Below are 57,671 nucleotides of genomic sequence, written 5' to 3'. Positions count from 1 at the left end.
GGTCATCCTCCCAGCAGACGGCAGCGAACCCCGCCCGACGCTCTACCTGCTCAACGGTGCAGGCGGCGGCGAAGACCGGGCGACGTGGCAGCGTCAGACCGACGTCAACGAGTTCTTCGCTGACAAGAACGTCAACGTCGTCACCCCGCTCGAAGGTGCATTCAGCTACTACACCGACTGGGTGAACGACGACCCGTCCCTCGGCCGTCAGAAGTGGCAGACGTTCCTGACCCAGGAACTCCCGCCCGTCATCGACGCCGAGTTCAACACCAACGGCGTCCAGTCGATCTCCGCGATCTCGATGACCGCGACCTCGGTCCTCAACCTCGCCATCGCAGCTCCGGGCCTCTACAAAGGTGTCGGTGCATACAGCGGATGCGCCGAGACCAGCACACCGGTCGGCCAGTCCTCCATCGAACTGGTTGTGGGCATGCGCGGCGACGCTGACGTGACCAACATGTGGGGCCCCCTCGACGGCCAGGGCTGGATCGACAACGACCCCGTCGTCAACGCCGAGAAGCTCCGCGGCACCGAGCTCTTCATCTCCACCGGCTCCGGACTCCCCGGCCCGCACGACACCCTGAACAACGAGGCGATCAACGGACAGGTCGGCACACTCGCCAACCAGGTGATCGTCGGCGGCGTCATCGAGGCAGCAGTCAACTACTGCACCCACAACCTCGCCTACCGCCTCAACGATCTCAAGATCCCGGCCACCTTCGACTTCAAGCCGACCGGCACCCACTCGTGGGGCTACTGGGAAGACGATCTCCACAACTCCTGGCCGATGCTCGCTCGTTCGATGGGCATCTGACCGAAATCGTTCCGGCTCGACCCCGCTCCCTGCACTTCCTGGAGCGGGGTCGAGTGCTTGTCTGGGCCGATTCGGGGGTTGATTCGGGGGTTAATTCCGGGGCCAATTCAATTGTCAGGCAATCGAATCGCGTCACTTTCTGCGCCCGCTCTGCTTTACTGACACATAACAAAAAGTGAACCTGTTCCAGTAAGGGCTCACAGGCACTTCGATCCGTTCCGGATCCGAAGACATTCAGGTGGAGGATCCGAACGTATGCGTGCTCGAATTTTCAAGCGTGGCAGTGTGATCGCAGCTCTCGCAGTGGCCACGGTGCTGCCGATGCTGATCAGTCCGGCGACAGCTTCTGCGGGCGGTGACACGTCCGGATCGCACGTCGTGAGCAACACCAAGACCGGCGACCGCAAGGTCACCATCTCGGTCTTCTCCCCGGCGATGGACCGCAACATCCCGCTCGAGGTCATCCTCCCAGCAGATGGCAGCGAACCCCGCCCGACGCTCTACCTGCTCAACGGTGCAGGCGGCGGCGAAGACTCGGCGACCTGGCAACGCAAGACCGACGTCATGAACTTCTTCCAGGACAAGAACGTCAACGTCGTCACTCCACTCGAAGGCGCATTCAGCTACTACACCGACTGGGTGAACGACGATCCGGTTCTCGGTCGCCAGAAGTGGCAGACGTTCCTGACCCAGGAACTCCCGCCCGTCATCGATGCCGAGTTCAATACCAACAAGGTCCAGTCGATCTCCGCGATCTCCATGACCGCGACCTCGGTCCTCAACCTCGCCATCGCGGCTCCCGGCCTCTACAAGGGCGTCGGCGCGTACAGCGGATGCGCTGAGACCAGCACCCCCGTCGGTCAGAGTGCGATCGAACTTGTCACAGGTACCCGCGGCGGAGCTGACATCACCAACATGTGGGGCCAGCTCGACGGTCAGGGCTGGAAGGACAACGATCCGGTCCTCAACGCCGAGAAGCTCCGCGGCACCGAGCTCTACGTCTCCACCGGCTCGGGACTCCCCGGCCCACACGACACTCTCGCCAACCCCGCGATCAACGGTCAGGTCGGTGCGCTCGCCAACCAGGCGATCGTCGGCGGCGTCATCGAGGCAGCGGTCAACTACTGCACCCACAACCTCGCCTACCGTCTGAGCGACCTGAAGATCCCGGCCACCTTCGACTTCAAGCCGACCGGCACCCACTCGTGGGGCTACTGGCAGGACGATCTCCACAACTCCTGGCCGATGCTCGCTCACTCCCTGGGCATCTGACCCGATTCGTTCTCACTCGACCCCGCTCCAGTGTTTCGGGAGCGGGGTCGAGTGCTGTCGGGAGCGAGCAGTAAGAATGGACGTATGACTTCCGATCAGCAGCCCACCACCGGCGACGACCCCTACCTCTGGCTCGAAGACGTGACCGGTGAGTCTGCACTCGATTGGGTCCGTCAGCACAATGCCGTGACCGAGGAGCAGCTCACCGACAACGAGCGCTTCGATCGACTGCAGAGCGACGTGCGCGAGATCCTCGATACCGACGCGCGAATCCCCTACGTCCGCCGTCGAGGTGAGTTCCTCTACAACTTCTGGCGCGACAGCACCCACGTTCGCGGATTGTGGCGACGCACGACGTTCGATCAGTACGTCACCGACGACCCGGAATGGGACGTCCTCGTCGACCTCGACGCCCTGGCCGAGGCCGAGGGCGAGAACTGGGTCTGGAAGGGCACGCAACTTCTACGGCCACACCGCAACCGTGCATTGATCAGCCTCTCCCGCGGCGGGGCAGACGCGGCGGTCGTTCGCGAGTTCGACATCGACAAGCGCGAGTTCCTCGCTCCCGAGGGCGAGAATCCCGGCTTCTACCTTCCCGAGGCCAAGACCGACATCGACTGGATCGACATCGATACCGTCTACGTCGGAACGGATATCGGACCAGGGTCGCTCACCGATTCCGGATATCCCCGTCTGGCCCAGCGGTGGAAGCGCGGCACTCCCCTCTCCAGCGCCGAGACCGTCTACGAGGGCCAGGCCACGGACGTGGCCATCTCGGCTTCGCACGATCCGACGCCCGGGTTCGAACGAGACTTCGTCACTCGCTCGGTCGATTTCTACAACTCTCAGCATTTCGAAGTTCGCCCCGACGGTGAACTGGTGCTCGTGGACGTCCCCGAGGACGCCGGGATCTCGATTCACCACGAGTGGTTGTTGATCCGCACCAAGTCCGTGTGGGCCGTCGAGGACACCGAATATCCGACCGGCGCACTGCTTGCCATCCGTTACGACGATTTCCTTGCCGGCTCACGAGCACTGACATCGATCTTCGAACCCGACGCACATTCCTCGCTCGAGCACTACACCTGGACACGCGATCATCTGATTCTGGTGGTCCTGACCGACGTGCGCACGACGCTGCAAATCCTGACGCCGGGCGAAAACGGCTGGGAGGATCGACCTTTCGAAGGGCTTCCAGAACTGACCAGTATCGAAATTCTCGACACCGACCCCGATGTCAGCAATGAATACTTCGTCAACTCGAGCGGATACACCTCCCCTGCAACTCTTTTGCACGGCGTGATCGGCGAAACCGAACCCACTGCCCTCAAGCAGGCTCCCGCGTTCTTCGACGCCGAGGGCATCACCACGGAGCAGTTCTTCGCCACCTCTGCCGACGGCACCCAAGTTCCGTACTTCGTGGTGCGTAGTCCGCGTAGCGAGCCAGGCCCTACCCTGCTCTACGGGTACGGCGGATTCGAGATCTCGCTGACACCGTCGTACAGCGGTTCTCTGGGCCGTGCCTGGCTGACGCAGGGCGGCACCTATGTGGTTGCGAACATTCGTGGTGGCGGCGAGTACGGACCCGGTTGGCACACACAGGTTCTCAAGGCCGGTCGCCACAAGGTGCACGAAGACTTCGCTGCCGTCGCGAGAGACCTCGTCGATCGCGGAATCACGACCCCGGATCTTCTGGCAGCTCAGGGCGGAAGCAACGGCGGCCTGCTGATGGGCATCATGCTGACCAAGTACCCCGAACTCTTCGGCGCCATCGTCTGCCAGGTCCCGCTGCTGGACATGCGCCGATTCCATCTCCTGCTGGCCGGCGCGTCCTGGATGGCCGAATACGGTGACCCCGATGTCCCGGAGGAGTGGGCATTCATCTCGGAGTACTCGCCGTATCAGAACATCGACGCCGCCGCGTCGTACCCACCGATCCTGATCGCGACGTCCACCCGCGACGACCGCGTCCACCCCGCGCATGCCCGCAAGATGGCCGCACGGCTGGAAGAGCTGGGCAAGCCGGTGCTGTATTTCGAGAACATCGAGGGTGGCCACGGCGGCGCCGCGGACAATGCTCAGCTGGCCTTCAAGACTGCGCTGACCTACGAGTTCCTCTGGCAGAAACTCGGCTGATCTTTCAGCGGTCGCGCAACCACGCGACGACGCGCTCGCTCACAGCGGTGGGATTGCGTATCCAACCGTTGTGACCGAGTGGTTCGTCGATGTGCGTCATCGTCACTTGGGCCCCGGAGAGCTTGTCCACCAGGTTCTTTGCCGACCGGCGTGGAGCGAGATCGTCCCCTTCGATCGTGATCGACAGAACCGGCAAGGTCAGGCGGGCGATCCGCTCCTCGTAGTCGATATCCGCACCGACGGGTTCCATGCGACCGGTCCTGGCGAACCGGGCCCAATCGGTGATCAGTACTTTCGACTGTCGACCGAAGCCGCCGACGTTGACCCGGTCTCCCGGCCAGAAGCCGGCGATGTTGGCTGTCACCGACATCGCGGACGAGCCCAGATAGAGTCCGGGCGCACGGATTCCGGGGAATCCGCGGTGATACGGCGATCCGGAGGCAACCAGGATCAGTCCGCCGAGCCGGCCCCGAATCCTGGACGCGTACATGACCCCGATCTGGCCGCCCATGCTGTGCCCCATCAGAAATGGTGTGCTGGCCGGAAACCGCTCACGCACCACCTCGAACGTCGCCGGACAATCGATCGAGACCAGTTCCTGATATCCGAAAACACTCGACGCGCTCGGGCGCGGTTTGCTGTCACCTTGGCCACGCAGTTCACCGATGGCCGCATTGAAGCCGGCTTCGACCAGGGCCTGCGCCACCGGATCGTAGAACCCGGCGGGAACTCCGAGCCCGGGCAACATCACCACCACGGGTGCGTCGTCGTTCGGTCCGGGAAACAGACGGATCGGGGTCACGGTGCCGTCGGGGAGTTGGATCGGTACGGTCTCCATTCAACTCACACTAACCACCCACGCCGCGGATGGGCAGAGCACACGCGCCGACTATTCGAGGCTTCCCACGATCAGCGGATCCGGAGTACCCACGATCTCGTAATCCTTGTTGTCGTAATCGAACTGACTGAGCACGTGACGCATCGCGTTTATCCGCGCGCGTTTCTTGTCATTGCTCTTGATGACGGTCCACGGAGCGGTGTCGGTATCGGTGAACCGAATCATCTCTTCCTTCGCCGCCGTGTACGCATCCCACTTGTCCAGAGAAGCGATGTCCATCGGCGAAAGCTTCCACTGCCGAACGGGATCGACCTGTCTGATCGCGAACCGCGTGCGCTGCTCCAGCGGTGAAACCGAGAACCAGAACTTGATCAAGCTGATGCCGTCGTCGACGAGCATCTGCTCGAACAACGGCACCTGGCGCAGAAAACGCTCGTGCTCCTCGTCGGTGCAGAAGCCCATGACCCGCTCGACCCCGGCCCGGTTGTACCAAGACCGATCGAACATCACCAGTTCCCCGGCAGCCGGAAGGTGCTGCACGTAGCGCTGGAAGTACCACTGCGTCGACTCGCGGGCCGACGGCTTCTCCAGCGCCACGACGCGAGCGCCGCGAGGATTGAGGTGCTCCATGAATCGTTTGATCGTTCCGCCCTTGCCGGCAGCGTCGCGTCCTTCGAACACGATGGCGTGCCGTGCGCCGGTTTCCTTCGACCAGTTCTGCAGCTTGAGGAGTTCGATCTGCAGCAGACGCTTGGACATTTCGTACTCGTCCCGAGGCATCCGTGCCTCGTACGGGTAGCCCTCCCGCCAGGTGTCGACCTCGAAACCGTCCGGCGACGTCAGCAGCACCGGATCGTCGTCGTCATTGTCGTCGACGGTGAAGGCGGCGGTGTCGGCCAGATCGACGGCGGTCGAGAGATCCGCGAAGGCGCTGAGGAACGGTCGGCGTTCTGCTAAATCGGTCACCGCCGACAAGTTAGTCTCCCGCAGCAACTGTTCGGTGAAGCTGGGATGAACTACCGGGGTATGACACGGCGGCCTCAAAAGATCAGGGTCCAGATGGGGGTCGTCCCCGATGGTGCGCGGCGCCATCTCGCTTCAGAATTGAAGCATGACATTCGAAAGCAACACACCTCGCCCCTTCACCCGTTCCAACGACAAGAAAATGTTCGCCGGAGTGTGCGGCGGAATTGCAGATTACTTCGGCGCCGACGTAAATCTTGTCCGTCTACTCGCGGTTATCGCCGCTATTTGCACGGGTGGAACCGCGGCTTTGGTATATCTCGCGGCCTGGATGCTCATGCCGTTAGGTTGAGAGTTCCGGCAATTGACATGGCGAGAATTACGCGCCGACAAAAGGTATTTCGGGGCCTACGCGCCAACACGAGCAGGCCCCGAAATCGACAATCTACTTGGCGGCCTTCAACTCTCCACCGCTGAGCGCAGCGAGGGCCTCGAGACCCTTGACGGCCAGGCCACTGACGCTGCCCAACCAAGATGTTCAGAAAACTCGGGGACGACGGGCGGCGTAAAGCTGAGGGTGTCGAGAGATTATCGTTCGACGAACTCACGATTTTGGTCGGAAACTGCCTGCAGAAGCGCCGTGAACCCAACCCTCAATAGTTCGACGTAGTGCTCGATATCCGGCATCGTCTCTCGCGAGACGATGACATTGAGCGTCAGAGAACCTCCACGCGCGGCAATGAGGAAGTGGCGCAGAATATCTCCGTCGACCGGCGCCTGCCCGCCGAGAACTGCCACCGCCGGCGCACCTTCGAAGACATTCCCGTCGACCGATACCGGGACATTGCTGATCGTCGTGTTCTGAATGACATTGTGCGAAGGGTCCAGCTTGTTGAGCCGACGCGAGAGACCGGTGAGTCTGAGCAGAGCCGCAGGCGAGGTTTCGATGCGTGTGCCGTAACGACGGACGGCTGGGTGCAAACTCCGCCCCTTTGCCATCAGCGCCGAATCCCTGATTCGTGTCAGCCGCTCGACCGGATCTTCGACGTCTGTGTGCAGATCGACCGTCAACAGCGCCAGTTGGTTGGCCGACTCCCATTCGGCTATCTTCCGCATCGATCGGGGAACCATCGCCGCCAACCCACTGGCCGATTTCTCGCCCTTCTCCGACAGGTATGCGTCGAGAGCACCGGCGACGACGGTCAGGAAGATGTCATTGACCGTCACGTCCGGAACGGCCGCTCGGATCGCTTTGATGTCTGCGCCGTCCAGCGTCAGGAAATCGATCGTGATGTCTCCGCCCAGCACGCCGTTGAATCGGGTCGGTAGGCGGTCGGCCGAGTACGTAGGTAGCTCTCCGGCCTCTTCCGCCTCCCGAACCGTCTCGGCCGCAACCTTTGTCACGGACAGACCCCGGCCGAAGCGGATCGCCTGGCCGGGCAAACCGACGACCGTGCGCCCGATCAAATCCAGCGACGAAAGCCCCGAACCGGCACGCTTCGTCTCCGGCTTCGGCGGACCGGAGAACAGAAGGTTGGTCAGATCGCGGATCGCCAGACCGTCACCGGCTCCGTGGTGGGTCTTGAGCATGATCAGCGTCAGATTGCCCGGCAGCTCGTCGATCCCGTGCACTCCGGTCATGACGTGCAACTCCCAGGGCGGCCGGGACAGGTCCATCGGCTCCCCGAGCGAGCGCCCGAGCAATTCACGAACCGGCGCCCACCCGGCAACAGGGGCACGATGGACGTGCACGTGATCATCGACGTCGAAATCGGCCGGGACCCAATAGGGATAGTCCAGATCCAGCGGAACTCGCTGGAGGCGACTCGTGAACAGTGGCCAGTACCCGAATCTTTCGGTGATCCACCGAACCGCGTCGTCGTGCGTCATCTCTGCGAGCGGATGGCCCGTAGTGTCGAAGAAGTAGGCGCAGACCATGTGGCTCAGATGTCCGCCGGACTCGTTGTAGACGAACTCCGCGTCTCGCGGTCCCATCTGAGATACCGCGGCTGGCAACGAGTTCCGAAAGATCATGCATGCCCCTCAATTCCGACGCTGAACGAATGTCCGAATTGTAGCGAGCTGACATGCAGATCCTCTGGGTTCTGCTCGGAATCGTTGGGTATCACCAAATCCAGCAATCGGAAAAGGTGCCTGCGATTCCGATCGATCAGGAGGCAACCTCTTGGTCAGGTGAATCCGCAGTCTGCATCGCGGCTGCCGCCGCCAAATCATCGAAACTTGCTCGCAGTAGTTCGATGTAATGGTGGAGATCGGGCATGGTCGCGGTATCCGCGATGACGTTGAGGGTCAGTCCCCCACCTGCTGCGGCGACCATGAAATGCCGTAGCCCGTCCCCGTCGATAGGCGCTTGCACTGCAAGCACAGCCGCGCCCGGGGCGCCGGCAAGCGTCAACCCTTCGACCGAGAGAGGAATGTTACTCACCATGGTGTGCTGGTAACGCGGTCGATCGAGGCTGTGATCGTTCTGCTTGCGCGCATACGCCATCAATCTCATCAACGGCGCCGGCGTGGTCTCGACTGCGGCCCCGGCACGCCTGACCGCGGGATGGGACGTGCGCGCCTTCTCCGACCGTGCCGAACTCGAAATGAGCGCCAACCTCTCCAACGGGGACTTGACCTGGGTGTGCATATCCACCAGCAGAGCCACCAACTGATTCGCCGACTCCCACGCTTCGACCTTGCGTACCGAGCGAGGAACCATCGCGATCAAGGAATCTCGTGGCCGTTCGTCCTTTTCCGTGAGGTAGCGCGTCAGAGCACCTCCGACGACGGCGAGCAGAACGTCGTTGACAGTGGCACCGGGCACCGAATCCTTGATCGCACGGACCTGCTCCCCGGACATTGTCATCGGTTCCAGAGAGGCCACTCCACTCACCTTGCCGTTGAATCGAACTGCAGGCCTCTCGTTGAGGCTCTCCACCCATTCTCCTGCCCTCTTCGCAGCGTCAGCATCTCTCTGAGCGCGTCGGTTGCCTGGTACCTGCCTTGCGAAGCGATATATTCGGCCGGGAAAACCCAGTAGCGACTTGGTGAATATCCTCGCTCGCACAAACGGCACAGGCGGTTCGGACCCAGCCTGCTGCACCTTGCCCGAAAAGATAGTTTCGCCCAACGTCCTGATGGCGATACCGTCAGCTGCACTGTGGTGGGACTTGAGCACCACCGCCGTCAGTCGGCCCGGCAATTCTTCAAGTCCCTCCAAACCTACGAAGAAGTGCAGTTCCCACGGCGGACGGCGCAGGTCCATCTTCGTGGTCAACAACGCGCTCAACGGCTTTTGCAGTGCTGCCCATCCTGTTTCATTGATCTTGTTGACATACACGTGCTTTCGCACGTCGAAGTCAGGGTCTGTCACCCAGTAGGGATGGTCGAGTCCCAACGGAGTCCGTTGGACTCGTTGAGTGAACATGCGATCACATCCGAGGCGTGCGGTCACCCAGGCCACTGCCTGTTCTGCCGTGAATTCCGCGCTTGGGTGCAACGATGTTTCGAAGAAGTACACAGCGATCAGATGGTTCAGGTGACCAGCGCCCTCGTGATAGATGAATTCGGCATCGCGTGGGTTCAGCTGCGCCATCCTTGCGCCTGACGTGTTGGACGCGCCCATTGAACTCCTTGTATCGCGACTGGTTGCCCGCACATTCGCCTGAGCGTAAAAGTGACAGTAAATCCGGTGATTGCAAAACCAATGGTCCCCGAAGCCACAGGGCTACGGGGACCATAGTTTCAAGCAAGTGCAGGTTCGCCTGACTGCTCCGCTACGATGCTGTCCTCGACAACCGAACAATATGATGCAGTCGCTGGAGTGATCACGGCTTTTGTGGAGGATCCTTGATGATCTTGCTTCCAGTGGAAGTGAGACCAAGCATGTTCGATACCCACGTGATCATTCCGGTTATATAAGTTTGCAGCATGACCGATTCCGTTCTTCTATGGCGTGGGGGAAGACGACAGCGCGTTGAAATACTTCACAAACGTGCCCACGAGATCGACCGATCCGAAATCGACGATCTTGGACAGGTAGTCCAGGAAGAGATCGAACATCTTTTCTCCTTCTCCTTTTACAGGCCGGCTACGGAGCCGAGGACCGATTGGACGCTGCCCGCCGCAGCCTCACCGAGCGCACCGCCCATGTTGAGGCTTCCGGTGATCGACACGAAGATTCCGTCAACGACCTTGACCAAGTAGAACAGTGGATCCACGAGGGATCCGACGTCAACGCTTGCGAGCGCACCTATCAAACTAGCTGTGTCCACCGTATTTCACACTCCTCGAGATTGATTTCGTTCACTGGGTAAAGCAATTCACTTCTCAGTCGACGTTCGGTAACCACCCGAAGTCAACCGAGGCGATAAACGGGGTAAACAAAGCCATCCCGAGAATGTTTTTGATCAACCCCCCGGCCTCGCCCTCGAGAACATCCGCAATCGATCCCAGATCCATCATTCGCTCCTGTCATGAATAACATTGGAAGAAGAACTTGCAGGTGCTGTCAACTGAGGTCGATTGCCGAAACCAACGATCCGGTGACCCCGTCGATTCCCGGCATGAGCGAACCCGACCAGACGTTACCCAGCAGGTCGGTGAACAATGCCGCCGTTGTCTGCAGGAACATGACAATCATATTGAATCCCACGCTTTCGATTGGCCGCGAATACTCACGGAACATTTACTTTGGCATGCTTGATGCAGCCCACAAAGAACCGGTCCGAGCAGCAATTAAAGAATCCCAGTCGTACTATGAAGCCGAGATCCTCCGGGGCTGGCGCCCACTTTCCGCGGCTGTGACTGACATCAAGGTAGTGCAATAGGATCCGGTTTGGGTGCTTTTTGCCCAAGAATTTCAGATGGATCTGAAACCTGTTCCATATTCGCAGGTCTAGCGTCCAAGACGCCTGAAAATCGAGCAAAATGGAATAGCAACCGGAATGCACGTCGTCCGAAAGGCTTAGTACTTGAGGGTATTCAGAACAGAATTATCCACCAAAAGAACTAGAGGTATCCGCACTTCACAGGTTAGCGGAGGCGAACAATCGGGACGGAAAATATCAAACATCCTTCAACATTCGGATAGGTGAAGCTTCTCGTTCCCCACCTTCTCGATACACCTGTTACGCCATGAGGTTGTCCACACACACGCGGCCATCCACAAAGTGGCTTCTGAATCCGCGTCGTCAGGCCCTTGCCGCCACAGTGCATACGTGGAAGTTGTCACGAGAAACCAGTTGCTCGAGCAGGGCACCTCGAGCAGTTCGATCTCCCGATCCACGCGGTCAGGGCGACTCCATCGAATCCTGCCGTCGGTGTACTCCACCGAAGAACCTGGATACTTCGAGCGTTGCGTCGCGGTCACGCTGTGGAAGCCCGAGGCCGTCCTCAGCCATACCAGCGCGGCCTGGCTGTGGGATCTCCTGCCGGAGGAACCACGCTTCGTCGAGGCCACCGTGGCTCCCAGCGTCCGAGCAGGCAGTCCGCAGTGGGTACGGCTTCACCGACGAACAGGAGTCTCGTCGGATGAGTGGATGGGTTTACCGATCGTGCCGATCGAGCAGTGCTTCATCGACGTCGCGACCACGTTGCCACGCCCGGAACTCGAGGCCTTCTTCGACGCGGCGGTATCGACCCGAGTGCCGTGGAAGTCGATAGCCCAACTGTGTGATGCGAGCCGCGGCAGGCACGGGATCCCCGCCGTACGCGAACAACTCCGCACCTGTTGCCCGCTCACTCGTTCGGAACCGGAGCGAGCAGTCGCCCGTGCGCTGACTGCGCGCAACGTCCACCTGGAGATCAACGCTCGGGTCGGACCCTACTTCGGCGACCTGGTCGACACGCGAGCCCGGGTGATCGTGGAGATCGACGGGCGCGAATTCCATACCGACCCCGCAACTTTCAACAACGATCGACGGCGTCAGAACGCACTCGTTCTCGACGGATGGATGGTGTTGCGTTACTCCGCCGCCACCGCGATGGCCCATCTCGACGCTGTGGCGGACGAAATCATCACAGTGGTCCGAAGACGCCGACACAACCGGACGTAAGCGCGGGCGTAAACGCACACAGCATCGAGCGTGCAACGGGAAACCGCGATCGCGTCGCAGTAGTGGACAAAAATGCCCGCATTTGTCTCCAGACAAGCAAAAGCCCGGCCCACCAAACGGTGGGCCGGGCTCTAGGAGCTAGGTGGAGATGGACTCAGAAGTCCATGCCGCCCATGCCGCCGGTCGGATCGCCTGCAGGCGCTCCGGCCTTCTCGGGCTTGTCAGCGACAACGGCTTCGGTCGTCAGGAACAGAGCCGCGATGGACGCTGCGTTCTGCAGTGCCGAGCGGGTGACCTTGACCGGGTCGTTGATGCCTGCAGCGAGCAGGTCGCCGTACTCGTTGGTCGCAGCGTTGAGGCCGTGACCTGCGGGCAGGTTGGAGACCTTGTCCGCAACAACGCCGGGCTCGAGGCCTGCGTTGAATGCGATCTGCTTGAGCGGAGCGGACAGTGCAACGCGAACGATGTTCGCGCCGGTTGCCTCGTCACCTTCGAGCTTGAGGTCGTCCAGTGCGGGAGCTGCCTGGAGAAGTGCAACGCCACCACCGGCGACGATGCCCTCTTCGACGGCTGCCTTTGCGTTACGCACTGCATCTTCGATGCGGTGCTTGCGCTCCTTGAGCTCGACCTCGGTAGCAGCGCCGGCCTTGATGACTGCAACGCCGCCGGCCAGCTTGGCCAGACGTTCCTGCAGCTTCTCACGGTCGTAATCCGAGTCGCTGTTCTCGATCTCGGCGCGGATCTGGCTGACACGACCGGCGATTGCGTCGGCGTCGCCGGCACCCTCGACGATGGTGGTCTCGTCCTTGGTGATGACGACCTTGCGTGCCTGGCCGAGGAGCTCGAGGCCTGCGGTCTCCAAGGAGAGTCCGACCTCTTCGCTGATGACCTCGCCACCGGTGAGGATGGCGATGTCGGCGAGCTGAGCCTTACGACGGTCACCGAAGCCGGGAGCCTTGACGGCAACAGACTTGAAGGTGCCACGGATCTTGTTGACCACGAGGGTGGAGAGAGCTTCGCCCTCGACGTCCTCGGCGATGATCAGGAGCGGCTTGCCGGACTGGATGACCTTCTCCAGCAGGGGCAGCAGGTCCTTGACCGTGGAGATCTTGGAGCTGACGAGCAGGATGTACGCGTCTTCGAGGACGGCTTCCTGACGCTCTGCATCGGTGGCGAAGTACGCCGAGATGTAGCCCTTGTCGAAGCGCATGCCCTCGGTGAGCTCGAGCTGCAGGCCGAAGGTGTTGGACTCCTCGACCGTGATGACGCCTTCCTTGCCGACCTTGTCCATAGCCTCGGCGATGAGCTCACCGATGGACGGGTCGCCGGCGGAAATACCGGCGGTAGCAGCGATCTGCTCCTTGGTGTCGATCTCCTTGGCGGTCTCGAGCAGGCGAGCTGTGACAGCCTCGACAGCCTTCTCGATGCCGCGCTTGAGGCCGAGCGGGTTCGCGCCGGCTGCGACGTTGCGCAGGCCTTCACGGACCAGAGCCTGTGCGAGAACGGTAGCGGTGGTGGTGCCGTCGCCAGCGACGTCGTCAGTCTTCTTGGCGACCTCCTTGACGAGCTCGGCGCCGATCTTCTCGTACGGGTCGTCGAGTTCGATCTCCTTGGCGATGGAAACACCATCGTTGGTGATCGTGGGGGCGCCCCACTTCTTTTCGAGAACGACGTTGCGACCCTTGGGGCCCAACGTCACCTTGACAGCGTCGGCGAGGGCGTTGAGGCCTCGCTCGAGGCCACGACGTGCCTCTTCGTCGAACGCGATGATCTTTGCCATTGCGAAGTGATCCTCCGGATAGGGGGTGACACACAAGGTGACCGCTCGTCGGGTCACCTCATCGGCACAAGGCGACCGTTTGACCAGTCACCTCATTACACGGGCGACCGATTTGCCTGGTCACCCATCTACGCCTGTGGTCTAGTCAGTGCCCGCGACGGACGACCGGGGGTGTCTATGGTTCCCGGTCTCACTGCCTCGACCTGGCACTCACGGTTCGCGAGTGCCAACTGCATTTTTAGCACTCGAGCGTGCCGAGTGCAAGGTTGAGCCTCAGCCCGCGATGCAGAACTGTCCGTTACTCAAATTGACCGCAAACGAGAGCACTCCGACGCAGTCGACGCCATTGGCATCGGCCGTAGCGCCCGCTCCGTAACCAGCGATGGCGAAGGTGACGTTGCCGTCAGCCGCCCCGGCCCGCGCGATACCGCCGCCGAGCGCAAATGCCTGCGCCTGACCGTTACCGCGAGAAGCCCCCAGCGCGGTTCCGAAGCCGTTTGCATATGAATTGGAGTAGCCGTTGTCGGCGGCGACGCTCACAGCGGTACCGCTCTCGGCAGCACCGGCCTGCGAACGGCCGGCTCCGACGGACTGCGCGCCGCAGCTCGCGGTCTCGGAGACCTGGATGTCATTGGCCGACGGCGGCGAGACACACGTGACGGGGGCTGCCGAAGCAGCTCCCGCACCGGTCAGCGCCAGCCCGGCGGCGAGCCCCATACCTACAGTCATCACAGCCCCTGTTCTCGCCAGGCGGCCCCCCAACCGACTACTGGAAATTCCGCTGACTCGAGAGGATGAGCGACGGAACCAGACTGACGAGATCAAGGGCATAGAAAACTCCTTCGTGGAACAAGTTCATTGGATTCGGGCGCGAGAGTACCCGCTCGAGTGAAGTCCGTCACCCCCGCCTGGTCAAGCCTCGAGGACGACCCCGAGAAGGGCCGGAAGATCCGCGACCGAATCGATGACATGATCAGGCTTCTGAACCGACAGATCGAGCACTGTTTGCCGAAACTTGCCTGTGCGCACCAGAACTCCGGTCAAGCCGACTCGTTGTGAGGAGAGGACGTCCCCGATCAGGTCGTCGCCGACCATCACCGTCGCCTCAGGTTCGACATGCATCAGCTCCGTGGCTGTCAGGAACCCCGTGAGAGACGGTTTACCCACTGCGGCGATATTTACACCTGCCACTTCCTCGAAGCCCGGCAAGTACGTTCCGGTGTCGATCCGAAGGCCGTCTACGGTCTCCCACATCATCCCGCGGTGCATCGCGACGACGGGCACACCGGCGAGCAGAAGTTCGAGCACTCGGCTCAGCGCCTCGTGAGTGAACTCCGGGCCGGCACCGCCGAGAATCACGACCTCAGGATCGGCGTCGTCGAATTCGATTCCCTCGAGATCGGCAGACACGTCACCGTGATTGAGGACCCACGCCCGCGCGTCCGGATACGTCGCCCGCACGTACTCCCCCGTGAGCCTGGCGGCAGTAACTATCTGGCTCGCCTCGACCTCGATACCGGCGTCGCACAACCCCTGCGCGATGAGCGACGAACTGCGCGAAGTGGTGTTGGTCAGAAACCCACAGGCCAATCCCCGCCGCCGAACTTCGCGTACGGCTTCCCCTGCTCCCTCGATCGGCTGCCAGGACGTGAGCAGGACTCCGTCGATATCGAACAGAACACCTTCGATGTCGGCCATTGCACCAGCCTATATTCGCCATCGAGGTCCTGCCGAGGCGTCGGAACCCAAAATCCGTCGATCGCTCAGTAGGCTCCCACCCATGGACCTGCGCGACGACGACCTATTCTCCGTTGCCGGTTCTCTGGCCGAATTGCTCGGCGCTCCCGTCACGATCGAGGACGAGAACTCGACTGTCCTCGCGTACTCCGGCGGCGAGCAGGCCGTGGACGAAGCCCGCATCGGCACGATCCTCGGCCGGCAGGTACCCAGCCGATTCCGCCAATTACTCTCCGATGCAGGAGTATTCGATCGTCTCCACCGAGAGAGCGACCCAATCTACGTTGATCTCGAAGACCCTGCGATCACGCCGCGCCTGGTCATCGCAGTTCGCGAGAACGATCACCCCGTCGGCTCGATCTGGGTCGCACTCGCCGGAACACCGACGCCCACACAGGAATCGATACTTCGATCCGCGGTATCTGTCGTGGCCGAGAGAATCGCCTCGGAGCGTGACCGGGTCGACAGCACACGCCGTCGTCAATCCCAGCGCGTCCAGGCTCTGATCGGTGGTGGCGAACCCGCATTCCGCGCCGCAGACGACTTGCGGTTGGCAGGCCCGCTCACCGTCGTCGCCGTCGGAACCGTTGCGGGACCACTGCCGGCGGGGTTGGTCGCGTCCTTGAGCTTGTACCTCGACACTCTGGCCGTCGACGCCGTTGCCGCTCAACTGTCCGAGACCATCTACCTTGTCATCGCGACAGACGAGACCAACGCTCGCCGATTGTCCGCCGACTTCCTCACCCGCGCCCGTGGCCGCGAATTCCTGGCAGTGGCCGTCGGCCGGACCGTGAAGTCTGCAAGCGAATCACATCTTTCGCGCTCGGACGCCGACCATGTTCTCGGAGCGCTTCGTCATGGCCGGTCCGGCGGAACCGTCGCGGGAATGAGGGACACGTTGGCCTCCGTACTCGCCCTGCACGTCGCCGACATCATCGACGGACTCGGCGACTCCACACCACTCGGAAGCCTCGAACGTCACGACTCTCAGCACGGCAGCGATCTGGTCGCGACGGCAAAGGCCTTTCTCGAGCACGGCGGTGACGTGGCGAATTCTTCTGCCGCACTGCATGTTCACCCCAACACGCTCCGCAACCGCCTGCGTCGAGGCAAGGAGATGTGCGGCGTCGATCTCACCGATGCCGACACCCGCCTGATTCTGATGCTGCAGTTCAAACTCGCTCGCTGAGCAGGCGTGGCGGCGCGTTGTGCGAATCCACAACGCGGCAGCTCCGACGATGGCCGAACGGCCAGTCCTTTTGCCGCCCCCGCGATTCATGCTTGAGAGAAGAGCCGGATGTGACCGGCGTCTCGGTTCGAGCAGAGTCTGTAGAAGGAGTGCGTCATGGGAACTCGTCAGAGCCCCGATCATGTGGTCGTGGTCGGTGCGGGTGTTGTCGGATTGTCGACGGCCTGGTTCTTGCAGGAACGTGGAGTCGAGGTCACCGTCGTCGATCGCGACGGCGTCGCAGCCGACGCGAGCTGGGGCAACGCCGGTTGGCTTGCCCCCGCATTGACGCTTCCGCTGCCCGAACCCGCAGTGCTCCAATACGGCTTGCGCGCGATGCTCAGCCCGTCGTCCCCGGTGTACGTGCCACTGACCACCGATCTGAAGCTGATTCGGTTCCTGGTCGGGTTCGCGCGCCACTGCACGCCGTCGAAGTGGCAGGAAGCGATGTCGGTCTACACCGAGGTCAACCGAACAGCCTTGGGCGCGTACGACGAACTCGCCGACGGTGGCGTCAAAGAGCTGACCCGCCTGGCCGATCCTTTCCTCGCCGCGTTTGCGTCCGAGAAGGACCGACAGACTTTGGTGGACGAGTTCCATCACGTCGAGGCCGCGGGCGGCGAGGTCGACTTCGACCTCCTCGACTACGACGCGATTCACTCGCTCGAGCCTTCACTCGGTCAGGGTGTGAAAGCCGGTTTGCGTCTGCGTAATCAGCGTTTCATCGATCCCCCGTTGTTCGTGAACTCGTTGGCGGACGCGGTTCGTGAACGTGGTGGAGAAATCGTCAGCGGTTTCGACGTCACGCAGATCGACGATCGGGTCGGCGGAGTCACTGTTCGCAGTGCACACGGTGATTCACGCGACGGTGACGCCGTGGTCATCTCGAGCGGTGCCCGCTTGAACAAGCTCGCAGCACCGTTCGGTGTGCGCAAACTGGTGCAGGCCGGACGCGGATACAGCTTCAGTGTCAAGCCCGAGCACCTCCCCAAGAACCCTGTGTATTTCCCCACCCAGCGCGTCGCATGCACTCCGTTGCACGATCGCTTCCGAGTGGCCGGAATGATGGAATTCCGCAGCCCTGACGCGCCGCTGGATCCGCGCCGCGTGCAGGCGATCATCGATGCGGCCAAGCCGATGCTCAGCGGCATCGACTGGACTGCGCGGGAAGAGGAATGGGTGGGATCACGACCGTGCACTACCGACGGCTTGCCGTTGATCGGAGCCACGAAGTCGCCGCGGGTGCACGTCGCCGGTGGTCACGGGATGTGGGGAATCGCCCTGGGTCCGTTGACCGGAAAGATGGTGGCCGACTCGATGACCGGCGCTCAGACGCCGACCGTCATGCGCCACTTCGATCCGCTGCGCTGACAGCCGGTTTCACCCACTTGTAGTACGCGCCCGTCAGCAGAACCAGCCATCCGGCACCGACGAGCAGCGCAACTCGGGTATCGGCGATGACGCCGAGCAACACGATGACAAAAGCCAGGAACACGATCGCGAAGATCTGACCGTACGGCCACAGCGGCACTGGAAACTTCAGTGCCGCTGTTTCGTCTGCACTCATCTGAGCGCGGGAACGGAACTGCGAGAGCAGGATCATGATCCAGACGAAAATCGTGGCAAAGGTGGCCAGCGAGGCGATGACGAGGAACACCTGGTCCGGGATCAGGTAGTTGAGCAGTACTCCCACCAACAGGGCACCGGTCATGATGACAACGGTCATCCACGGAACACCGTTGGCGGAGACTCTCTTCATCACCTGCGGGGCCTGACCGGCATGCGACATTCCGAACATCATGCGACCCGCACCGAAAACGTCGCTGTTGATGGCGGACAGGGCCGCGGTGATGACAACGATGTTGAGGATCGATGCGGCCGTTCCCAATCCGAGGTTCTCGAAGATCTGGACGAACGGGCTGTTGTCGGAGTTGATGGTCTGCCACGGAATGATCGCCATGATGACGGCGAGGGTGCAGATGTAGAAGAGAATGATGCGCACCGGGACCGTGTTGACGGCTTTCCTGATGGTCTGCGCCGGATCCTCGGCTTCGCCCGCGGTGATACCGATGATCTCGGTGCCACCGAACGCGAACATGACGATCGCGAAACACGCGACGAATCCGCCGAAGCCCGTCGCGAAGAACCCGCCGTCCGACCAGAGGTGGCTGATTCCGGCATCGGTGTCGTGAACGCCGAATCCGAACACGATGATCGCGATGCCGCCGGCGATCATCGCGATGATGGCGGTGATCTTCACGAGCGTGAACCAGAATTCCAGTTCGCCGAACACCTTGACGCTCAACAGGTTTATCGCGCCGATGAAGAAGACGACAGCCAGAACCCAGATCCATCTCGGTACGTCCGGGAACCAGAACTGCATGTACAGCCCGAAGGCGGTGACGTCGGCGAGGCACACGATCACCATCTCGAACGTGTACGTCCACCCGGTCATGAAACCGGCGAGTGGTCCGAGGTGCTTGTTCGCGTACTCGCTGAACGAACCGGAAACCGGGTTACGGACCGCCATCTCGCCGAGCGCTCGCAACACCAGGTAGACCGCGATACCGCCGATCAGGTAGGCCAGGAGCACCGACGGGCCGGCTCGTTTGATGGCCTCGGCGCTGCCGTAGAACAGTCCGGTTCCGATGGCTGATCCGAGGGCGATGAAGCGGATATGGCGCGCTGTCAGCCCTCGCTTGAGGCCATCCTGCGTCGCGGCGTCGCTGTTCACTTCTCGGTACTCCAGTCGGATGGATCGTCATACGTGCGCGAACCATTGTCCGCTACCACCGCGCGTGTTCCCGCACGACCCTGTTGGACGGCCGTACAGTGACCTGACACACATGGTCCATTGACGGATCGCTTACGATCGACAAAAGTGTTTGTAACTTTACGTAGCATCAACTCGACTGGAGAGACTGTGTCCAACACCCTCGAAGCAAGCATCGACATCGACGCATCACCGCAGGACGTGTGGGCAATCGTCGCCGACCTGCAGCGCATGGGCGAATGGAGCCCCCAGTGCAAGGTGATGAAGGTAATCGGCGGGACCGTGCGTGAGGGCGCCAAGACGATCAACGTCAACCGCAAGGGCCTGCTGGTCTGGCCGACGTCGTCGAAGGTCGTTCGCTTCGAGCCCAACAAGTCGGTGGCGTTCCGCATCGCGGAGAACCGCACGATCTGGTCCTACGAACTCGAGCCGACCGCTACCGGCACCAAAGTGACCGAGCGTCGCGAGGCTCCCACCGGAACGTCGAAGGTCTCGCAGTTCCTCGTCAAGACCGTCCTGGGCGGAAACGCCGACTTCGAGGTCGAGCTCGTCGAAGGCATGAATGCCACCTTGAAGCGTGTGAAGAGCGAGGCCGAGGCGGCTGCACGCACCTCTGCTTGACCCTCGACCTGGTCGAGGCATCAGGATCCGTTCCATGGATCCCGTGATGACACAGATAGCGCAGGCACAAGAATTGGCGAGCTCCGGCAATCGAGCCGGGGCTCGCTCTGCGTTCGAGAAGATGTGGGAAGAGATCAGCGCCGCCCCCGATGCGCTCCACATCGTCTCCCTCGCGCACTACATGGCCGACGTTCAAGACGATCCGGCTCAGGAGCTCTGCTGGGACCTGCGCGCCCTCGACGCTGCCGATTCGTTGACCGACGCGCGAGCCCAGGAACACCACGCATCGCTGCAGGTCGCCGGTTTCTATCCATCGCTGCACCTCAACCTGGCTGCCGACTACCGCAAACTCGGACGCGACACCGAGGCCGTCGAACATCTGACGAAGGCCGAGGCGTCGGTCGGCACACTCGCCGACGACGGTTACGGCCGGATGATCAGGGGCGCTATCGAGCGACTGCGGGCAGAATTGATCCGTGACCACTAGTTCCGCCCTCTTGACGATCGGCGAGATGTCCAGGGCGTCGGCGCTCCCGATCAGCGCGCTGCGGTTCTACGACAAGGAAGGCGTGCTCGTCCCGCATTCCGTCGATCCGCACACCGGTTACCGCTGGTACACCGACGACCAGCTCCGCGACGCACGCGTGATCGCCGGTATGCGGCGCGTCGGTGTTCCGATCCGCGACATGATGGCCGTCCTGACCGGACCGGAACCCCATTCGTGCCTCGACGCCCATCTGCGCAACCTCGAGGACGGTCTCGCCGACGCCCGGGCCGAACTGGGACGAATCCACCGCCTGATCGACGCGCTACCTATCTCCGGCGGCGTGGACATCGACTCGTGGGATCTACGACGCGCACTCGACGCCGTGCTGTTCGCCGTGAACGAGGAATCGGAGTTCCCGATACTTCGCGGCGTCCACCTCGACATTCACGACGGCGTCGCTGCGTTTGTCACCACTGATCAGTTCCGGCTCGCGGTCGCCGAGGTGACAGTTCACTCCGCTCTGACGGTGTCCGCTGTCGTTCCCGTGGCCTTCGCGCGATTGTTACGCGATATCGCCGGCGTCGTGACGCTGACTTTCTCCGCGCGCACGGTGACTGCGTCGTATCCGGGAGGTGAGGTGTCCAGCCCACTCATCGAGGACGGCGAGTTCCCCGATCACCGAATCCTGCGCGAGCACCACAACGCCGTCGAACTGAGCGGCGACCAACTTGCCTCCCTGCTCAACGGCACCGGACACGGAGCCGTCGTCAGCATCGGCGAAGACGGTGGTGCCCGGGTGGATCCGGGTGGAATGGATCCCCGTGAACAGTTCCGAGTACTGGTCGACCGACAGCGACTGCGCGACGCCGCCGCAGCCCAACCGGGGCGGCAATTGGTCATCCGAGTAAGCGGTGCGGCGCTGCCGCTGGCGATACGCACCGGCGACTGTGTCGGGTACTACTCGTACTTGATGCCACTACAGCCTGTAGGAGAGAAGGCGTTCACGTAATCTATGGATGCTCTACCGCCCGTACTGTCAGTGCGACCAGCAGAAGACCTACCGAGTAGTTAGAGGAGCCTGTGGCACGCCGACCCACACCCCCCGGAACCCCGCAACCCACCGGGATCGGACATATCGTCGATCTGGTTCGCCATGCGATTCCGCCACTTCATCCCGCCGGCCTGCCGTTCGTGCTGGCCCCGCTGGGAGTTGCAGCTCTGGGCCGCAACCGTAAGTGGGTGCGCCGAGCCGGTCTGACCACCGCCGCCGCATGCGCCACGTTCTTCCGTCACCCGCACCGGGTGCCGCCCAACCGCATCGGCGTCGTCGTCGCACCCGCCGACGGCGAGGTGGCGCTGGTCGACAACGCCGTTCCGCCCGCCGAGCTCAATCTCGGAAGCGAGCCGCGCCCGCGCGTCAGCATCTTCCTCTCGGTTCTCGACGTGCATGTCCAGCGCAGCCCTGTCGGTGGAACGGTCAAAGAGGTCGTTCACCAGGCAGGCAAGTTCCTCTCCGCAGATCTCGCCGACGCCAGCGAGGTCAACGAGCGCAACAGCATGCTGATCGAAACCGCCGATGGTCACGACGTTGCGGTTGTCCAGATCGCGGGACTGCTCGCGCGCCGCATCGTCTGCTACGCCGGTGTCGGTGACGTCCTGCCGATCGGCGACACGTACGGACTGATCCGTTTCGGCTCACGCGTCGACACGTACTTCCCCGCCGGAACCACACTCCTGGTCGAGCCGGGACAACGCACGATCGGTGCTGAAACAGTTATCGCGCAACTGCCGTGAAGACGCCGAAGATGAAGTCAGCCGTGAAGAAGCCGGGAGCAGCCCAACCCGGCGCGAAGATGCCCAAACGCACCCAGGCGGTGCGGTTGCTGCCGTCCGTCATCACCATCCTGGCGCTGTGCGCCGGGCTGTCCGCCGTCAAATTCGCTCTCGACGGACAACCCGGTACCTCGCTCGCGATGATCGGCGCCGCTGCCGTCCTCGATTCACTCGACGGCCGCATCGCGCGACTGCTCGACGCCACCAGCAAGATCGGCGCCGAACTCGACTCACTGGCCGACTCCATCTCCTTCGGCGTCGCCCCGGCCCTGGTCCTGTACGTGACCTTGCTGGACGGCACCAGCATCGGCTGGATCATCGCGTTGATCTACGCGGTCAGCATCGTGTTGCGACTCGCACGTTTCAACACTCTGCTCGACGACGACGACGTCCCCGCGTACGCACGTGAGTACTTCGTCGGCGTTCCGGCTCCGGCCGGCGCACTCATCGCCCTCACTCCCCTGGCCGCGACGGCTCAGTGGGGTGACGGCTGGTGGTCTTCGCACTTCGTCGTCATCGTGTGGACGCTCTTCTCGGCTGCACTGATCGTCAGCCGCATCCCGACGCTGGCGATGAAGTCGGTATCCGTGCCGCCGCACATGGCGGCCGGCCTGCTCGTCCTGGTGACGTTGGCTGCAGCCGCACTCATCACCTACCCGTACATCCTGCTGATCGTTCTCATCGCGATCTACCTGGTGCACATCCCGTTTGCCGTGCACTCGAAGCGGTGGGTGGCAGCACGTCCCGAAACCTGGGACATCAAGCCTTCCGAACGCCGCGCGATCCGACGCCAACCCAACGTCGGTGGCCGCCGCTCGGCCGCTCGTCTCGGATTGCGGCGACCCCGCTAGTCCACGACGTACTCTCGAGAGGTGACTTCGCCGGAACTCGCCCTCACCGTTCGACTCAACACCTCTGCCGCCGACCTACGCCGCGGGGTCGTGCGCTTGCACCCCGAAGCGTTGGCGGCGTTGGGCATCCGCGAATGGGATGCCATCGCACTCATGGGAGCCCGCGGCACCGCGACCGTCGCGGGCCGTGCGCCCACCGGAACCCCGGCAGGCACAATCCTTCTCGACGACGTCACCATGTCGAACGTCGGCCTGACCGAGAACTCATCCGTCGTGGTCGGTCCGGTGACGGTGTACGGAGCGCGATCCGTCTCCGTCACCGGCTCGTCCATGGCGACAAATTCGATCAGCTCGACGGTTCTGCGACAAGCCCTTCTGGGCAAGGTCGTCAGCGTCGGCGACACGGTCTCGCTCCTCCCCCGCGATCTCGGTCCGGGTACGAGCACTTCCGAAGCCACCCAAGCGCTTTCCCGTACCTTCGGCGTCGCGTGGACATCCGAACTGCTCACCGTCACGGCCGTCGAACCTGCCGGTGGTCCGGTCAGCGTCCAGCCGAATTCGGCGGTCAACTGGGGTTCCGGCTCGGCGGGCACACTGACACCGAGTGCGCTTGTTTCCAGTCCGGCCGCCGTCGCGATCGAGCCTGCACCGTCGGTTCCGCTGGATCACCTCGTCGGCGCGCAAGCGCAGGCAGCCAAGCTGACCGAGTGGCTCGGCCTGGCACTCGACGAACCAGAACTGCTCCGTACGCTCGGCGCCTCCCCGCACCTCGGCGTCCTCATCACGGGCCCCGCCGGCGTGGGCAAAGCCACGTTGGCCCGCTCGGTCCTGTCCTCGCGCAAACTTGTCGAACTCGACGGCCCGGGAGTCGGTGCCACCGAGGCGAATACCCGCCTGCAGCGAATCGTCGACGCCGTTGCTGCCGTGCGCGGCGGTGGTGTACTGCTGATCAGTGACATCGACGCTCTGCTTCCGGCCACCGCGGAACCGGTGTCCGCACTGATCCTCGAACAATTGCGCAGCGCCGTCGCAACCCCGGGCGTGGCATTCGTCGCGACCTCCGCCCATCCGGAAACCGTCGACGCGCGCCTTCGCGGACAGGATCTCTGCGATCGAGAACTCGCACTTACCCTGCCGGACGGCGCAACTCGCAAGGCGTTGCTCGAACTCCTGCTCCGCCGAGTGCCCACCGGAACCCTCGAACTCGACGCCATCGCCTCGCGCGCACCCGGATTCGTGGTCGCCGACCTCGCGGCGCTCTGCCGTGAAGCTGCATTGCGAGCGGCTACGCGGGCGTCCAAATCCGGTGATTCTCCGGAGATCACGCAGGAAGATCTTGTCGGTGCCCTCGAAGTGATTCGGCCACTGTCTCGTTCGAGTACCGAAGAACTGTCGATCGGCAGCGTCACCCTCGACGACGTCGGCGACATGGTCGAAACCAAACAGGCCCTCACCGAGGCGGTGTTGTGGCCGCTGCAGCACCCCGACTCCTTCGCACGCCTCGGTGTCGACCCACCCCGCGGCGTGCTCCTCTACGGCCCTCCCGGCTGCGGTAAGACGTATCTCGTTCGTGCCCTTGCCAGCTCAGGTCACCTCAGCGTCCACGCCGTCAAAGGGGCTGAGCTGATGGACAAGTGGGTCGGCGCCTCCGAAAAGGCCGTACGCGAGTTGTTCCAGCGCGCACGCGATTCGGCGCCCTCGCTGATCTTCCTCGACGAGATCGACGCCCTTGCACCGCGTCGTGGTCAAAGCTCCGACTCCGGAGTGTCGGATCGCGTCGTAGCCGCGTTGTTGACCGAACTCGACGGCGTCGAACCGCTACGCGACGTCGTGGTGTTGGGCGCCACCAATCGACCGGATCTGATCGACCCGGCTCTCCTGCGCCCCGGCAGACTCGAACGTCTCGTATTCGTACCGCCGCCGGATGCGGAGGCTCGCAAAGCGATTCTGCGTGCTTCCGGCAAGTCGGTACCGCTCGCCGAAGATGTCGATTTGGACATTCTGGCCGTCGATCTCGAGGGATACTCGGCAGCAGACTGCTCGGCTCTCCTGCGTGAGGCTGCACTCGCCGCCATGCGTCGGAGCATGGACGCGGCCGACGTGACGGCCGCGGACGTGGCAACCGCCCGTGAGAAGGTACGTCCCTCACTCGATCCCGAGCAGGTGGCACACCTACAGGCGTACGCGGACAACCGATAAGGACTGACCATGGCTGCTGATCTGGTTCTGTACGGCGACATCGTGACCATGCACGAGGACTCACCACGCGCCCAGGCGCTCGCCGTGACGGGAGGCCGGATCACGGCCGTCGGCGCGCGCACGGACGTCGAGGAACTGGTGGGGCCGGATACCCGCGTCGTCGACGTCGGAGGTGCCACTGTTCTGCCGGGGTTCATCGAGCCACACGGTCACCCCCTGGAAGAAGCCATCGTGCTCGGGCCTGACGTCGTCGACATCCGGCCTGTCACGATCGCCGAGGCGGATGCCGTAGTTGCTGCCGTCGTCGACACTGTTCGTTCGCGAGGTGCTGCCGGCGCTTCTTTGAACGGTTGGGACCCGTTGCTGCAGAAGGGCCTACCCGATCCGACCATCGACTGGCTGGACTCCGTAGCGCCGGAGTACCCCCTCGTGATCATGCACAACTCGGGACACGTCGCGTATTTCAACACGGCGGCAGCAGTGCAGGCCGGCATCACCCGCGATACCCCCGATCCGATCGGCGGATCGTACGGCCACGACGCGACGGGCGCACTCGACGGATCCGCGTACGAAATGCCCGCGGTGTTTGCAGTCGCGGGCCACGCAGTCACCATCGGTGACGACTTCCCCGCACTGGTGGCGGCCGAATGCGCCCGGCTGAACGCCGCCGGAATCACCACCATCGCCGAATTGTCGTTCGACCCCAAGATGCGGCCCGCCCTGGCAGCGATAGCCGACGCCGGACTGCTCACCACCCGCCTGCGGCTCTACGAGATGTCCAACGAAGCGCGCACTACCGAGGCGTCACCGGGCGACGGAAACGACCTGGTGCGCCAGATCGGCATCAAGGTCTGGTCCGACGGTTCACCGTGGGTCGGTAACATCGCCACCAGCTTCCCGTATCTCGATACCGAAGCCACCCGCGCGCTCGGGATCGCCTGCACGCACGGGCACGCCAACTACACCGGCGAACAGATCCACGACATCAGTTCCGCCTACTTCGCCAAAGGGTGGCAGATGGCGTGCCACGCGCACGGCGACGACGCGATCACCATGGTTCTCGACGCGTGGGAGCAGCTTCTGAAGGAGCATCCGCGGCCCGATCACCGGTTGCGTCTCGAACACGTCGGCGCGATGCGTCCGGATCAGTTCGCCCGCGCAGCGGAACTGGGCGTCACGGTCAGCATCTTCATCGACCACTTGCACTACTGGGGTGACGTTCTGGTGGATGACCTGTTCGGCCCCGAATACGGATCCGTCTGGGCCGCAGCAGGTTCTGCACTCGCGGCCGGGCAACGGTTCACCTTCCACAACGACGGACCCGTCACCCCTGCCAATCCGCTACGGAATATGCAGGACGCCGTCACCAGGCTTTCGCCCAGCGGCCGCGTCGTGGCACCCCAGGAACGGATCCCCGTGGACGCCGCTGTTCGCGCCCATACGGTCAACGCCGCGTGGCAGCTGTTCAGCGAAGATCACATCGGGTCCATCTTCCCCGGCGCCTACGCGGATCTTGTTGTGCTGTCGGCGAATCCCCTCGACGTCGAGCCGACCAGGCTGGCCGACATCACGGTGCTCGCCACCATCCTGGAGGGCCGGACGGTGTACGGAGACCTGAGCGCGATCGGCTGATCTCGAACTCAAAGTAGTCCGTTTTGTCCCTGGCTCTCGAAAGTATGTTCGATTAAACTTTCGGTATGAACAGTCGGGAAGCATGGCAGCTGGATGGCGAGGACCTCAAGAGTGAGGTTCTGGATCTGGTGCGTGTCCGACACGAGTTGCAGTCGCGGATGGTGTTGCTGATCGTGGAAATTTTTTCCCGTGAGGTTCTCGGGGGGAAGGGTTTTCGGGCGATCGCGCAGTGGTTGCACGGGTCGACGAATCTGGAGATCGGCGAATGCAGCCTGCTGGTCGGGTTGGCGCGGTTGTTGATGCTCGAACCCGTTGTCGCGGATGCGTTTCACCGGGGCGATGTTGATGCGTTGAAGGCCCGTCAGGTGGCGTCGTTTTGTCAGCATCCGCCCAAGAACATGACGCCGGCGGATGTGGACAAGGCCCGCGGGATTCTGCTTGATCTGGCATCGAAGAACATTGCGGATTGTGATGCGGTGCGGGCAGCGATTCGGCGGATCGAGAAGCAGTACGGAAAACGCGAGGATGGCGTCCCGGTCGGCGAGGATTCCGAACGTAACGAGTTCTACGCCTCGAAAGGCCTGTACGGCAGAGTAACTGTGAAGGGCGACTTGGATGCGATCAACGGGGCCCGTCTGATCACGCTGCTGTCGAGCCTGTCCGCTCCGACACCGGAGAAGGACGGCGTGAAGGACACCCGCACTCCGGCATTACGTCGGGCCGATGGGTTCTGTGAACTGTTGCGCCGGTACGAGCGGGCGGGGTTGGGTCCGATCGAAGGCGGGGTGAAACCGCACATCACGGTAACGGCCAGCGCGAAAGACATGACGGATCTGCAAGCGTTGAAAGACCTCCTGCCGTCGACGGAGGAACTCGGGTTCGCGTGGACGGATTGGGTGGGCCCGATCAGTATCGATACCGCCCGGATGTTGGCGTGCGACTGCACCGTCACCCGGATCCTCCTGGACAAGAATGGTGTTCCGCTCGACTGCGGCAAGGAAGCGAGAACAGCAACGGTTCCGCAGCGGCGGGCTCTTGCGGTCCGGGATGGTGGGTGTGCGTTTCCGGGGTGTGGGACTCCGTCGGGGTGGTGCGATGCCCATCATATTGTTCACTGGAACGATGGTGGCCCAACAGATCTCGACAACCTGATCTTGTTGTGCGGTCACCACCATCGGACACTGCACCACACCGAATGGCGGGTCGAGATCGGCCCCGACCGAAAAACAGTGTTCTATCCACCGATGTCGATCGATCCATATCAACAGCCGATCGGCGGGAACAGCCCACCGACAGCAGCCTGAACGGGCACAAATTGAAAACGCGAGCACCGGGGCACGATCATGCCCCGGTGCTCATGCTGCGTTCCGTCATCTTCGCGGAGACGTACGGCCTACCAGCGGTTCCGAACCTCCTCGGCAAATCCGAGGAGATCTCGAACCACCACGGAGGTACCGTCGTCGAGGATTACTGTGCCGGAGAACTTTCCGAACACCTGATGCTGAATCGAACGCAGCACCCCGACATCGAAAGTCGCGGCACGGTCGATGATCGGCTGGAAAGTCATCTCGAAGCGACCATCGTTGCTCGAGAAGTTCCACGGCGCGCCGTCGTACGTTCCCTGCGGGATGCCGAAGTCGATCCTGTCCAGTTTGTGCGCCCGGCCGCCGACAAACACGATGTTCTCGCTGGCCGCCGTAGTGTCGCCGAAGCCGTAACCGATGTTGAATCCGAACCGCTCGCCGTTCACCAATCCGGATGCAGAACCCCAGTACCAGGTGTTGTCGTAAGTCCAGACTCCCCTGCCCCAATCGAGAACGCCGAACGAGTCTTCCGAGCGAAATGTGAAGTCGTCGCTCCCGATTCGCACAGTCCCGGCAGCGGGCAGGCAGTTGATCTTCTGGTTGTAGTAAAACGAACGGGACGCCTTCGGAAACGGTGTGGCGATCACCATCCGGTCATCGGCAGGACTCGCCAGGAACAGATCGGCATGAAGACCTCGTCCACCGTCGAAAGCCGGGTAGTCGACAATCAAGTGGCGCCCACCGTCCACATGGCGAAACTCGAAGCGAGCTTTACCTTTCGACACCACCACATCACCGTCGTCCGCGCTTTCGGGCAGACCGAGCCTTCCCATCGGGAACGGCAGCATCACGTTTTCGGTGATCTCGTGTGGTGTTCGGAAATCGAGCCAGGAGACTCCGAGCAAGCCCATGTACCCGTTGTCGGCGACGGTCAACGCGATGCCGTAATCCGCAGTGAGAACGCAGTAGTAGTCCCACTCCTTGATCCGGAACTTGGGAGCGGTGATCGCAGAGCGTCGATACTTGCGAATCTCCGATGGGGCCCAACCCGTCTCGACCAAATGTCCGCGATCGTCGAGAAGCGGGCCGGGCGACATCAGTGTCTGCATTCTTACTTCCAGCGTCCCAAGATCTCGTTCGCACGGTTGGCCAATGCCATCTGGAAGAACGGACCGAAGCTCACACGTGCCACTCCGAGCGGACCGAAACTTGCCGGATCGTCCTGGTCCGGGATTCCGATCGCATTGATCGGAAGTGGAAGTTCGGACGTCAGGCGGCGCTGGGTCGCGTCGTCATGCCGCCCGACGGGGTAAAGAACGTCGGCGCCGGCGTCGGCCGCCAGCTTGAGGCGTGCGATGGCGCGATCGACACGATCGGACTCGTCACCGACCTGCTTCACGAACAGGTCGGTGCGCGCGTTGACGACAACGTGAACTCCGGCTGCGTCGGCGGCCTGACGAAGCCCACCCACAAAGTCGGCGTGCTCCTGCGCCTCACGCAAGCGTCCGCCTTCACTGTGGACGGTGTCCTCGATGTTGAGTCCGACAGCGCCGGCATCGATCAACCCGTCGATGAGAACTGCCGGCTCGAGCCCGTAACCACCCTCGATGTCCACCGAGATCGGGGCGTCGACCGCACCGGTGATCTGCTTGATCCGGTGCAGAAGTTCGTCGAAGGTGATGCCCTCGTTGTCCGGCTTGCCGATGGAATCGGAAACCGGGTGGCTGCCCACCGTCAGGGCTGCAAAACCGGCAGCCACCGCAAGATTCGCCGACCACGCGTCCCAGACCGTCGGGAGAATGACCGGGTTACCTGGCTGGTGCAACGCCAATAGAGCAGTTGCCTTGTCGTTGATCGAAGTCATGCGGTGGCTCCTCGAGATCGTGGGGTGTACCTCTCACCTACCGACTCTAGTGAGCGACCGGGCAGCCTGTGCTCTTGTAATCGACCTGGAACTCCTTGATGCCGTTGATCCAACCCGAGCGCAGACGGCGCGGATCACCGATCTTGGTGATGTCCGGGACGTTGTCGGCGATGGCGTTGAACATCAAGTCGATCTCCATGCGAGCGAGGTTTGCACCGATGCAGAAGTGAGCGCCAGTTCCGCCGAAGCCCAAGTGCGGATTGGGGTTACGAGTGATGTCGAACGTCATCGGGTTCTCGAACACGTCCTCGTCGAAGTTCGCGGAGCTGTACAGCATCACCACGCGCTGCCCCTTCTTGATCGACACTCCTGCCAGCTCGGTGTCCTCGAGCGCGGTGCGCTGGAAGGCGGTGACGGGTGTCGCCCAACGGACGATCTCGTCGGCCGTCGTCTTGGGACGTTCCTTCTTGTACAGCTCCCACTGCTCGGGGTTGTCCAGGAACGCGATCATTCCGTGCGTGATGGCGTTGCGGGTGGTCTCGTTCCCTGCGACCGCCAGGATGAGCACGAAGAACCCGAACTCTTCCGGGCTCAAGGAGTCGCCGTCGATGTCGGCCTGGACCAGTGTGGTGACGATGTCATCTGCCGGGCAGGTACGACGCGCGTCTGCCATTTGGTACGCGTATCCGAGGACCTCGGTGGACGCGACTGCCGGATCACCCTGGTATTCCGGGTCGTCGTAGCCCATCATCTCGTTGGACCACTTGAACAGCTTGTCCCGATCGTCCTGCGGTACACCGATCAGATCCGCGATCGCCTGGAGCGGCAGCTCGCTGGCAACCTGCTTCACGAAGTCGCCCGGGCCTTCGCTCACAGCGGTGTCGACGATGCTGCGCGCACGACGATCCAATTCGTCGCGCATGCCGTTGATCGCGCGCGGCGTGAACAGCTTCGAAATCAGCTTGCGGAGCTTGGTGTGCTCCGGCGCATCCTTGTTGAGCAGAAGATGCCGGAGCATCTCGACGGCCTCACGTGGCATGTCGTCGGCGAAACGCGCGATCGCGGTGTTCTCCCAGCTCGAGAACACATCGCTGCGCTGGCTGACCTCTTTGACGTCAGCGTGACGCGAGACCACCCAGTAGCCCTCGTCCTGGAATCCACCAACGGTCGGCGGCTGCTCACACCACCACACGGGCGCGCTTCGACGCAGTTCGGCGAATTCCTCGAAAGGGATCCGCTCCCCGAGGACAGCAGGATCGGTGACGTCGAATCCGGCCGGTAGGTCAGGCGTGCGAGTTGTGTCCGAGATGGTCATGGCGTCCTCTGATCGGTCGATTGTGCGCTACACCACAGAGTAGCTTTCACTAACAGACTGTCAAGTGAAAGACGGAGAGTCTCGTGCAACTGACCCGTGAGAGCCCCCGCGGCACTAGGATCCCGGTAATGACAGATACCTCCGGCAGACTGACGCTGCGAGAGAAGCAGAAGCAGCGAACCCGCGCAGACCTCGTGGATGCCGCCGGCGCGCTCTTCACCGAACGCGGATACGCGGCTGTCACCGTCGAGGACATCGCCGGCCGGGTCGGTTGCAGCCGCGCCACCTTCTACCTGCACTTCCCCGGCAAGATCGACATACTCAAGGCCCTCGGCTCGAACACGGTCGTATCCAGCACGCTCGCGATATTCCAGGATCTCGACCACGTACTCGATTCCGGTTCGCGCGAAGAATTCGCCGGCTGGATCAACCGCGCTCTCGACTGGTGCCGCGATCACCACCACATGATGCGGGCGTGGGACGAGGCCATGGTCCTCGAACCCGAATTCCGAACACTGGCACGTGAAGGCATCTCCGCACTGCCCAACGCGATGCCGTCGTACCTGGCACGCTGGCCGCAGAGCCGACACGACGAGGCGAAACTCCGGGTCGAGCTCCTGCTGACACAGATCGAGCGCTTCTTCATTCGGTGGGCGGAACAGGGCGCGATCACCGCGGGTGCGGACGTCGCAGCAGACGTTCTCACCGACATCTGGTTTCCGGCACTCACGCCGCCCACGACCGATGTTGCGGCGCCGCGATAGGTTGGCCCGATGCCACTCGACCTTCGAGCGATCCTCACCACCGTCGCTGCACTCCTGTCCGGGATACTCGCGGCGCTGGCCCTGACCAATCCCGTTCTTCGCGACTGGGCCATCGTGGCCTCCCCGTCAGAAGTAGATCGCTGGATCAGCAGCGGACCGACTGCTGTCGGCCTCGGCGCCGTGATCGCCGTGCTTGCCTGCGCCATCTCACAGCGTCGCGGGTCCCGTCGGGCGGCGTGGATCGCGATCGCCGTCGGCGTCGCCGTCATCGCGATCGTTCGGGCAGTCGTACCCGAGGTTGCGTCACTGGACCTGCTGATCGCCTTGATCATCGTCAAAAGTGTTGCAGCCGGCACCATTCTGGGCTGCGTGGTTGCCGTCAGTTGGGACCGCACTGCCACCAAGAACGCGACACTCCTCGGCGTGCTCGCCACCTTCCTCGCGATCCGCACGTTCGCCGGTGGGACAGCCCGGATGACGACGTCTTCGGTGGGTGAGCCGTCGTGGTGGCTGATCGGCGCCACGGCCGCAGCAGCAATCGCCTGTGCAGTGACCGCGCAAGCCGGCTTCCGGATTCGCAAGCCGGACTCGGGTGAAATCCGCATCGCTCTCGTGGTGATCACCGCGCTGGCGATCGGGCATCGAGTGCTCGGCGCCGTGATCGACCGCCAGCAATACGCGTCCGAGGCGACCGCCTGGATCGTCATGGTTTTGGCGGCAGGCGCTGCGCTCGCCTTGACGTGGATCGCCGCTTACCGCCTCGGCGACGCCTCCGGTGCTGGTGGCAAGTTCCTCTGGGCGGCAACCGCACTGGCCGCTGCGTCGGCCCCGCTCTTCGTCGACATCGCGAAGGGTTCCGGCCACTGGGGAGACCTGAAGTCCCCTTGGGTACTGGTGCTTTTCGCGGCCCTTCTGGTCGCCGTCGGATTGAGGCTGCACAAGCAGGTGCCAAACTTCGTGCCCATCGCCGTTCTCGTTGCGGTTCCGCTGTCAGAACTACTGCCCTTCGACTCCGCGCACGGCGTCTGGTCAATCGCACTGAAGATCGCCGCGCTGGGCCTCGCCGCCGGTTTGCTGTTCGGTTCCCTTGCTCCCGGCAGCCTCGTCGACGCCACACTCGGACTCGCCATTCCCTTTGCCGCGATGACCTTCTCGTCGATCGCCATTCTCACCGATCAGCTCTCTTTCCCACCGATGATGACGTCGATATACATCCAAGGCCAGCTCGACATCGATGCGGTCTCTCCCCACGGCGACGGAGGATTATTCGGACGCGGCATCGGAATCACCGTCGACTACGTCACCGCTCAGACTGTCGGCACTGCAATCCTCTTCGCCCTGATCATCGGCTTCTGTGGTGCGGCGATCCTTCGACGATCCCACCCACCCGCCGAGGTATCGGAACCCACCGAGACCGCCTGATCGGGACAGACCGATGACCATCGACCTCCGGTCATGGACCGGCGCCCTCGCGGCCTTTCTCTCGGGAATCCTTGCCGCCGTGGCGCTGACGAACCCAGCGCGAATGAGATGGCCTGTTACCGAACCGCAGTCGAAGATCGACCAATGGATCAGCAGCCAATCCACCAGCGTCGTGGTGGGTGCCATCGTCGCCGTAGGGGCCTGCGCGTATCTCCAGCACCGCGGTTCTCGCAGGCGTGCGTGGGCGTTTGTGTACTCGGGCGTCGTCGTGTTGATTCTGATCAGATTCCTCGTCGCCGAAGAAGTCGGTCTTGATCTGCTGAGCGTTCTGGGTTTCGCCAAAACCATTGCAGCCGGACTCATCCTGGGCGGCGCTGTCGCCGCATCGTGGGACAGCCGCCTCGGACGCAACCTGCTGATCATTGGCGTGGTGTCGACGTGGTTGGCCGCGCAATCGTCCACCGGCGATTTGATACCCGTCAGCACGTCGTCCATCGGCGAACCTGCCTGGGCACTTCTGTTGCTGACCCTGATCTGCGCAGTGGCGTGCGCAGTGACAGACGACTCCGAATTGCGGATCAGCGAAAGCGAACCGGGCGTCGCCGCAGCCGCTCTGGCAGTTGTCACCGGCCTCGCTGTCACCCAACGGATTCTGAGTTCGGTCGTCGACCGGCAAGAGAACCCACCGACGTTTTCGGGTTGGCTGGTCATGGTCGCGTCCACCGTCGCCGTCCTCACCCTGACCTGGTTCTGTGTGAGGAGACTGGACACAACTTCAGGCAGTGGCGGATTCCTTTGGGTTGCAACCGCTGTTGGAGCCGCCGCCACGACGGTGTTCGCGGATCTGACCGACCGCTTCTTTCTCGACGGTGACCGAACCTCGCCGTTGGTGATCGCTGCCCTCGCGATCATCGCGGTCGTCTTCGGCTTGTCGCGTTCTCGACACCGGGATCGTACGATTGCAGGTCTGGCTCTGCTGGCTGCGATCCCGTTGTCGGAGTGGATCTTCGACGGCGAACACGAACTTGCTCTACTGCTCCGCATTGTCGCGCTGGGCGTCGGGTCGGGATTGCTGCTCGGATCCGTTCTGCCGTCGAATCCCGTCGCAGCGACGCTGGGGTTGACGATTCCTTTCACTGCCCTGGTCTTCATGTCGATCGGGCAGCACGAGATCGAGACAGTGTCGTCAACGTACGTCCGGCACGATCCGCCCTCGACGTACGTCGAGTACAACGCTGAATTGCGAGCCTACGTCGACGCGAGCGAGCCCGACGCAGCCTTCCGGGCCGAGGCCGCGACCATTGCCTACGCGTACGAGGCGCCGCCACGCTCCGCCGCCGCAGCCCCGTTGACACACCGTCACCGGACTGAGACCTCCTATTGCGGTGCAACTGGTACCGGATTGACTATTTTGGAGCAGTGCCCATCGCCCGCAGGACGCTGCTCGTCGCACTGAGTGGTGTGACGGCATTCGTCGTCACCGTCGTCGCTTTGGCACCGTTCGTGAACAGCCAGTCGACGTCGATTTCGACGGGCGACCGATTCTGGTCCATCTCGACCATCGGCGCCGGCGTCTTGGCTGTCGTCGCGGTCGGGACAGCCGCGATGATGGCCCGTTGCCGATTGCGGACCGCGGCCATGACGGTCTTCGGCGGGCTCCTCCTCGAACTGCCCGGGCTCTACGATCACAACTTCGAGGCACTCTCGCCCGTCGGTGCGGGAGTCGCTGTCGGCGCGGTGACGGTTGCTGCCGCTCCCCGGGTTCGAGCTGCCTCGGTCGCGGGAACGATTGTGGCTGTGCATGTCTCGGATTCACTCCTGGACGAAGACGCAATTCCTCGGCGGTACGCGGACTACATCGCCGACAACACCAACCAGTTTCAACCACCGGTGTTGGGGGCAACACTTCTCGCGCTCGCTTTGGCCGCCGCCTGCGTCGCCGCGTTCTGGTTCCACGATTTCGACAAGGACCACCCCAAGGAACGGATGGCCGTTCGGCCGGTGACTATCGCGGCGGTGCTCACTCTCTTCGGGGTCGCGGCAAATTGGTGGTTCGAGATCACCACCGTCACGGCGGCCGTGCCCCTTCTACTCGTCGCGCTCGTAATCACTGTGATCTGCGCGCGGGTGCTGGGCGACGGCGGTCGAATCCTGCTGATGTGTACCGCCGCCGTCGCAACTCTGGCGGCGGTGTCGGCGAACCGTCCCGCAACCGAAGCCATGGAATGGTCGAAAACCCCCGCCTCGACCGCCGTCGTGATCGGCGTCGTCATCGTCGCCGCGGCAGCAATCGGCGCGATCGCTCCCTCGCGGGTCGTCGGCTACGGATTGCTCCTGGCGGTGACGGTCGCCGGGATCGTCAGCTACGCCACGTCGCCGTCGCCGAAGATCGGTGACGTTCTCACGATCAGCGATCTTCTTGTCGCCTTCACCTCTGCGGTCGTCACGTACGCGATCGCCAGCGCGATGTACCGAGAGCCACCGCGGACCGGAGCGTCACGAGCCCTCGTCGGACTCGGTGTCATCTTCGGCCCGACGGCGCTGGCCCTGCTCGTCTATCCGCAGTTCGACTACGGATGGACGGCGTACACGCCGCTCGACGAGAACAAGCCGTTCAACGGCATCACGACGGTCGGCCCGTTCGAAATCTCGACCGACATCCTGATACTCGACGCCGTGGCACTGATCATCGTGGCCGTCTGCGCCTATGCAAGTCTGCGCTTGGGGCGAGTCAATCGATCCGGGCCTCCGCCGATCAGTCGATCAGATCCATCGACGCCAGGCGATGGAACACTTTGAGCGATCCCGGCGCCACCTCGTCCATCGCTGCGTACTCGGCGAGCGTGAAGTAGCGGAACTCGGCGATCTCGCTGGTCGGGCGCGGGTCTCCGGCCATCTCCGCCAGATAACAACTCATGTGCAGGCCCGTGTCCGCGGAATGTCCGAAAGCGTGAGCCTCGAAGACGTCGAGGAACGTGACCGTCCCGTCGACCAGATCGACGTCGAGTTCCTCCCGAATTTCGCGGTGCAGTGCCTGCTCGGGCGTCTCACCCGGGTCGATCTTTCCGCCGGCCATGTAGAACGCGGTCTTGCCCACGGACCGGGTCTGGATCAGCTTGCGGTCACGAATGTGCGCAAGGGCGGCGGTACGGATGATCGTGGTGGGAGTCGACGAATTCACGTCGTCCAACCTACGTGTATCAGCGAGTGCCGATGATGTCCGAATCGACTCGCTGCACATCGAAACTGCCACGCCCGGTAATATGTACGCAAAGACAACCTCTCCGACTAGGTGAATTGTCTCGTTAATCCGATAGGTTCGATTTTGTTCGGACACCCCGCCGCCCGCTGACAACACGACGGAGTGCCTTTTGCTCGCTATCTTGCTTGCCCATGCCGTTGCCGCCCTCTTGGCTCCGCTTGTGGTGCGCAGGTTAGGGCGAAACGGCTTCTTCCCCCTCGCGATAGTCCCCCTCGCCAGCCTCGGCTGGGTCATCGACAAATGGGGCACCGTCGAGACGCTGCACATCACCTGGGTTCCCGGCCTGTCGATGGACATCGACTTCAGATTCGACGCGCTTTCCGCCATCATGGCCGTGCTCGTCCTGGGCGTCGGCACGCTGATCCTGATCTACTGCGCCCGCTACTTCAACGACGACGAACCTCGACTCGGCATCTTCGCCGCCGAGATGGTCGCCTTCGCGGGTGCCATGTTCGGACTCGTGACCAGCGACAACATGCTGCTTCTCTACGTGTTCTGGGAACTGACGACCGTCTTGTCGTTCCTGCTCGTGGGTCACTACGCCGAACGCGCCACCAGTCGCCGCGCCGCGACCCAGGCACTGCTGGTCACCACCGCCGGTGGTCTGGCGATGTTGGTCGGCATGATCATCCTCGGCCAGGTCGGCGGCAGCTACAACCTGTCCGAACTGGTCGCGAACCCGCCGACGGGGTGGCTCCCGTCCGTCGCGATCGTCTTGATCCTGATCGGTGCGCTCTCCAAATCGGCAATCGTGCCCCTGCACTTCTGGCTGCCAGGTGCGATGGCCGCACCCACCCCTGTCAGCGGTTATCTTCACGCGGCAGCAATGGTCAAGGCCGGTATCTACCTCGTCGCGCGTCTGGCTCCCGGGTACGCCGATTCGCCGCCGTGGCGCATCACCATCATCAGTTTGGGTCTGCTGTCGATGATCCTCGCCGGTTGGCGAGCCATGCGCGCGTACGACCTCAAACTCGTCCTCGCCTTCGGAACCGTCAGCCAACTCGGCTTCATGATGGTCCTGGTCGGCATCGGCACGCGTGACGCCGCCCTGGCCGGCATGACGATGGTCGTGGCGCACGCAATGTTCAAGGCCGCACTCTTCATGGTCGTTGGCATCATCGATCACACCACCGGCACCCGTGACCTGCGCAAACTTGCTCACCTGGGTAAAGCGGCACCCGCTCTCGCGATCATCGCGAGCCTCGCTGCCGCCAGCATGGCCGGTCTACCACCGCTACTCGGATTCGTCGGCAAGGAAGCCGCACTCGAATCAGTTCTCGAAACCAACGCGCTCGGCCACTGGTCGTCTATCGCCGTCGTCACGGTGATCGTGTTGGGCTCGATCCTGACCGTCGGCTACAGCGTCCGGTTCATCTGGGGAGCCTTCGGACGCAAGACCTTGAGCAAGCCGAGTCCGGCTGTGAGCAAGATGCACAAGCCGGGTTGGCTGTTCCTGTTCGCGCCCGGCCTACTCGCGGTTCTCGGTCTGGCCGCCGGCATTCTCTCGCCCCAACTCGAGAAGCTGCTGACGCCGTACTCGACCACGCTGGCCCCCGGACCTCACGCCGACTACCACCTCGCGCTGTGGCATGGATTCAACACTCCGCTGCTGCTCACCTGCATCGTCATCGCCGGCGGCATCGCGCTCTACATCGCGCAGCGTCAGATCAGCCGCCTGCATTTCGAGCACCCGCCGCTCGGCAACGCCGACCGTATCTACGACGCGACCCTGCGCGGCATGGACACCATCTCGATGCGCCTGACCGGTGCCACTCAGCGTGGTTCGCTCCCCCGCACGCAGTCGACGATTCTTGCGACGCTGGTCGTGGTGCCACTGTTCCTGCTGATCATCGACACCGATGGCGGCGGAGTCGACCTTCGGATGTGGGATTCACCCATCCAGTTCACTATCGCGCTGATGATGATTTCGGCCGCCATCGCCGCGACGCTGATGCGCAACCGACTCGCCAGCGTCATCCTCGTCGGACTCACCGGCTACGGCTGTGGCGTGTTGTTCGCGCTGCACGGCGCACCCGACCTCGCGCTGACCCAGTTCCTCGTCGAAACCTTGACCCTCGTGATCTTCGTGCTGGTACTGCGGAAGTTCCCCGCAGAGGTCGACGAGAGCAAGGCAATCGGCTTCAAGTGGCCGCGTGCGGCACTCGCCGTCGCGGTCGGTATCACCGTCACCACCATCGCGGCCTTCGCGACCAATGCGAGAAACACTCGTCCGATCTACGAACTGCTTCCCGACGCGGCCTACGACCTGGGCAACGGCAAGAACGTCGTCAACGTCCTACTCGTCGACATTCGCGCATGGGACACGCTCGGTGAGATCTCGGTGCTGCTGGTCGCGGCAACCGGCGTCGCCAGCCTCGTGTTCCGCAACCGCCGCTTCGGCATCGCGCCGCGAGTCGCGGACGCCCCCTCCGTCATCGTCGACAAGGCAGCGGCCAACTCGGACACGACGTGGTTGCGCGGCGGAGACCTCATCGATCCTCGACACCGTTCGCTGGTTCTCGAGGTCACCACGAGGTTGATCTTCCCGACCATCATGGTGTTGTCGATCTACTTCTTCTTCTCCGGTCACAATGCCCCCGGCGGCGGTTTCGCCGGAGGCCTGACGGCCGGCCTCGCCCTCGTGCTGCGTTACCTCGCCGGTGGCCGCTACGAACTCGGTGAAGCCGTACCCATCGACGCGGGCAAGATTCTCGGCCTCGGTTTGGCGCTGGCCGCGGGCACCGCCCTGGTGTCGCTGTTCCTCGGCGCTCCGGCACTCTCGTCGGCTGTCTTCGAGTTCACGCTCCCGCTCATCGGCCACGTCAAACTGGTCACCGCACTGTTCTTCGACCTGGGCGTCTACCTCATCGTGGTCGGCCTGGTCCTGGATGTACTCCGAAGTCTCGGCGCCCGCCTCGACGCAGAAATCGAGGTGAAAGCACCATGAGCGCAAATATCGGAATGCTGATCCTGATCGGCGTCCTCACGTCGGCCGGTGTCTACCTGCTGATCGAACGAAGCATCACCCGGATGCTCCTCGGACTGCTCTTGTTCGGCAACGCCATCAACCTCTTGATCCTCACTGTTGGTGGATCGGACGGGAATCCGCCCATCGTCGGCCGAGATTCGGTCCACGAGGAGATAGCGGATCCGCTCGCCCAGGGCATGATCCTGACGGCCATCGTGATCACGATGGGTATCGCCGGCTTCGTTCTGGCACTGGCGTACCGGTCTTACAAGATCAACACCGCCGACGCCGTCGAGGACGATCCCGAGGACACCAAGATCCTCAAGCGTCGCCTGCCTGCCGACGCTCCCGACCACGACCGCTCCGACGACCCGGTCACCGGCGCCCCGAGCATCGGCGGTGACGCATTCGACAAGGACGGCAACCCTATTCCCCTCGAACAACTGGTCAACCTCGAGGACATCGAATGCTACGACGACCTCCACGACGGCGACTTCGAGGACGAACCGGTACCCGACTGGGCCACCGACCTTGCTCGTAAGAAGGAATCCGAGAAGCGGCGCAAAGACGCTCGCCAGACCAAGATCGAGGGAGGTGGCGGCGCATGACCATCTCGGACAACCTGATGGGAGCCCTTGCGCCCCTGCCCGTCCTGATCCCGATGCTGGCCGCAGCTGCGACGCTGGTTGTCGGCCGACGTCCGCGTTTCCAGCGTGTCATCACACTGATCGCGCTCATCGGCGTCGTCGCGGTGTCTGGCTTGCTGCTCTACCTCGCCGACCGCGACGGTACGACGGCCGTTCAGGTCGGCGGCTGGGACTCCCCCATCGGCATCACACTCGTCGTCGACCGTCTCTCGGCGATGATGCTCGTGGTCTCGTCGGTGGTGTTGCTCGCCGTCATGATCTACGCGATCGGTCAGGGTATTCGCGACGGCAGCGAGGCCCAGCCGGTCTCGATCTTCCTGCCGACCTATCTCGCATTGACCGCCGGTATCTCGAACGCGTTCCTCGCCGGTGACCTCTTCAACCTGTACGTCGGATTCGAGGTTCTGCTCGCCGCGAGTTTCGTGCTCCTGACGCTCGGTGCCAGCGCCGACCGCGTTCGGGCCGGTGTCTCGTACGTGATGGTCTCGATGGTGTCTTCGCTGATCTTCCTGGCGGGCATCGCCTTCGCCTATGCGGCGACCGGCACCCTCAACATGGCCGACATGGCCCTGCGCTTCGACAACATTCCGCCGGGCACACGAACCGCCATCTTCGCTGTCCTGCTCGTGGCGTTCGGCATCAAGGCTGCGGTCTTCCCGCTGTCGGCGTGGCTACCGGACTCGTATCCGACCGCGCCCGCACCGATCACCGCCGTCTTCGCCGGGTTGCTCACCAAGGTCGGTGTGTACGCGATCATCCGCGCGCACTCGTTGCTGTTCCCGCAAGGAGAACTCGACAACGTACTGATGGTGTGCGGCCTGCTCACGATGGTGGTCGGCATCATGGGTGCCATCGCGCAGAGCGACATCAAACGTCTGCTCTCGTTCACACTGGTCAGCCATATCGGTTACATGATCTTCGGTATCGCACTGTCCACGACGTCCGGGCTGTCCGGCGCGATCTACTACGTCGCCCACCACATCATCGTGCAGACGACGCTCTTCCTCGTCGTGGGTCTGATCGAACGACAAGCCGGGTCGTCGTCGCTGCGCCGACTCGGCGGTCTGGCGGCGGCCAGCCCGATCCTCGCGATCGTCTTCCTGATCCCGGCACTGAATCTCGGTGGTATCCCGCCGTTCTCGGGCTTCATCGGCAAGGTCGCGCTCCTGCAGGCCGGTGCGGCCGACGCCAGCGCGCTGGCCTGGATCCTCGTCGCCGGCGGCACGATCACCAGCTTGCTGACGCTCTACGCGGTCGCCCGCGTGTGGACCAAGGCCTTCTGGCGAGCCCGCGCCGACGCGCCCGAAGGTGACCTCGCCGACGTCAGCCCGTCAGCACTGATCGACGAGTCCGAAGAGGACATCGCGTTCGTCGACCGCGAGGACGTCGGCAAGATCCCGGTCTTCATGCTGATTCCGACGGTCGGACTCGTCATCGTCGGCCTGGCACTGACGGTGTTCGCGGGCCGGATCATCGACATCAGCGACAGAGCGGCGAAGGATCTGCAAGACCGGTCCATCTACATCGACGCGGTTCTCGGCAACCACCGACCCGTGCCGGTCGACGAAGCTCCCGTCGCTGCAGACGACCCTGCTGTAGCTCCCAGTACCGACGCCCCGAACACCGAGGAGGCTCCGCGATGAAACGCGAACAGGTACTCCGCGTCGGGATCCTGCTGTGGCTGATGGTCGTATGGATCCTGTTGTGGGGCAACATCAGTTTCGGCAACATCTTCGGCGGACTCGCCGTCGGCCTGATCATCATGGTCCTGCTTCCCCTCCCCCGCGTACCGGTAGAGGGTCGGGTACATCTGCTGTCGATTCTGCGTCTGCTGTGGATGATCGTGTACTACGCGATCCAGTCGAGTATCCAGGTCGCGTGGCTGGCGATCCGTCCGTCGCCGCCGCCGGTCACCGGAGTTCTGCGGTACCAACTCGGGATCAAGTCCGACCTGGTTCTCACGCTGTGCATCGACGTACTGAACCTGATCCCGGGCACCATGGTTCTCGAGATCGACCAGAACCGGCGCATCGTCTACGTCCACGTGCTCGACGTCGGCTCGCAGAAAGCCGTCAGCGCGTTCTACCGCTCGGTGGAGGATCTCGAACGGTTGTTCATCGCGTCGTTCGAACGTGACTCGGACTGGCAACCCAGCCCGTGGCACCAGCGCGACTACGAATTCGATGCACCCCGGCAGGAGGACCAACCATGAACGGGTTCATCACCACCATCTTGATCATTTCCGGAGTGATTCTGCTGATCGCCGCTGTACTGACCACGTTCCGATTGCTCGACGGTCCGAGCTCACTCGACCGCCTCGTCGCTCTGGACACGATCATCGCGGTCTCGATGTGTGGACTCGCCGTCTGGGCCGCGTACAGCAAAGACACCACGATCGTTCCCGCGATCGTGGCGCTGGCACTGGTCGGCTTCATCGGTTCCGTGTCCGTCGCGCGCTTCCGGGTGAGTGACCAGTGATCGGCAACATCCTCGACACGATCGGGGCCATCTCCATCTTCCTCGGCGCGCTGCTCGCGCTGACCGCCGCGGTGGGAATCGTTCGCTTCCCCGACACCCTGCGTCGTATGCACGCGGCCACGAAACCTCAGGTGGTCGGACTGATCCTGGTGCTGATGGGCGCCGTGTTCCTGCTTCGTGGGAGCGTCGACATCTGGATGTTGGTCCTGGTGGGCATCTTCACGCTGCTGACCGCGCCCGTGATCGCGCACAGCGTCGGCCGAGTCGCCTACCGCGAACAGCGCGAAGAGGACGACCTCATGAAGATCAACGAGCTGGAAGACCCGGACTCTCTCCTGTAGCGGCATCCCACTCGCCGTCGCGCTCGCCCCACACCGCAAGTGCAGTGCCGGGGCGGGCGAAGAAGGTGGCGAAGTACGCGACCGACATGAGAACCAGGACAGCCATCAGCAGCGGCCCGAAGATCGCCGGGTACTCGGCCATCTGCACCGCAGCGAACCGGTACGAGAGCAACAACCCCGCGAGTAGTGCCGAGCCACCGATCAACAGACGCACTCGGAACCACCCCCAGCCTCGCTCCGGATCCCGTAGCGCCGCATCGAGGGTCAAGCACAGGACGGCACCGGCAATGAGGTCGACGCCGTAGTGGAATCCGAAGCCGAGCGTCGCGGTCAGGGTCGCAACGAGCCAGAACGATCCCAGGCTGCGAATCCACCACGGTCCGCTGCGCGAGTGGATGAACAATGCGACCGCCCACGCGGTGTGCAGGCTCGGCATGCAGTTTCGCGGTGCGGCGTCGTCGAACGGCAGCGACGACGGTGATGCGAAGTCGAAGTTGGGCACGATGTTCGGCCAGTAGTCACCGATCTGGAATCCGAACCCACGCGGACCGAAGGCGAACACCGGGCCGACCACCGGGAACAGGACGTAGAAGATCGGGCCGATCAGCCCGATGAGCAGGAACGTGCGCAGCAGGTGATGCGACGGCCATCCCTTACGTGCTTGGTAGAGGGCAACTACGATCACTGCGACGGGCAGTTCGACGTAGATCCAGTCGAGGGCTGCTGCACCGACGGGGCCCATGGCGTCGACGATCTGGCCCATCACCCACGACGGATTCCCGAGAGCCTGGTCGGCGAGGAACACGTACTCGTCCCACACGTCGGTGCCGACGAGAATGGTGATCTCCAGCCACGTCTCGGCAACCTTGGCGGCGATGATGAGCAACGCGCCGAGAGCGACGCCGTGCAGAACGCTGAGTCGACGCTCGCCGGACAACTTCCACACCGCGTACACCGCGATGGCCGTCAGCACCCAGGTGCCGCCGGTGCCCATAGTCAGCGGTCCACCCGAGAACCAGCGGATCGCGCCGACGACCACGTCGATGACAACGGCCGCGGATAACGCGTAGATGCGTTCTTTGTTGTTCAGTCCAACCAGCGCGAGAGCGAGACCCACCCAGGGCATGGTCGCCGAGCGAGGAACGAGGAAGTAGTCACCGAACAGGCTTTCCACCGGACCGAGATAGCCCTTGTACGACGCGAACGCCTGCACACCCAGCACCAGCACGGTCAATGCTGCTGTGCCGATCAGAAGGAGTCGATGAGAACTCGACCACGAACGATCCGACTGTCCGGGTACGCCCCCTCGTTGGGACCAACTGTCTATCAACACCGGACAATAGTAAACGCCGTGTGAACCGAATATGGACGCAGACTGGACAATCGGTCTGTATGCCCGTATTTCGACCCTACGAAACCATCGGCAACACGGAGTGCTCTAAGTACCCAACTCCGCGACCAATGCGTCGACTACCGCAACCAGATCGCCGCCCGTCGCTTCCGCGACACGGCGTTGACGCTGGTAGGAGGCACCGCGACGGGGAATGTCCGCCACCGACGCCAACTCGTCCGCGCAGCCGAGTGAGACCGCTATCGGCGCCAAGTCGTCGAGCAGGCGATCCAGATCGTCAGTGACGAGGCACTCGTTTGCGTCGGAGTCGAGGATGATCTCGGCGTCCAGTCCGTATCTCGCTGCGCGCCACTTGTTTTCCTTGACGTGCCACGGCTGCATGTTCGGCAGAGTCTCACCGGCACTCAGTCTGCGGTCCAGATCGACGATGAGGCAGTGGACCAGAGCAACGAGAGCACCCAGTTCAGCGCGTGTCGAGACGCCGTCGAACACCCGGACCTCGATGGTTCCCCACTTCGGCGCGGGACGGATGTCCCAGTGCATGCCGCCGATCTTGGTGATCACACCGGTCTTCATCTGGTCGTCGATGAACGACTCGTATTCGGCCCAGTTCTCGAACTGGTACGGAAGGCCGGCGGTTGGCAGCTGCTGGAACATCAACGCGCGATTGGACGCATAGCCGGTGTCCACACCGGCCCACATCGGCGAGGACGCCGACAGCGCCAACAGGTGCGGATAGCGCTGCAGCAGTGCGTTGATGATCGGGAAAACGCGATCCGCGGACGAGACACCCACGTGAACGTGCACGCCCCAGATCAGCATCTGCCGACCCCACCACTGCGTGCGTTCGATGAGTTCGTCGTAGTCGGGTGTCCGGGTGACCAGCTGCGTCGACCATTGCGCGAACGGGTGCGTGCCCGCGCTGATGAGATCGACGCCGAGCGGATTCGCAGCGCGGCGAAGCAGATCCAGTGACCTGTCGAGATCACTCATCGCCTCGCCGACCGTCGAGTGAATACCCGTGACGAGTTCGACGGTATTTCGCAGTAGTTCCTTGGTGATGTGCGGGGTTTCCGAGCCGGCAAGCTCTTCGACCGCCGAAAACACCTCGGCTGCTGTGTTGGAGAGATCTCTGGTCTTGCGATCGACCAGCGCGATCTCCCACTCCACGCCCAGCGTCGGGCGCGGCGAACCTGGAAATGGAACTACCACGCAGAGAATCCAATCACAGTGTCGGTAAAAACACCGTGCTGGCTACTGCGTGGTAGTCGCCGGAAGTGATGCAAAACTCAGGTGAGTTTGTCAGCTCTTGGTGATGACACCGCAAGCGACGCGTCCGCCGGCGTCACCGGTGTCGAGCGTCTGCTGATCCGGTGCCGGCGCGTAACGCGTCGGGATGTTGCCGAAGTTGTCCGCACCGGCATGGATCATGACGGATGTTCCACCGTTTGCGACCAGTTCGTCGACGGTGAACGCGTCGGTCGTGGTGACCAGCGTGGCGGTGCCGTCTTCGAGGACCTGAACCGAAGTGAGGTCACCGCTCGCCGGGTGGCCCGAGTGCCCCTCGGCCTGGAAGTGTCCGCCTGCCGAGAGGAAGTTACCCGGCTCTCCGCCGCTGGGAGCTACGGAATTGGTCTCGCACTTGGCGACCTGGTGAACGTGGAATCCGTGGAAGCCGGGGGTCAGGCCCTTGGCGTCGAGGGTGACCTTGACGTCGCTACCTTCCTGCGCGAACGTCACCGTTCCGACCTTGGCGCCGTCGGTGCCGTTCAGCGTTGCGGTGACAGTCTCGGCAGAAGCGCCGGCGTGAGCCGTCTCGGAACCGTGGCCGCCCGCGCTTTCGTGCGCGCTGGGATCGGCTGCACCGGTCCACACCGGAGGAGTCGTGCCGGGGACGCTGCTGGGCTCTTCGCTGTTACTGCAAGCGGTCAAGCCGAAAGCGGCAATCGCGACTACAGGGGCAACGACGCGCCAGGACATACGCCGGGTGCTGCTGGGGGCCATCGAACCGCTCCTTTGAGGTGGCGAGAAAGTGCTTCTGATCATAACGGCGCGTGTAGTAGCTGGAACCGACGGGTCAGTTCCACCTTCACGACCGGTCAGTTGGAGGTCACGATCACGATCACGCCAGGTGACGCGTTCGCGATGCCGGCGAATCGAGGTTCTGCGGTGACTCCGAGTTCAGCTGCGATCTTCTGCGCCGCTGCCTTCTCCGCCGCGGACGATCCGTAGTACACCGTCGTCGTACTGACGGTGCCCTCGCTGTAGTTACCCGTCTCCTCGACGTTCCAACCTGCAGCCGTCAATTCCTCGGCAGTGCCTGCTGCCAGACCGGAGACGGTGCTGTTGTTGAGAACTCGAACGCTGATATTCGACGTGTCGACGCCGCTCGCGGAGCTGGAAGTCGTGGTCGTCGAAGATCCCGAGGGACGCGACGTAGTGGTGGTATCGCCCGAAGCGGGTTGCGTCGTCGCTGCCGGCTTGGAAGTGGCAGGTGCCGGCGCGGGGGCGCTCGTCGTGGCAGACGCCGAGGATTCGGTCTGCTCTGCTGCGGTGTTCTCGTCGCCCGATCCACCGTCGCTCGATCCACCCAGTGAGGCTGCTCCGAGACCGATGAACACGATCGCCAACGCGATCAACACCATGGCGATTGCGCGAAGCGGAGGTCCGGACGGCTGCTCTTTCGGGGTACTCACGATGTCGACCTTATCGCCAGTGCGTGGACAGCCCGATCATATGTACGCGTGATTCAGGTGACCTCGAAGCCGAGGCGACGGGCGGCCCTGGCCTTCTGACGGCTGGCACGCAGACGACGCAGGCGCTTGACCAGCATGGGATCAGCCGCCAAGGATTCGGGGCGATCGACCAAGGCATTGAGAACCTGGTAGTAGCGGGTTGCCGACATGTCGAACAACTCCTTGATGGCTTCTTCCTTCGCACCGGCGTACTTCCACCACTGGCGCTCGAAGGAGAGGATGTCGTGCTCCCGGCGGGTGAGGCCGTCTTCGCCCACCTCGTGCATGCCTGCTGTATCTACTACCGAATCGTCGGCGCCAGTGCCTTCGGACTGGTTCCGACTACGCGCGGTTGCGCCGTCCATGTCACTCCTCGACTGCTGTGCTCGGCGTCAGCGAGACTCGTATGCCCGGTGTTCTTTTCCGACCGATATTCTCGCGGCCGTGAGTTTCCCGGTCCCCTGGCCCGAAGGTAACTCACAATTTCCCCCGCGGCCCACGTTCCGACCGAGCAACGAATTACATCGCTGTTCTTCAGCAACCATTGAACCATGATCGAGTGTGCGGGCCGTGATAACTGCGCGGGCGCGCCGCACTATCCTTGTCCGCATGGCTATCCTCCCCATCCGAATCGTCGGCGACCCGGTACTGCACAAGGCGACAGAGCCGGTCACTCAGTCTCCGGCCGAGATCGCCGAACTGATCGCAGACATGTACGAGACGATGGACGCCGCCAACGGCGTCGGTCTGGCGGCCAATCAGGTCGGCGTTTCACTCCGAGTCTTCGTCTACGACTGCCCCGGTGACGACCGCAGCAGCGAGCGTCGTCGCGGCGTCGTCGTGAACCCGGTACTCGAGACGTCCGAAATCCCCCAGACGATGCCCGACCCGGAAGAAGACTTCGAGGGTTGCCTTTCCGTTCCCGGCGAGCAGTTCCCGACGGGCCGCGCCGATTGGGCGAAGGTCACCGGCACCGACGCCGACGGCAACCCGATCGAGGTCGAGGGCACCGGATTCTTCGCACGGATGCTCCAGCACGAGACCGGGCATCTCGACGGTTTCCTCTACACGGACGTGCTGATCGGCCGCAACGCGCGCGCCGCCAAGAAGATCATCAAGCGTTCCGGTTGGGGCAAGCCCGGTCTGACCTGGACGCCGGGCACCGTCGACGATCCGTTCGGTCACGACGACGACGATTACGAAGACTGAGAATTCCGCTCTGAACGGCAACATTTCGATCGGTAGCCGGGTGGTTTTGCGATACAAGCTCCCACCCGGCTATTCGCATCCCATGACCGACGTCATCGGCATCCTCGAGGGCGCCGATCCCATCGCCGTCCGCAGCGGCGACGGTCGGCTGGTCCAGGTCTCCGCCGATCAGGTGATCGCACTCAAGACTCTCTCGGCCCGCCCGATTCGCATCGGCGAGATTCGAAACCTCGAAACGGCTGCTGCTGCGGCGTGGCCGGGGGTCGAGCAGGCGTGGATCGACGGTTGGTTGCTGCGCGCCGGTCACGGTTTCACCGGCCGCGCCAATTCAGCTTTGCCGCTCGGTGGTGCGGGGACGGTTGCCGGCTTCGACGCGAGCACCATCGAACGGATACGCCAGTGGTTCGGTGACCGCGGCCTGCCGACCCTGCTTCTCCTCCCCGATCGACTCGGCACCGCTCCGGACGGGTGGACCAGCGAGAAGGAAACCATCGTGATGGCCGCCGATCTGGGCAGTGTCACGCTGCCGCTCGGTCCTCCGGTCACCTCGTTCGCCGACCGCCCCGACCACAACTGGCTGTCGACGTACGACGCCCACGGAGATCCGGCGTACGTCGAGGCGGTCCTCACGGCTGTCGTGGGCAGTGCAACTTTCGGCGCGATCGGAAACACCGACACGACGCTTGCCATCGGGCGCGCTGCGCTCACCGAGGCGCCCGATGGCAAGCGCTGGGTAGGACTGACCGGCATTCACGTCGCCCCTGAACACCGTCGTCACGGAATCGGGTCGCTGATCTGCGGAGATCTACTCTCCTGGGGTCGTCAGAACGGTGCGACGCACGCGTACCTCCAGGTTTCGGCGGAGAACTCCGCGGCGATCGCGCTCTACGAGCGGCTCGGATTCGTCGAACACCACCGCTACCGATACGCCACCGATCCTGTCGGCGGCTGACGCTAGGCTTGCCCTCGTGCGCATCGCTACTTGGAACGTCAACTCCGTCCGTGCCCGTACCGACAGGATCATCGACTGGCTCGGTCGATCCGACGTCGACGTCCTGGCAATGCAGGAAACCAAGTGCAAGGACGAGCAGTTTCCGTACGAACGCTTCAAGGAAATCGGCTACGAGGTCGCCCACGTCGGGTTGAGCCAGTGGAACGGTGTCGCCATCGCTTCCCGCGTCGGCTTGGACGACGTGCAGATCGGATTCGAGGATCAGCCCGGGTTCGACAAGGATCCCGAAGCAGACCCGGTCCGCGAGGCACGTGCGATCGGTGCCACCTGCGGCGGTGTGCGGGTGTGGAGCCTGTACGTCCCCAACGGCCGTGAGCTGGAAGACCCGCATTACGCCTACAAGCTGGATTGGCTGGCGAAGCTGCGCGACGACGCGGAGGGCTGGCTCAAGCAGGATCCCGACGCGCAGATCGCACTGGTCGGTGACTGGAACGTCGCTCCCACGGACGACGACGTGTGGGATCCCGCTTTCTTCGAGGGCAAGACCCACACGTCGGAGCCGGAACGAGCTGCGTTCACTGCCTTCACCGAGTCCGGGTTCGCGGACGTCGTTCGCCCGTACACCCCCGGCCCCGGTGTGTACACGTACTGGGACTACACGCAGCTTCGCTTCCCGAAGAAGCAGGGCATGCGAATCGACTTCATCCTCGGCTCACCGGCATTCGCAGCGCGCGTCGAGGCGGCCGAGATCGATCGAAACGAGCGAAAAGGCAAGGGCGCCAGCGATCACGCTCCAGTGATCGTAAAGCTCGGGTGATCGTAAAGCTCGGAGCCTGATCGTCTGTTTGCAACCTCCGGCGGCTAGTCCTCGACGAGCAGTTCCAGATACTCGGGATGCTCGCCGAGGTACCGCTGAACATAGGTGCACACAGGCCGCACCGACCATTCACGTTCACGGGCGCAGTCCATCGCGAACTGCACGAGTACGGCTGCCAGTCCCTGCCCGCCGTACTCCTCCTTGACGACGGTATGCATGTACGCAACCACGTCGCCCGCTTCGGCTCCGCTCCCCGAAATCTCGTCCTCGTCGCGGTATCCGAGGATGCCGACCAACTCGTCGTCGGAGAGCAGTTCGAATCGTTCGTGCGACGGATTGTCCACGAGCGTGACTTCCGGTGAGGTTCCGGTTCTCGAGTTTTCGATGTCGTTCATTGCGGCGACCTCCACGGCACGATCTGCAACTGCGCGATCTGCGACTGCTGCGTTCGCACGCTCTCCATAACTGTGATCCATGCCACTCATAGAATCAGCTACCGACGACGCTGTCCCGGGTTCGACCAATTTTTGCACCGCGAACGACTCCACCGCAATCGCAGTGAAACGCTTTTTCGGGGTTGAGATAGAGTCGCCCGGTGCCGCTGTGACAGCGGGCACAAATTTCATACAACCACCACGGGGGCTCGCACCAGCGGGCTGAGAGGACGGCTAGGGCCGTCGACCGGATGAACCTGACCGGATAATGCCGGCGTAGGGAGCGCACCATGCAGGAGAAGTCTGTCCGTACGGCTGTTCACGCGACTGTCCACACCGCTGTGACAACCGGCCCGATCGAGGGCAGTAGCAAGCACTACGTCGAATCGGATTCTCTCCGGATCCCACTCCGACGCGTCACTCTCACCAATGGTGAGCATCTGGACCTGTACGACACGTCAGGTCCTTACACCGACACGGACGCCGACATCGACCTCGATGCAGGGCTCCCGACGACCAGGGACACCTGGGAACGCCCGGAAAGCAATCGGACGCAACTGGAATGCGCCCGAGACGGTGTGATCACCCCGGAGATGCGCTATTGCGCTGCACGCGAGGGCGTTTCAGCCGAACTGGTGCGTTCCGAGGTGGCTCGCGGGCGGGCGGTAATTCCCGCGAACCATCGCCACGGCGAGCTGGAGCCGATGATCATCGGCAAGAAGTTCGCCGTCAAGATCAACGCGAATATCGGGAACTCGGCCGTAACCTCCTCTGTTGCAGAGGAAGTCGAAAAGATGGTGTGGGCGATCCGCTGGGGCGCCGACACCATCATGGACCTGTCCACCGGCAAGGACATCCACCTGACCCGTGAATGGATTCTGCGCAACTCACCCGTACCGGTCGGCACCGTACCGATCTACCAGGCACTCGAGAAAGTCAACGGAGATCCCACTGCTCTGACATGGGAAATCTACCGCGACACGGTAATCGAGCAGTGCGAGCAGGGCGTCGACTACATGACCGTGCATGCCGGTGTACGAATCGGTTACATCGCTCTGACTGCTGGTCGCGTCACGGGAATCGTCTCGCGCGGCGGCGCGATCATGGCCGCGTGGTGCATGCACCACAGGCAGGAATCGTTCCTCTACACCCACTTCGACGAACTGTGCGAGATCTTGCGCCAATACGACGTCACGTTCTCCCTCGGTGACGGGCTTCGACCGGGATCGATCGCCGACGCCAACGACGCCGCCCAATTCGCGGAGCTTCGCACTCTGGGAGAACTCACGCAGATTGCGAAATCCGCAGGAGTCCAGGTCATGATCGAGGGCCCCGGACACGTTCCCATGGACAAGATCGAGGAAAACGTCCGCCTGGAAGAAGAGCTCTGCGACGAGGCACCGTTCTACACCCTCGGACCGCTCGCTACCGATATCGCGCCGGCGTACGACCACATCACCTCCGCCATCGGTGCGGCGATGATCGCACGGGCGGGAACGGCGATGCTCTGTTACGTCACACCCAAGGAACACCTCGGCCTGCCCAACCGAGACGACGTGAAAACCGGTGTGATCACCTACAAGATCGCTGCCCATGCAGCAGACCTGGCAAAAGGGCACCCGAATGCACAGGCCCGCGACGACGCACTGTCCAAGGCGCGCTTCGAATTTCGCTGGTTGGACCAGTTCGCTTTGTCACTCGACCCGGACACCGCCAGGGAGTTCCACGACGAGACACTACCGGCAGAGCCCGCCAAGACCGCACATTTCTGCTCGATGTGCGGGCCGAAGTTCTGCTCGATGCGGATCTCGGCGGACGTACGTCAGTACGCGGAAATCCTGGAAGCGGAAATCCCGGAAACCGAGTCCATCCGGACCGAGCTGCCGTTTCCCCAGGTCCGGTCGGTAGGCTCGTCGTCGTGAAGCTGCTGCCCCTGACCCCCGCCGGACAGACCCCGATTCGGGCATTGACCATCGCCGGAACCGACTCCGGCGGCGGAGCCGGCATTCAAGCCGATTCCCGCACGATGGCGATGTGCGGAGTACACGCCTGTGTGGCCGTCGCCGCTGTGACGGTCCAGAATTCGGTGGGCGTCAGCGGATTCCACGAGATTCCGCCGGAGATCGTCGCCGACCAGGTGCGCGTCGTGGTCTCGGACATCGGCGTCGGCGCAGCGAAGACGGGAATGCTGGCCTCGACGACGATCATCGAAGCGGTAGCCGCAGTTGCCGCCGAGGTGGGGATCGGCCGCGACCGGCCGATCCCGCTGGTGGTCGACCCCGTGTGCGCGTCGATGCACGGCGATCCGCTGTTGCACGAAGAAGCTCTCGACGCGGTCCGCAACACCTTGATTCCGGCTGCCACGGTGGTCACTCCGAACCTCGACGAGGTTCGGTTGATCACCGGCATCGAGGTCGTCGACGACAAGAGCGCCCGCCAAGCGGCAGAAGCATTGCATGCGCTCGGCGCTCAATGGTCCATCGTCAAGGGCGGCCACCTTCGTACTTCGGAGTTGTCCACCGATCTGTTGTTCGACGGCGACCGTTTCCTCGAATTCAGCAGTGCCCGGATCGACACCGGCAACGATCACGGCGGCGGAGACACGCTGGCCGCTGCGATCACTTGCGCTCTCGCACATGGCTATTCCGTTCCGGACGCGGTGGCGTTCGGCAAAGAGTGGGTGACCAAGTGTCTCGAGGCGTCGTACGACCTCGGCGCAGGACATGGTCCGGTGTCCCCGCTTTGGCGGCTCCAGTTCTAGTGCGCTAGTTCCGGCGTACGCGCCAGATTCCCAGGTCGACGGGAACTCCGTTGGGAGTGGTCGCGAAAAACCCTCGCCGCCATGGCCGGATCGTGAGATCGAGATCCTCCAGGGTGCCGGCTTCGAGTTCCTCGAGAGTTGTCGCCGACATCATGACGTTGCCGTCGCCGCCCAAGCCCATCATCCGGGCGGCGATGGTCACGTCGACGCCGAGCCAGTCGTCGCCGATCTGGCGCGGAGTACCCGTGTGGAGGCCGACGCGCATTCGTGGGGTGTATCCGTCGAGGTCGACTTCCGCGAGTGCGTCCTGCGCGGTGAACACCGCCTTCAAAGCCGCATCCGGGCGAATGAACACGGCCATCAGACCGTCGCCCATCCGTTTGACGACGTGTCCGCCGTTGTCGGTGATCGGGGTTTCCACGGCCTGCGCCACGGCACGCAGGAGCGTCAGCGTGGCGCCGTCACCGGCTTCGAGCGACCAGGTGGAGAAGCCAACCAGATCGGTGAAGACGATGGTCAGTTCTTGATCACCGCGGCCGCGGCCCATCTTTTCCAGCGCCGCCTGCCACACCTGCAGTGCTCCGAGGCTCACTTCGCGAGTGGCTGCCGGCTTCTGATCGAGCAATCTGTCAGCGACGCGAGCCACGGCACGAGCACCGCCAGGACCTGCCAGCGAGAGCGGGTCTCCGAATCCGGGATCACCGGGTAGTGCCCGCCTCAGCCGTCGTAGCGCGTCGATGAGCTGCTGCCGACGGTTCAGTTCTGCCGCAGAGTTCAAGACGACGTCGACGACGCCTCGAACCGAGGAGGAAGGAGCACCTGTCGTGTCGGTGCCCTCCGGGGACAGATCAGCCATAACTCAAGCGTAACTCAGAGTTACAGACAGTGTGCTGCCGCCGTTCTCGCACAGTGGCCTCCTGGTCGCTCGCACAGTCGATCATTCGGTCAGTCGATCATTCGGTCAGTCGATCATTCGGTTCTGGCCTGTGTCCGGGCATCGCCGACGGGAACGCCGTTCGGCCCGCTCAAATCCTGGGCATACGTCGCAACTCCGAAGGCTACTGCAGAAGCGTTGGCAGCGAGCGCTTCGCGATCGATGTTCGCGAGGTTGTCCTGGGCACTGTGGTAGTTCGGGTCGAAGGTCTCCTCCGCTTCGCCGCCCCACTTCTCGGCCTGAGCCGGCGTCTTGCGTTCGTCCGCGCCGCTGAACACTCCGCCCGCCGGGATTCCGATCTCGATGAACGGGCCGTAGTCGGAACGCCCGTCGAAGTCCGTTCCGTCCGCCGCAATCCCCCGATCGGCGAGAAAATCGACGAAGGTGCGCTCGATGCCTGCCGAACCCTCGGGCCCTGGCCCCTCCCCGACCGCATCCGAGTTGTCACCGTCGTAAGCCAGGTATCCGGCATTGGGCGAACCGAGCATGTCGAAATTCAGATACAGGGCGATGTCGGCCCGTTCCTGATCGCTCAGACCTTCCACGTAACGGGTGGAGCCGACCAATCCCACTTCTTCCGCTCCCCAGAAAGCGAAACGCACGGCATTCTCGATGCTCGGTGAGCTTCCCATCTGCAGCGCGGTTTCCAGCACGGCTGCGGTGCCGCTTCCGTTGTCGTTGATTCCGGGACCTTCCGGCACACTGTCCAGGTGGGCGCCCACGACAACCACGTTGTCGGTCGCGCCGGTCTTGGTCTGTGCAATCACGTTGCGCGACTTCGTCGTTTCCGTCGACGTGTCGAGAATCAGCGTGAGGTCTCCGGGCGCTACGGCAAGAGCCTCGCCCGACGCCTTGCTCACCCCGCCGGTCGGGATGCGGGCGTCTTCGGGTTCACCCAAGGTTGCCCCGCCCAGCATCGCGTCCTCGTTGTTGGCAACCAACAACGCTGCCGCGCCGCGGTCAGCGGCGATCTTCTGCTTGTCGCCGAACGGGCACACTCCGCGGGTGACCAGCACGATTGCACCGTTCACGTCGCGGCCGTCGTAGTCGGTGGCCTCGCAACCTGGTGTCTCGTCGGCGGGAATCACCACCAGGCGTGCCGTGATTCCGGTCGGTCCCGTGGAGGGGGAATATGTCAACGCCCGCACCGGAACATCGGAGCCGTCAGTAGCTTTCAGGGATTCGGTGCCGGGATCGAAGGAGCTGAAGTCGAATTCCGGGGTACTGACGTCGAAGCCCTTGTCTTCGAGCAGGTTTGCCACGTAGTCGACACTGGCGTCGTAGCCGGGGGTTCCGGCCGATCGATTGCCGTCGTTGTTACCGGCGATCTTCTCGAGTTGCTCCAGATGCCCGGTCACTGCGTCGACCGTGACGGTCTCGGAGAATGCCACCGGGTCTGCCGGGACGGCTGCTTCACTTCCCGACGACGAGCATCCACTCACCACGAGTGCTCCAGCCATTCCGACCACAACCACACCGAAGAGTCTCATCTTCGGAGGATATCGGCCGAAGCACAGGAAAGGGACCCAGTACGAATGGTTTTTCGTACTGGGTCCCTACTCTGCTGTCACTCCGCGTTCTCGGTAGGTCTCCCGACAACACCTACCGAGGGAGCGACAAGATCAGGCGTCGCGACGATTCACGATGACAATACTTGCTCCGAAAATCACCAGAACGAAGGCCGCGAAGTAGATCAGGCTGCCCCAGGGTCCCCAGTGGAAATCAAGGCTTCCGCCGCCAGGGCTGAGGAAGTGGTTTGCATTCGCGAACGGCAGGAACGGGGTGATCTTCTCGCCGACACTGCCGAACAGTCCGAACAGGCTCTCGATGAGCAGCGGCCAGAGCAGGAGCAACGCAATAGCGCCCGCAGACTGCCGGATGATCGATCCGACGCCGACAGCAAGAATCACGCAGAGGAAGGCGTACACCGGGATGCCGTAAATCGCACGCCAGTCATCGCCGGTCGACAGGGTCAGGCCCGTGCTGGCCTCGGTACCGGCCATGGCTTTGGCCACCGCATAGGACCCGAAAGCGAGGACAAACGTCAGCACCGCGCCGAAGGCACCGATGAGGCCGGCTTTGGCGATGAGAACCGAGGCACGGTTCGGAACTGCCTGGAACGTGGTGCGGATGGTCCCGAAGCGGTACTCACTGGTGACCGCGAGGGCCGCCATGATCATGAGAACCATGATTCCGAAACCCGAGATGCCGGCCGTGGCAACGGCGGTGTCGAGGTCCGGTGCTCCCTGGACATCGGAGGACGTCAGAGCCGACTTGGCAACCGCGCCCATGATGGCAGCGAAGCCGAGTGCGAGCACGACGATGATGACCGAGCACCAGAGCGGCGACTTGGTCGTGGTGATCTTGATACGTTCAGCACTGAGAACAGCCATTACAGTGCACCTCCCATAGCCTGCTGTGTGTTTGCCTGCTGCGTATTTGCATGGTGTGCACCAGCACCCGGATCGATACCGGACGCGTGGTACTGGACATCGTCTCCGGTCAACTTCATGAACGCATCCTCGAGCGAACCCTGCTGGGACGCCAACTCGTACAACACGATTCCCTGCGAACCAGCCAGACCGCCGATCACATCAGTCGTCGAATCCACGACCACCAACGCCGGCGCAACACCGGAACCGTCCTCACGCACCGTCAACCCCTGCGAGAGCAACACACTGCGCAACGCATCGAGCTGAGGACTGCGCACCCGCACCGTCGACTCCGACGAGCGATCCACGAACTCCGCCACCGTCGAATCCGAAATCAACCGACCCCGGCCGATCACCACCAACTGCTCCGCCGTCAATGCCATCTCCGAGAGAAGGTGACTCGACACCAGCACCGTGCGGCCCTCGGCCGCCAACCGCTGCATGAACTTACGAAT

The 57,671-nt window shown here is 63.0% G+C and carries 54 protein-coding genes (1 of these 54 running past the window's edge); 30 read left to right on the top strand and 24 right to left on the bottom strand.

The window, feature by feature from the left end; all coding sequences use genetic code 11:
- The 3 genes from AC3WQS_RS23815 to AC3WQS_RS23805 form a co-directional block, all read left to right on the top strand.
- A protein-coding gene (locus tag AC3WQS_RS23815; protein ID WP_021343370.1) for an alpha/beta hydrolase crosses the window boundary here: on the top strand, window positions 1-814 show its 3' portion. It extends 236 nt beyond the left edge of the window; 814 of the gene's 1,050 nt are visible here — the last part of the coding sequence; its start codon lies beyond the left edge, outside the window; its stop codon occupies window positions 812-814.
- 255 nt (window positions 815-1,069) lie between these two features.
- Window positions 1,070-2,086, top strand: a complete 1,017-nt coding sequence (locus AC3WQS_RS23810; protein WP_492712822.1) for an alpha/beta hydrolase — start codon at window positions 1,070-1,072, stop codon at window positions 2,084-2,086.
- A gap of 84 nt (window positions 2,087-2,170) precedes the next feature.
- Window positions 2,171-4,222: a prolyl oligopeptidase family serine peptidase gene (locus AC3WQS_RS23805; protein WP_142006115.1), complete on the top strand. Its 2,052-nt coding sequence runs from the start codon at window positions 2,171-2,173 to the stop codon at window positions 4,220-4,222.
- Window positions 4,223-4,226: 4 nt separating this feature from the next.
- Here AC3WQS_RS23805 and AC3WQS_RS23800 read toward each other — a convergent pair whose 3' ends face one another.
- Both AC3WQS_RS23800 and ppk2 read right to left on the bottom strand, forming a co-directional pair.
- A complete protein-coding gene (locus tag AC3WQS_RS23800) occupies window positions 4,227-5,060 on the bottom strand; it encodes an alpha/beta hydrolase family protein (protein WP_020906717.1) in 834 nt (277 codons plus the stop codon).
- 51 nt (window positions 5,061-5,111) lie between these two features.
- Window positions 5,112-6,026, bottom strand: coding sequence for a polyphosphate kinase 2 (gene ppk2, locus AC3WQS_RS23795; RefSeq protein ID WP_037129644.1), 915 nt, complete (start codon window positions 6,024-6,026; stop codon window positions 5,112-5,114).
- Between the two features lie 145 nt (window positions 6,027-6,171).
- Between ppk2 and AC3WQS_RS23790 the strand changes: the two genes are divergently transcribed.
- A complete protein-coding gene (locus AC3WQS_RS23790; RefSeq protein ID WP_003941534.1) occupies window positions 6,172-6,375 on the top strand; it encodes a PspC domain-containing protein in 204 nt (67 codons plus the stop codon).
- Between the two features lie 236 nt (window positions 6,376-6,611).
- Here the strand turns inward: AC3WQS_RS23790 and AC3WQS_RS23785 are convergent, their stop codons facing one another.
- From AC3WQS_RS23785 to AC3WQS_RS23770, 4 genes are all read right to left on the bottom strand, one after another.
- A complete protein-coding gene (locus AC3WQS_RS23785) occupies window positions 6,612-8,057 on the bottom strand; it encodes a wax ester/triacylglycerol synthase domain-containing protein (RefSeq protein WP_029254799.1) in 1,446 nt (481 codons plus the stop codon).
- A 136-nt stretch (window positions 8,058-8,193) separates the two neighbouring features.
- A complete protein-coding gene (locus AC3WQS_RS23780) occupies window positions 8,194-9,654 on the bottom strand; it encodes a wax ester/triacylglycerol synthase domain-containing protein (RefSeq protein WP_029254798.1) in 1,461 nt (486 codons plus the stop codon).
- 454 nt (window positions 9,655-10,108) lie between these two features.
- A complete protein-coding gene (locus AC3WQS_RS23775) occupies window positions 10,109-10,303 on the bottom strand; it encodes a hypothetical protein (RefSeq protein ID WP_031331808.1) in 195 nt (64 codons plus the stop codon).
- Between the two features lie 236 nt (window positions 10,304-10,539).
- Window positions 10,540-10,662, bottom strand: a complete 123-nt coding sequence (locus tag AC3WQS_RS23770; protein ID WP_257217655.1) for a hypothetical protein — start codon at window positions 10,660-10,662, stop codon at window positions 10,540-10,542.
- A gap of 586 nt (window positions 10,663-11,248) precedes the next feature.
- Between AC3WQS_RS23770 and AC3WQS_RS23765 the strand changes: the two genes are divergently transcribed.
- Complete coding sequence (locus AC3WQS_RS23765; RefSeq protein ID WP_029254796.1) at window positions 11,249-12,085, top strand: DUF559 domain-containing protein; 837 nt, start codon at window positions 11,249-11,251, stop codon at window positions 12,083-12,085.
- A gap of 154 nt (window positions 12,086-12,239) precedes the next feature.
- Here the strand turns inward: AC3WQS_RS23765 and groL are convergent, their stop codons facing one another.
- The 3 genes from groL to AC3WQS_RS23750 form a co-directional block, all read right to left on the bottom strand.
- Window positions 12,240-13,865, bottom strand: a complete 1,626-nt coding sequence (groL, locus tag AC3WQS_RS23760; protein ID WP_003941476.1) for a chaperonin GroEL — start codon at window positions 13,863-13,865, stop codon at window positions 12,240-12,242.
- Window positions 13,866-14,138: 273 nt separating this feature from the next.
- Window positions 14,139-14,696: a DUF6764 family protein gene (locus tag AC3WQS_RS23755; protein WP_019744475.1), complete on the bottom strand. Its 558-nt coding sequence runs from the start codon at window positions 14,694-14,696 to the stop codon at window positions 14,139-14,141.
- Window positions 14,697-14,777: 81 nt separating this feature from the next.
- A complete protein-coding gene (locus AC3WQS_RS23750; RefSeq protein WP_020906711.1) occupies window positions 14,778-15,563 on the bottom strand; it encodes an HAD-IIA family hydrolase in 786 nt (261 codons plus the stop codon).
- An 82-nt stretch (window positions 15,564-15,645) separates the two neighbouring features.
- On the opposite strand from AC3WQS_RS23750, the gene AC3WQS_RS23745 reads away from it, so the two are divergent.
- Window positions 15,646-16,791 carry a PucR family transcriptional regulator gene (locus AC3WQS_RS23745; protein ID WP_019744477.1) on the top strand — a complete coding sequence of 382 codons (1,146 nt, stop codon included), beginning with the start codon at window positions 15,646-15,648 and terminating at the stop codon, window positions 16,789-16,791.
- 156 nt (window positions 16,792-16,947) lie between these two features.
- A complete protein-coding gene (locus AC3WQS_RS23740) occupies window positions 16,948-18,201 on the top strand; it encodes an NAD(P)/FAD-dependent oxidoreductase (protein WP_492712821.1) in 1,254 nt (417 codons plus the stop codon).
- Here AC3WQS_RS23740 and AC3WQS_RS23735 read toward each other — a convergent pair.
- Window positions 18,173-19,564, bottom strand: coding sequence for an amino acid permease (locus AC3WQS_RS23735; protein ID WP_019744479.1), 1,392 nt, complete (start codon window positions 19,562-19,564; stop codon window positions 18,173-18,175). The genes AC3WQS_RS23740 and AC3WQS_RS23735 overlap by 29 nt on opposite strands.
- Before the next feature lie 189 nt (window positions 19,565-19,753).
- Here AC3WQS_RS23735 and AC3WQS_RS23730 point away from each other — a divergent pair, with 189 nt between their 5' ends.
- The 8 genes from AC3WQS_RS23730 to AC3WQS_RS23695 all read left to right on the top strand — a co-directional run bounded on the left by AC3WQS_RS23730 (window position 19,754) and on the right by AC3WQS_RS23695 (window position 28,530).
- A complete protein-coding gene (locus AC3WQS_RS23730) occupies window positions 19,754-20,224 on the top strand; it encodes an SRPBCC family protein (RefSeq protein WP_003941500.1) in 471 nt (156 codons plus the stop codon).
- Window positions 20,225-20,258: 34 nt separating this feature from the next.
- Window positions 20,259-20,711: a hypothetical protein gene (locus AC3WQS_RS23725; RefSeq protein ID WP_075832586.1), complete on the top strand. Its 453-nt coding sequence runs from the start codon at window positions 20,259-20,261 to the stop codon at window positions 20,709-20,711.
- Window positions 20,701-21,720 carry a DNA polymerase III subunit beta family protein gene (locus AC3WQS_RS23720; protein WP_317558315.1) on the top strand — a complete coding sequence of 340 codons (1,020 nt, stop codon included), beginning with the start codon at window positions 20,701-20,703 and terminating at the stop codon, window positions 21,718-21,720. Before AC3WQS_RS23725 ends, AC3WQS_RS23720 begins: the two co-directional genes overlap by 11 nt.
- Window positions 21,721-21,791: 71 nt before the next feature.
- On the top strand, window positions 21,792-22,505 hold the full coding sequence (locus tag AC3WQS_RS23715; protein WP_003941540.1) for a phosphatidylserine decarboxylase: 714 nt from the start codon (window positions 21,792-21,794) through the stop codon (window positions 22,503-22,505).
- A 59-nt stretch (window positions 22,506-22,564) separates the two neighbouring features.
- A complete protein-coding gene (locus AC3WQS_RS23710) occupies window positions 22,565-23,395 on the top strand; it encodes a CDP-alcohol phosphatidyltransferase family protein (protein WP_029254795.1) in 831 nt (276 codons plus the stop codon).
- Window positions 23,396-23,416: 21 nt separating this feature from the next.
- Entirely contained in the window at window positions 23,417-25,594 is a 2,178-nt protein-coding gene (locus tag AC3WQS_RS23705; protein ID WP_003941536.1) for an AAA family ATPase, read from the top strand.
- Window positions 25,595-25,603: 9 nt separating this feature from the next.
- Window positions 25,604-27,226 carry an amidohydrolase gene (locus AC3WQS_RS23700; RefSeq protein WP_492712820.1) on the top strand — a complete coding sequence of 541 codons (1,623 nt, stop codon included), beginning with the start codon at window positions 25,604-25,606 and terminating at the stop codon, window positions 27,224-27,226.
- A 65-nt stretch (window positions 27,227-27,291) separates the two neighbouring features.
- Window positions 27,292-28,530, top strand: coding sequence for an HNH endonuclease signature motif containing protein (locus tag AC3WQS_RS23695; protein WP_492712819.1), 1,239 nt, complete (start codon window positions 27,292-27,294; stop codon window positions 28,528-28,530).
- 89 nt (window positions 28,531-28,619) lie between these two features.
- Here AC3WQS_RS23695 and AC3WQS_RS23690 read toward each other — a convergent pair whose 3' ends face one another.
- The 3 genes from AC3WQS_RS23690 to AC3WQS_RS23680 are packed head-to-tail and all read right to left on the bottom strand — an operon-like array spanning window position 28,620 to window position 31,709.
- Window positions 28,620-29,639 (bottom strand): DUF2804 domain-containing protein, encoded by a 1,020-nt coding sequence (locus AC3WQS_RS23690; protein WP_492712818.1) that lies wholly within the window; start codon window positions 29,637-29,639, stop codon window positions 28,620-28,622.
- A 2-nt stretch (window positions 29,640-29,641) separates the two neighbouring features.
- Window positions 29,642-30,394: an isocitrate lyase/PEP mutase family protein gene (locus AC3WQS_RS23685; RefSeq protein ID WP_007730096.1), complete on the bottom strand. Its 753-nt coding sequence runs from the start codon at window positions 30,392-30,394 to the stop codon at window positions 29,642-29,644.
- Window positions 30,395-30,440: 46 nt separating this feature from the next.
- Window positions 30,441-31,709, bottom strand: a complete 1,269-nt coding sequence (locus AC3WQS_RS23680) for a cytochrome P450 (RefSeq protein WP_020906700.1) — start codon at window positions 31,707-31,709, stop codon at window positions 30,441-30,443.
- Window positions 31,710-31,837: 128 nt separating this feature from the next.
- Between AC3WQS_RS23680 and AC3WQS_RS23675 the strand changes: the two genes are divergently transcribed.
- From AC3WQS_RS23675 to AC3WQS_RS23660, 4 genes are read left to right on the top strand one after another with little or no spacing between them, the layout of a single operon-like run.
- On the top strand, window positions 31,838-32,473 hold the full coding sequence (locus AC3WQS_RS23675; RefSeq protein ID WP_020968862.1) for a TetR/AcrR family transcriptional regulator: 636 nt from the start codon (window positions 31,838-31,840) through the stop codon (window positions 32,471-32,473).
- Between the two features lie 9 nt (window positions 32,474-32,482).
- Window positions 32,483-33,895 carry a hypothetical protein gene (locus tag AC3WQS_RS23670; RefSeq protein WP_070796580.1) on the top strand — a complete coding sequence of 471 codons (1,413 nt, stop codon included), beginning with the start codon at window positions 32,483-32,485 and terminating at the stop codon, window positions 33,893-33,895.
- A 13-nt stretch (window positions 33,896-33,908) separates the two neighbouring features.
- A complete protein-coding gene (locus tag AC3WQS_RS23665; RefSeq protein WP_492712817.1) occupies window positions 33,909-35,351 on the top strand; it encodes a hypothetical protein in 1,443 nt (480 codons plus the stop codon).
- Window positions 35,315-36,694 carry a hypothetical protein gene (locus AC3WQS_RS23660; RefSeq protein ID WP_225320317.1) on the top strand — a complete coding sequence of 460 codons (1,380 nt, stop codon included), beginning with the start codon at window positions 35,315-35,317 and terminating at the stop codon, window positions 36,692-36,694. The genes AC3WQS_RS23665 and AC3WQS_RS23660 overlap by 37 nt, the downstream gene beginning before the upstream one ends.
- Here AC3WQS_RS23660 and AC3WQS_RS23655 read toward each other — a convergent pair.
- Window positions 36,651-37,076 carry an NUDIX hydrolase gene (locus AC3WQS_RS23655; RefSeq protein WP_031331804.1) on the bottom strand — a complete coding sequence of 142 codons (426 nt, stop codon included), beginning with the start codon at window positions 37,074-37,076 and terminating at the stop codon, window positions 36,651-36,653. The genes AC3WQS_RS23660 and AC3WQS_RS23655 overlap by 44 nt on opposite strands.
- Window positions 37,077-37,266: 190 nt before the next feature.
- On the opposite strand from AC3WQS_RS23655, the gene AC3WQS_RS23650 reads away from it, so the two are divergent.
- The 6 genes from AC3WQS_RS23650 to mnhG are packed head-to-tail and all read left to right on the top strand — an operon-like array spanning window position 37,267 to window position 43,591.
- Window positions 37,267-40,104, top strand: a complete 2,838-nt coding sequence (locus AC3WQS_RS23650) for a Na+/H+ antiporter subunit A (protein ID WP_019744494.1) — start codon at window positions 37,267-37,269, stop codon at window positions 40,102-40,104.
- Window positions 40,101-40,733 carry a Na(+)/H(+) antiporter subunit C gene (locus AC3WQS_RS23645; RefSeq protein WP_019744495.1) on the top strand — a complete coding sequence of 211 codons (633 nt, stop codon included), beginning with the start codon at window positions 40,101-40,103 and terminating at the stop codon, window positions 40,731-40,733. The genes AC3WQS_RS23650 and AC3WQS_RS23645 overlap by 4 nt, the downstream gene beginning before the upstream one ends.
- Window positions 40,730-42,415: a Na+/H+ antiporter subunit D gene (locus AC3WQS_RS23640; RefSeq protein ID WP_021343340.1), complete on the top strand. Its 1,686-nt coding sequence runs from the start codon at window positions 40,730-40,732 to the stop codon at window positions 42,413-42,415. The genes AC3WQS_RS23645 and AC3WQS_RS23640 overlap by 4 nt, the downstream gene beginning before the upstream one ends.
- Window positions 42,412-42,984, top strand: coding sequence for a Na+/H+ antiporter subunit E (locus AC3WQS_RS23635; RefSeq protein WP_003945063.1), 573 nt, complete (start codon window positions 42,412-42,414; stop codon window positions 42,982-42,984). Before AC3WQS_RS23640 ends, AC3WQS_RS23635 begins: the two co-directional genes overlap by 4 nt.
- On the top strand, window positions 42,981-43,250 hold the full coding sequence (locus AC3WQS_RS23630) for a monovalent cation/H+ antiporter complex subunit F (protein WP_003945061.1): 270 nt from the start codon (window positions 42,981-42,983) through the stop codon (window positions 43,248-43,250). Before AC3WQS_RS23635 ends, AC3WQS_RS23630 begins: the two co-directional genes overlap by 4 nt.
- On the top strand, window positions 43,247-43,591 hold the full coding sequence (gene mnhG / locus AC3WQS_RS23625; RefSeq protein ID WP_003945045.1) for a monovalent cation/H(+) antiporter subunit G: 345 nt from the start codon (window positions 43,247-43,249) through the stop codon (window positions 43,589-43,591). Before AC3WQS_RS23630 ends, mnhG begins: the two co-directional genes overlap by 4 nt.
- Here the strand turns inward: mnhG and AC3WQS_RS23620 are convergent.
- The 5 genes from AC3WQS_RS23620 to napA all read right to left on the bottom strand — a co-directional run bounded on the left by AC3WQS_RS23620 (window position 43,557) and on the right by napA (window position 48,042).
- Window positions 43,557-44,924, bottom strand: coding sequence for a phosphatase PAP2 family protein (locus AC3WQS_RS23620; RefSeq protein ID WP_317558303.1), 1,368 nt, complete (start codon window positions 44,922-44,924; stop codon window positions 43,557-43,559). The two genes, mnhG and AC3WQS_RS23620, sit on opposite strands and share 35 nt — an antisense overlap.
- A gap of 105 nt (window positions 44,925-45,029) precedes the next feature.
- Window positions 45,030-46,154 carry a glutamate--cysteine ligase gene (locus AC3WQS_RS23615; RefSeq protein WP_003945034.1) on the bottom strand — a complete coding sequence of 375 codons (1,125 nt, stop codon included), beginning with the start codon at window positions 46,152-46,154 and terminating at the stop codon, window positions 45,030-45,032.
- 90 nt (window positions 46,155-46,244) lie between these two features.
- The gene (gene sodC, locus AC3WQS_RS23610) at window positions 46,245-46,946 is read right to left on the bottom strand and encodes a superoxide dismutase[Cu-Zn] (RefSeq protein WP_020906693.1); all 702 of its coding nucleotides are present in this window, start codon (window positions 46,944-46,946) and stop codon (window positions 46,245-46,247) included.
- A gap of 95 nt (window positions 46,947-47,041) precedes the next feature.
- Complete coding sequence (locus AC3WQS_RS23605; protein ID WP_097387691.1) at window positions 47,042-47,638, bottom strand: LytR C-terminal domain-containing protein; 597 nt, start codon at window positions 47,636-47,638, stop codon at window positions 47,042-47,044.
- Between the two features lie 53 nt (window positions 47,639-47,691).
- Window positions 47,692-48,042, bottom strand: a complete 351-nt coding sequence (napA, locus tag AC3WQS_RS23600; RefSeq protein ID WP_007730120.1) for a nucleoid-associated protein NapA — start codon at window positions 48,040-48,042, stop codon at window positions 47,692-47,694.
- 244 nt (window positions 48,043-48,286) lie between these two features.
- Between napA and AC3WQS_RS23595 the strand changes: the two genes are divergently transcribed.
- From AC3WQS_RS23595 to AC3WQS_RS23585, 3 genes are read left to right on the top strand one after another with little or no spacing between them, the layout of a single operon-like run.
- A complete protein-coding gene (locus AC3WQS_RS23595; protein ID WP_019744501.1) occupies window positions 48,287-48,886 on the top strand; it encodes a peptide deformylase in 600 nt (199 codons plus the stop codon).
- 10 nt (window positions 48,887-48,896) lie between these two features.
- Entirely contained in the window at window positions 48,897-49,838 is a 942-nt protein-coding gene (locus tag AC3WQS_RS23590) for an N-acetylglutamate synthase, CG3035 family (RefSeq protein WP_430459317.1), read from the top strand.
- Between the two features lie 16 nt (window positions 49,839-49,854).
- The gene (locus AC3WQS_RS23585; protein ID WP_020906690.1) at window positions 49,855-50,655 is read left to right on the top strand and encodes an exodeoxyribonuclease III; all 801 of its coding nucleotides are present in this window, start codon (window positions 49,855-49,857) and stop codon (window positions 50,653-50,655) included.
- Between the two features lie 44 nt (window positions 50,656-50,699).
- Here the strand turns inward: AC3WQS_RS23585 and AC3WQS_RS23580 are convergent, their stop codons facing one another.
- Entirely contained in the window at window positions 50,700-51,131 is a 432-nt protein-coding gene (locus AC3WQS_RS23580; RefSeq protein ID WP_223257849.1) for a GNAT family N-acetyltransferase, read from the bottom strand.
- Between the two features lie 248 nt (window positions 51,132-51,379).
- Between AC3WQS_RS23580 and thiC the strand changes: the two genes are divergently transcribed.
- The gene (gene thiC, locus AC3WQS_RS23575; protein WP_474339201.1) at window positions 51,380-53,011 is read left to right on the top strand and encodes a phosphomethylpyrimidine synthase ThiC; all 1,632 of its coding nucleotides are present in this window, start codon (window positions 51,380-51,382) and stop codon (window positions 53,009-53,011) included.
- Window positions 53,008-53,850, top strand: coding sequence for a bifunctional hydroxymethylpyrimidine kinase/phosphomethylpyrimidine kinase (thiD, locus tag AC3WQS_RS23570; protein WP_492712816.1), 843 nt, complete (start codon window positions 53,008-53,010; stop codon window positions 53,848-53,850). Before thiC ends, thiD begins: the two co-directional genes overlap by 4 nt.
- Before the next feature lie 4 nt (window positions 53,851-53,854).
- On the opposite strand, the gene AC3WQS_RS23565 is transcribed toward thiD, so the two are convergent.
- The 4 genes from AC3WQS_RS23565 to AC3WQS_RS23550 form a co-directional block, all read right to left on the bottom strand.
- Window positions 53,855-54,706: an adenylate/guanylate cyclase domain-containing protein gene (locus tag AC3WQS_RS23565; protein ID WP_019744506.1), complete on the bottom strand. Its 852-nt coding sequence runs from the start codon at window positions 54,704-54,706 to the stop codon at window positions 53,855-53,857.
- Between the two features lie 113 nt (window positions 54,707-54,819).
- Entirely contained in the window at window positions 54,820-56,274 is a 1,455-nt protein-coding gene (locus AC3WQS_RS23560) for a M20/M25/M40 family metallo-hydrolase (protein ID WP_020906687.1), read from the bottom strand.
- 132 nt (window positions 56,275-56,406) lie between these two features.
- Entirely contained in the window at window positions 56,407-57,177 is a 771-nt protein-coding gene (locus AC3WQS_RS23555; protein WP_019744508.1) for an ABC transporter permease, read from the bottom strand.
- On the bottom strand, window positions 57,177-57,671 hold a 495-nt coding region (locus tag AC3WQS_RS23550; RefSeq protein WP_492741562.1), incomplete at its 5' end, for a DUF8746 domain-containing protein. The genes AC3WQS_RS23550 and AC3WQS_RS23555, both read right to left, overlap by 1 nt.

The organism is Rhodococcus sp. FW305-130, from assembly GCF_058788335.1.
The sequence above is the reverse complement of the archived record's forward strand: the minus strand, read 5'-3'. Positions and strand labels throughout refer to the sequence as shown.

What these genes read in the sequence shown, in the direction of transcription:
- thiC (WP_474339201.1), top strand. Translation starts at nt 51,380, where the DNA reads ATGCAGGAGAAGTCTGTCCGTACGGCTGTTCACGCGACTGTCCACACC.
- AC3WQS_RS23770 (WP_257217655.1), bottom strand. Translation starts at nt 10,662, where the DNA reads ATGTTCCTGCAGACAACGGCGGCATTGTTCACCGACCTGCTGGGTAAC.
- AC3WQS_RS23565 (WP_019744506.1), bottom strand. Translation starts at nt 54,706, where the DNA reads ATGGCTGATCTGTCCCCGGAGGGCACCGACACGACAGGTGCTCCTTCC.
- groL (WP_003941476.1), bottom strand. Translation starts at nt 13,865, where the DNA reads ATGGCAAAGATCATCGCGTTCGACGAAGAGGCACGTCGTGGCCTCGAG.
- AC3WQS_RS23675 (WP_020968862.1), top strand. Translation starts at nt 31,838, where the DNA reads ATGACAGATACCTCCGGCAGACTGACGCTGCGAGAGAAGCAGAAGCAG.
- napA (WP_007730120.1), bottom strand. Translation starts at nt 48,042, where the DNA reads ATGGACGGCGCAACCGCGCGTAGTCGGAACCAGTCCGAAGGCACTGGC.
- AC3WQS_RS23690 (WP_492712818.1), bottom strand. Translation starts at nt 29,639, where the DNA reads ATGCAGACACTGATGTCGCCCGGCCCGCTTCTCGACGATCGCGGACAT.
- AC3WQS_RS23665 (WP_492712817.1), top strand. Translation starts at nt 33,909, where the DNA reads ATGACCATCGACCTCCGGTCATGGACCGGCGCCCTCGCGGCCTTTCTC.
- AC3WQS_RS23560 (WP_020906687.1), bottom strand. Translation starts at nt 56,274, where the DNA reads ATGAGACTCTTCGGTGTGGTTGTGGTCGGAATGGCTGGAGCACTCGTG.
- AC3WQS_RS23805 (WP_142006115.1), top strand. Translation starts at nt 2,171, where the DNA reads ATGACTTCCGATCAGCAGCCCACCACCGGCGACGACCCCTACCTCTGG.
- AC3WQS_RS23640 (WP_021343340.1), top strand. Translation starts at nt 40,730, where the DNA reads ATGACCATCTCGGACAACCTGATGGGAGCCCTTGCGCCCCTGCCCGTC.
- AC3WQS_RS23790 (WP_003941534.1), top strand. Translation starts at nt 6,172, where the DNA reads ATGACATTCGAAAGCAACACACCTCGCCCCTTCACCCGTTCCAACGAC.
- AC3WQS_RS23785 (WP_029254799.1), bottom strand. Translation starts at nt 8,057, where the DNA reads ATGATCTTTCGGAACTCGTTGCCAGCCGCGGTATCTCAGATGGGACCG.
- AC3WQS_RS23800 (WP_020906717.1), bottom strand. Translation starts at nt 5,060, where the DNA reads ATGGAGACCGTACCGATCCAACTCCCCGACGGCACCGTGACCCCGATC.
- AC3WQS_RS23700 (WP_492712820.1), top strand. Translation starts at nt 25,604, where the DNA reads ATGGCTGCTGATCTGGTTCTGTACGGCGACATCGTGACCATGCACGAG.
- AC3WQS_RS23635 (WP_003945063.1), top strand. Translation starts at nt 42,412, where the DNA reads ATGAAACGCGAACAGGTACTCCGCGTCGGGATCCTGCTGTGGCTGATG.
- AC3WQS_RS23670 (WP_070796580.1), top strand. Translation starts at nt 32,483, where the DNA reads ATGCCACTCGACCTTCGAGCGATCCTCACCACCGTCGCTGCACTCCTG.
- AC3WQS_RS23750 (WP_020906711.1), bottom strand. Translation starts at nt 15,563, where the DNA reads ATGGCCGACATCGAAGGTGTTCTGTTCGATATCGACGGAGTCCTGCTC.
- sodC (WP_020906693.1), bottom strand. Translation starts at nt 46,946, where the DNA reads ATGGCCCCCAGCAGCACCCGGCGTATGTCCTGGCGCGTCGTTGCCCCT.
- AC3WQS_RS23725 (WP_075832586.1), top strand. Translation starts at nt 20,259, where the DNA reads ATGGATCCCGTGATGACACAGATAGCGCAGGCACAAGAATTGGCGAGC.
- AC3WQS_RS23630 (WP_003945061.1), top strand. Translation starts at nt 42,981, where the DNA reads ATGAACGGGTTCATCACCACCATCTTGATCATTTCCGGAGTGATTCTG.
- AC3WQS_RS23780 (WP_029254798.1), bottom strand. Translation starts at nt 9,654, where the DNA reads ATGGGCGCGTCCAACACGTCAGGCGCAAGGATGGCGCAGCTGAACCCA.
- AC3WQS_RS23745 (WP_019744477.1), top strand. Translation starts at nt 15,646, where the DNA reads ATGGACCTGCGCGACGACGACCTATTCTCCGTTGCCGGTTCTCTGGCC.
- AC3WQS_RS23740 (WP_492712821.1), top strand. Translation starts at nt 16,948, where the DNA reads ATGGGAACTCGTCAGAGCCCCGATCATGTGGTCGTGGTCGGTGCGGGT.
- AC3WQS_RS23755 (WP_019744475.1), bottom strand. Translation starts at nt 14,696, where the DNA reads ATGCCCTTGATCTCGTCAGTCTGGTTCCGTCGCTCATCCTCTCGAGTC.
- AC3WQS_RS23685 (WP_007730096.1), bottom strand. Translation starts at nt 30,394, where the DNA reads ATGACTTCGATCAACGACAAGGCAACTGCTCTATTGGCGTTGCACCAG.
- AC3WQS_RS23595 (WP_019744501.1), top strand. Translation starts at nt 48,287, where the DNA reads ATGGCTATCCTCCCCATCCGAATCGTCGGCGACCCGGTACTGCACAAG.
- AC3WQS_RS23645 (WP_019744495.1), top strand. Translation starts at nt 40,101, where the DNA reads ATGAGCGCAAATATCGGAATGCTGATCCTGATCGGCGTCCTCACGTCG.
- AC3WQS_RS23555 (WP_019744508.1), bottom strand. Translation starts at nt 57,177, where the DNA reads ATGGCTGTTCTCAGTGCTGAACGTATCAAGATCACCACGACCAAGTCG.
- AC3WQS_RS23695 (WP_492712819.1), top strand. Translation starts at nt 27,292, where the DNA reads ATGAACAGTCGGGAAGCATGGCAGCTGGATGGCGAGGACCTCAAGAGT.
- AC3WQS_RS23710 (WP_029254795.1), top strand. Translation starts at nt 22,565, where the DNA reads ATGCCCAAACGCACCCAGGCGGTGCGGTTGCTGCCGTCCGTCATCACC.
- AC3WQS_RS23810 (WP_492712822.1), top strand. Translation starts at nt 1,070, where the DNA reads ATGCGTGCTCGAATTTTCAAGCGTGGCAGTGTGATCGCAGCTCTCGCA.
- AC3WQS_RS23680 (WP_020906700.1), bottom strand. Translation starts at nt 31,709, where the DNA reads ATGACCATCTCGGACACAACTCGCACGCCTGACCTACCGGCCGGATTC.
- AC3WQS_RS23580 (WP_223257849.1), bottom strand. Translation starts at nt 51,131, where the DNA reads ATGGATCACAGTTATGGAGAGCGTGCGAACGCAGCAGTCGCAGATCGC.